Genomic DNA, 57,671 nt, shown 5'->3' on the forward strand with positions numbered 1-57,671 from the left:
CCCCCTTCCGTCGCGCTGAGGCTGGTTTGGCTAACCGTCACACCGGCACTGTCGTTATCTGTAATCGACACAACTGTGGCGTTAATCCCAATTCCGCTATAATTGGCATCCGCACTGACAGCCGTGTGGGTAATCGTGCCGGTGTGATTTCCTTCGGCAACGGCATCCTCTACCGCCGCTACAATAACGACTTGCGGATTATTCCAATTTGCGGGAGTGAAGGTGAGTTGCGCAATTGGCTGAATTTGACTGCCGGTATCAAATTGTACCGTAACTTCAGATGCCGGTTGGGATTGCAGGGAGATTTGATAACTCTCACCGGCACCCCCTTCCGTCGCGCTGAGGCTGGTTTGGCTAACCGTCACACCGGCACTGTCGTTATCTGTAATCGACACAACTGTGGCGTTAATCCCAATTCCGCTATAATTGGCATCCGCACTGACAGCCGTGTGGGTAATTGTGCCGGTGTGATTTCCTTCTGCAACGGCATCCTCTACCGCCGCTACAATAACGACTTGCGGATTATTCCAATTTGCGGGAGTGAAGGTGAGTTGCGCAATTGGCTGAATTTGACTGCCGGTATCAAATTGTACCGTAACTTCAGATGCCGGTTGGGATTGCAGGGAGATTTGATAACTCTCACCGGCACCCCCTTCCGTCGCGCTGAGGCTGGTTTGGCTAACCGTCACACCGGCACTGTCGTTATCTGTAATCGACACAACTGTGGCGTTAATCCCAATTCCGCTATAATTGGCATCCGCACTGACAGCCGTGTGGGTAATTGTGCCGGTGTGATTTCCTTCTGCAACGGCATCCTCTACCGCCGCTACAATAACGACTTGCGGATTATTCCAATTTGCGGGAGTGAAGGTGAGTTGCGCAATTGGCTGAATTTGACTGCCGGTGTCAAATTGTACCGTAACTTCAGATGCCGGTTGGGATTGCAGGGAGATTTGATAACTCTCACCGGCACCCCCTTCCGTCGCACTGGCGATTGCGCTGCTGACAACCACACCGGCTGTGTCATCGTCGGTAACACTCAAAACACCCGCACCCGCAATATAGTTTGTCGCAGAAGCTGTTACCGTCACCGGCTGCAAACCATCCACAACCGGATCGTCAACCGCACCCACCGCGAAAGTGACAGACGCCGCACCATTCGGAATCGTTACCGTTAGAGGCACAGTCGCTTCCGTTGTGTCGCTGCTGGAAAGGCTGACTGTCAGCGCACCTGCAGTGGTGCCGGTTCTAGTCACCGTGCCGGTTGCCGCGATCGCACCCGCCCCTTCTGAGAAACTGCTGGCATTAAAGCTTACATCTAATTCCGGATTCGCCAAATTAAACCGCGCCAAACTCGGATCGTGATCGCTATACTTAAACGCAAACTCCGAGTTGACGTGAACAATATCAAACCCATCCAAATTTCCCAGCAGATTCCCGCTCACAAGAATGTGATCCATAGCGCGGGAATTCCCCTCGTAATTGTAAGTGTAGCGCTCACCGGCAGGCAGTTGCTCTGCCAGCACACTCAACCCCGCGCCTTTCAAGATATTCAGCGGACTGGAAAACTCAAAATCATTCAAATCCCCCAGCACAACCACATTCGCATTAGGATCTATATCCAGAATGCCGGTCGAACCGTTTTTGATAAAGTTCGCCACAATAGCTGCTTGCTGATTGCGCTGAGATTGACTGCTTTGACCGGCAGGCTGGTTTACCCCAAACAGCGGCTCATCTGCCAGTTTAGCATTAAAGTGATTCACAATGGCAAAAACTTTCTGCCCGTTGAACACAAACTCCCCCGCCAAAGGCTTGCGACTGCTATTAAACCCCCAATTCGCCGGTTCAATTCGCCCTGGACTTGCAGACAGTTCCGGCGCACCCCCATTATTAATAACACTGACACCAGACATAGCACTCCCGCCGGCACGATCCGCAAAACTAACGCGAGTCGGATTGAACAGGAACCCAACGCGAATATTCCCTCCCGGTTCGCCGCCATCGGCGTCATCCACGGGGTCAATTTGGCGGAACTCGTAAGTTGGCCCACCGGCATCCTGAATCGCTGCTATCAGCATAGCATAAGTTGCGCTGGCGTCAACCACAGAATCATTCGTCGCGCCGTTACTGTCTTGGATTTCCTGAACCGCGAGGATATCCGGCGACTGGAGATTGCTGACAATAGTGCTGGCGAGATTCGCAAATTTAGCAGCGCTGTCGCCTGGATCTAGGTTGCTCAGATTAAAGGTGGCGACTGTTAGCTGACTGGCGGTAGGACTTAAACTCGTGACTTCCTTTGTCAGTCCCCCAGAAGTTATGCTAGGTAGGGCAGAAGTATTCAGGAGTTTGAAGTTACCGGCGCTGTAATCCATCACGCCCGCAATGGCACCGCTGAAGCTGTCGCCCACACTCACCTGCGGCGCACCGGCAACTATCTCATCATCAATTATAATCCGCTCTGGGTTAAAGTCATTGGCCTGAATCACAATGCCTCCACGAGGGGTTCGCACACTCGCACCCGCACCACCATCCGCCAGCACAGGAATTGTCCCGGCAGCGCTCGTTGGCCCAACTGCCACAGCATTATTTACTCCCACCAACATCCCTTCCAGACTCTCGTAAAAATCGATCCCGTCTTCAGAAGGGTCAAATGCAGTGCCGGCATTCTCCACATTCCCACCAGCGGCGTCATTGTCAATGATCTGTGCCGGTGGCGTGCGCCCTCCACTACCAATTATAATAGGAGTGGGTAGAGAGTTGCCAGAAGACAAAATCGCGATCGTGGGATTGGCAATCTGAGTAACAGAAAGGTTGCTGGCAACACCATCCGGGCGAACCTCACTCACTGTACCATTGACCAATACCGAGTCGCCAACACTGACAGCCGGTGCTGAGGACGTGAAGACAAAAATCCCCTCAGATGTGGCATCATCCGCATCCGGATTGGGGTCTTGCATATAAAATCCGCTAGAGGTTGTGGCGGTAACGGTGCCGGTAACGTTGGTGACTGACTCACCGTTTTTAGGGGAAATATGAGCCGCACCTTGGATCTCCCGGATGCGGGTGGAGGCGGTAACAGTGATATCGGCAGTCTCAAATTCGGTGCTGAAAGCGGTTGCGCCGCCGTTAATTGAGGCATCGGCACCGGCAGTTCCGTTAGCGCTGCCATCCGCTGTATCCCAAGCGCGGTAAGTGATGCTGGCAGTGCCGCTGAAATTGTTGCTGGGGAGAAAGCGAATTCTGTTAGCAGATGCTGCAGTCAAAACCGTGGCGGAACTGTCGGATACGGCTCCAAAAGCTGTCCAAGTGGTGCCGCCGTCGGTGGAATATTCCCAAGTGCCGTTGCTAGTGTCGGTGCCGGTGACAGCAATCCCCCCCACTGCGCCGGTGTCTGCGTCAGTGATGCTGCTGCCGATAATATCTGAAACTGAAGTGCCTTGGTTGCCAACATCATTCTGGTTGATTGTCGCCAGAGTTGAACTTCCAGAATTATCCAGCACCGGCGCGTCGTTAACCGCCGTCACGCTCACGGTTTTGGTTTCCGCGTTGCTGACACCGCCGAGTTGATCTGTCACCTGCAACTGCACCGTGCGACTGCCGGTTGAGGGGTTTTCTGAAATGTTTTCATAAGTGATATTTCTCAGCAAAGCTTCGGCGGCTGCCGGCGTGGCGCTGGCGTTGAAAGTGATTGCCAGAAGTGCCGTGCCGGTGCCTCCCGTAAAGGTGCCAATTGTGACGCCGCCATAAGTGACATCGCTGCCAGAAACGCCAATTTCACCGGCAGCTGTTCCCTGGTTGCGAATCGCTAGCCGGTCCTCCGCTGCGCCGCCGGCAATGATGCTGGCAGTCAGGTTGCCAGTGTTAAAATTAGGGGAGTCGCTATCCGTGAGGGTTGCCGCTCCGTCAATCAAAACTGCACCGGCATTCTCAGTGTAATTCAGCCCTGCGGCGGATAAAGTTATAGCGGGGGCGCTGTTGTGGCTTCCCAGACCATTATATGTATTGTTGGCAAACCCAATCCATTCCAGGCTCGGATCGAAGGCATCGCTGGGATTTGTATCGCCGGCAGTTACATTGGGATTGCGGCGGATAGTGTTATCTTGAGTGCTTGTCGCTCCAGCACCCCACTGATTTCCCGGATCGAAGCCAACTTGACCGATGGCATCAATGACTGTTGCTCCCTTGCGCAGCACAACTGCATCGTCGCCGTTGTACCAAGAAAATTGGTCGGTATTCGTCTGGTCGGCTTCGGCAAGAATAGCTGCGTTAGTATTATTATTGAGTGCCAAGACATAGACATCGCCGCTGGCTACTGTGCCGGTCAGGTTGTGAGTAAAACTAACCGTTGCGCTCCCATTAGAATAAATATCCACGGCGTAGCCACCTGCGGCTAGGTCAATGGCAGCGCCGGTGCCGTTGTAGAATTCTAGAGCTTTATTGTTGCCACTTCCCTCAACATATTCGGAAATGAACAGCTCGGCAGGCAGGAGAACCCAGTCGTAAGCTTCCATCACCCCACTCTGAAATGCCAGGGGTGCCTCAATCGTGCCGGTGGCGCATTCGAGCACCCAGTCTCCGCCTTTTGCGGCGCTGCCGGTGGGATCGTCGGAGGCGGCCACATCTGCCCCAGTTAGCTGGGCCAGCCGGCGGGTGAGAGCCTCACCCGCAACACCGGCTCCCACCTCGCACCCATACAGCACAATGTCGGCACCGGCACTCAAGGCCCCCGCCATACTATGCAACTGTATTGCATAATCAATTATCGTGTCCACGCTCAGCAAGCTATTCCCCAAAGACACACTTCCGGTACTGCCGTGAGAGACAATATGCAGGCCAGAAATGCCGGTGCGTCCCGCCAGCCGCTGCGCAATCTGCTCTACCCCATCTTTTGTGGCGTCGAGGACGAATACTTCCGCCCCCTCAGTGACACCGGCAGCCAGGTTTTGCCAGTCCCCAACGCTGGGGTCAATGACGACTATCTGGTGGGTGGCGGGCTGTCCAGGAGAGCCGGTGAGGGGGTCAGCATTAGCTGCGCCAAACGTGCCGGCGGTAACGGATGTTGCAGCATCCGTTGCTCCCCCCACATCCGTGAAGGCAGTGCCGGTCAGGGAAGCAGGTGCTGGTGAGCTTTCTTGCCCCTTGACATCAAACTCGATTTGTGATACTGGATCGGTAAAAAGTAGCAGATCGGTGCGAGTTCCCACGCCCACAGAGGGCAATCCGCTAGGGGCGTTGGTGGAGAGCCCATCCAGCGAGGGATTGACAGGATTCGATTCAGTTGCAAATGGCAGTAGTTGCGCCTCTGTGAGTTCCAAAGTTACGGCTCCTTTTAGCACTTTGATTGACTAATTCGCTGGTTTTGGCTCGAAGTCGTGCGAGCTGTCACTCGGTTTTTTTGAAATTTAGGAGACTTTCGTCTCTGCGCGCCGGTCGCAGGGGTGACAGCATAAGAACGCTAAAATAAGTTAAAGCGCTTTAGGGAGCGAGGGCAACGGCTGTTGAAGCTTGTATTTTGGGGATCGTTACTAAAGTTTGCATAATTTTTTTTCCCTTGAAATCTTATCGGTGGACTTACGCTTTTTTAATTTTCAACTGCACCTCACCCGAATGTTGAGTGAGGTAGGGTCAAATGGACGGGCAGCCGGTGAAGAGTGTCAAACACTCTTCCGGAGAGCCGCTATGAAAATTGTGCAGAGCCGGTGTTGCTAGCTCTTGCTTTTCCCAAAACCTGAAGGGGGAGGGTGCCGGCAGGCATCTCCCACAAATCGACCCAGACTTTTTTTTTGACTTTATCACATTGCGGAATAAATGTCAAGGAAGCCGGCGGGCAATATTTTGGCGCGGCCACCGGCCTCGGCAGGGCATGGGGTCGCGCCCGGTGAGGGGCCGGCCCTCATAGGGGGCTAAAACTGCTGCAGGAGCAAGCTAGGCACCTGAGAGTTGTGGCGCAGGGAAAGGGTGCAATAAACCCGCCCCCAGTCACCGAGAGCCAGCAGCAGCACGGAGTATAAATCTCGCTGGCGGGCTTGGCCATTAAGTAATTTTTCGGTGCCGGTTGGTAAAATACATGTTTTCACAAAAGCTATATTGGTGACAGAAGCCAAGCGTCGGGTGGCTGCACAAAGTTGGGTAACATCAGGAATGAGCCGCTTTGCTGCCAGAGAGCCAGAGAGGCAGCCCACCAGCCTATTACTTGTCCGCCTCTGCCTGATGATAGCTGGAAGCTTCACGCTGGCGAGGCATATTCGGTAGCCTGCCCCAGATTTGCCCGAGGAGTTTGCGATAACCTATGGATAATGCTATCCCAGAGCTTGAGAATATCAGACGCCAGTTAATGAGCCTATACCGACCGAAAAAACCCAAAATGCTGGTGGTAGACGACGAGCCAGACAACCTCGACCTGCTCTACCGCACCTTCCGACGTGAATTTCAGGTACTCAAGGCGGAAAGCGGTGTCCGCGCCTTGGAAGTGCTGGCAAAAGAGGGGGAGGTGGCTGTGATCATCTCTGACCAGCGGATGCCGGAAATGAAGGGCACCGAGTTTCTCAAGAAGACGTTACCCCAATTTCCCAACACGGTGCGGATTATTCTCACGGGGTTCACGGACATTGAAGACCTCGTAGAGGCGATTAATTCTGGACAAGTCTATAAATACATCACCAAGCCGTGGGACCCCAATGAACTGAAAGCAGTTGTGGAGCGGGCGGCTGAGAACTACGACACCCAAATGCAGCGGGTGGAAGAATTGCGCCGCGCCCAGGCGCAAACCACCCTGATCTCAGCGATTTTGCAAGCCGCCCAGGAATCGGAGAATTTGCAGGGGTGTCTGGAGAGCATTGCCACCGCCTTCGGGAAAAGCTTCGCTGCGGATGTGGCGATCTTGCAATTGGTAGAGGGCGCTGCTCTGGCCGGTGAGTCTGGCACCTACAGCGCCGGTGGGGCGGCGGAAAACTGCCTGCCGAACGACCCCTTGGCCACGGAAGCGATCTCCACTCACCAGATCCAGGGTGCGGTGAATATTCCCGCTGAGCCCACTCTGGCTGGTGTGCCTCACTACCAAGCCTCTGGCATCCAGAGCCACATCGCTCTCCCAATCACTTACCGAGATAAAGTTGTAGCCCTTTTGTCGCTACAGTGGCACCAACCCTGCACCCTCAAAGAGGACGAACTGACACTGGTTCACCTGTCGGCCAGGCAGGTGGCCCTGGCAATCGCCAGCACCCTGGCCTTTAGATGATTTTGTCCGCCCCTCAGCTGTCCGCCCTGCAGTTGTTTTTCCCCCACCCTGCGCCCAGCAACCGATGAACTCTCAGCAAATTCAAGCCCTGTTTGACCGCATTGCGCCGGTTTATGACCAATTTAACGACAGCCTCAGCTTGGGCCTGCACCGGATATGGAAGCGAATGGCGGTGAAGTGGAGCGGTGCGGCACCCGGAGATGTCTGCCTGGACCTGTGCACCGGCAGCGGCGATTTGGCCATCCTGCTGGCCGGGCAAGCTGGCCCCAAAGGCCGCGTTGTCGGGGCCGATTTCTCACCAGCCCTGCTGGCGGTGGCGGCGCAGCGTGACAAACCCTGGCTCCACCCCTGCGCCCCCATCACCTGGGTGGAGGCGGACGCCCTCAATTTGCCCTTCCCAGACAGCCACTTTGACGCCGCCACCATCGGTTACGGACTGCGCAACGTCACCGACATCCCCCGCTGTCTCCAGGAATTGCGCCGCGTCCTCAAACCGGCAGCTTCCGCCGCTATCCTCGACTTCCACCGCCCCAGCAACCCCAACCTGCAGGCTTTTCAGCAGTGGTATCTCAACACCCTCGTGGTGCCTGCCGCCCAAAAGTTCGGCCTGACGGAAGAATACGCCTACATCAGTCCCAGCCTCGACAGATTCCCCACCGGCCCGCAGCAAGTTCACTTGGCCCAACAAGCCGGTTTTGCCTGCGCCACACATTACCCCATTGCCGGCGGTATGATGGGAGTATTGGCTGTTACCAAATAACAGAGCGGCTCTCATATTAGTGAGGTACTGAGAAACCCGGTTTCTTAAACAAACCGACTTTCAAAGGACGCACTTCATCCAAGTGAGAACCGCTAGAACTCTCACCAGTCATCGGTCCTCAGAAAGCAGTCAGCCAAGGCTAATGGCTGAGAGCTGATGGCTGATAGCTCTATTGAATTGCCACCTTGAATTTTCCTGAGCTATTGCAATACCTGGTTCCGCCGGTTGCCGGTGGAATTATTGGCTATTTCACCAACGATATAGCCATCAACATGCTCTTTCGCCCCTATCGGACTTACTACCTCTTTGGGCGAAAGCTCCCCTTTACCCCTGGTTTGATTCCCGCCAACCAGGAACGTCTGGCGAAGCGGATTGCCGACACCATTATGGGGTCGCTGCTGACTCCAGAGGAATTGCAAAATTTGGCGCGCCGCCTTCTCGAAACCGAGCGCATGCAAGGGGCGATTCTCTGGCTGCTCAAGCTGGCGCTAGAGCAAGTCCAGTCCGATACCGAGCAGAAAACCGCCAAAATTATGGCCGGCATTCTCAAAGACTTGCTCGGTGAATCCTTCCCCCGCATCCTCAAGGTACTCGCTCGCCGCGAAGATTTTCTAGAACCCCAGATCAATCAAATCTTTGACCAAGTTTTGCTGGAATTCCAGCTGACTGAACCCCAGGCTATTCAGCTGTCAGACTGGCTGCTGAAGGTGGTTTTGCCCCCTGACGTGCTGCGCCAAGCTCTGGTGGATTTCCTGACAGACCGCAATATTCAAGCCCTTGATGAGGGGTTTCGAGAAAAAGCCAGCGGCACCTACTGGGTGGTGGCTAATTTGTTCGGCTTGCGCAACACCCTGACTCGCCTCCGCACTTTTTGCCTGGATGAAAAAGAAGAGGCTAACGCTCGTCTGACTGAGTTTATCGAAACTCTGGGCATTCGCTCCCGCTTCAAAGAATGGCTGCAAAATATTTCTTTGCAAAATTTGCCGATTTCCACCGTGCGCCAGCTGCGCAAAACCCTGCGAGAGAGTGTCCGCCACTACATTCAAACTCGCGGGACAGACTTGCTGCAAGGATTGAGCCAGTCTGTGGACTGGGAAAATATGTCCAAGCTGATTCTCAACCGGCTGCGGTCTTCGGCGGTGGTTGGCCAGTCCCTGGAACTCGTCAGCAAAGAGCTCGCCTTGATTCTGGAACGCTATCTGGAGCGGGATTTAGAAGTCCTCGTGGCTAAAATAATCCCCATTTTGAATATTGACGAGGTGATTATTAACCGAGTTAAGGCGACTTCTCCCCAAGACCTGGAGGCGGCAATTCAAGGCATTGTCAGGAGTGAGCTGCAAGCAATTGTTAATTTAGGGGGGGTCTTGGGCGTGATTGTCGGTTTGCTGCAAACGCTTTGGCTTTTCTTAATAAAATGACACGATTGAGCTGTTGCGCATTTAATTTTTGCTATCCATCTCTATTCCTCGTTCCCAGGCTCCGCCTGGGAATGCCCCTCTGGAGGCTCTGCCTCCTTTGTATAATAAGCATATTAAAAACATAACAGCTTAGTATCAACCGCGCTCATGCAATTCCTCTGGCGCAAAACGGGGTAAATTTGCTGGCAGGGGGCTAAAGCCCAACTACAAACGGGCAGGGGGCTAAAGCCCAACTACAAACGGGCAGGGGGCTAAAGCCCAACTACAAACGGAGGCTAAAGCCCAACTACAAACGGGCAGGGGGCTAAAGCCCAACTACAAACGGGCAGGGGGCTAAAGCCCAACTATAAACTGAAAAAAGGGCCACAGTCAGGAAAGGCCAGCACTGCTTTCCGGACGGGATGGCAGAAGTCCGCCAGGCAATGGCCATCGCCGGCAAGCTGAACCGCCGGCTGCAGGACAGGAATCCCATCGGACCAGTTCGCCCTGGCTGCAGCAATGTAAATTTTTGTTAAACAGGAGCTCCCAGAGGAGTAAGCCGTCCTAAGATAGGAATAAGGGGCTAGCTAGCTACTGCATTGCCAGGCCGGCAGCCCAGATGGCGTAAAGTAAAAACCACAGCAAAATAAACTGCTGTGGACCAAACAAAAAATATAGAACTAATATGACACAAAAAGCGACTTCCGAACAACCCAATTCACAGGCCGGCTTCAAGCCGCCCTTCAAATACAGCAGCTCCCTGAGTCGCGAACAAATCGCCGGGTTGCAGGCCACAGCCCGCAAAGGACACAGGCAGCTCTGTAAGGTCAACGAGAGGCTAGTGGCTCTGGGCCAAGAGTTACTGGAGCGGGAGCGCGATCTGGGGAAGGACTTCCAAAAGTGGCTGGCGCACTGTTTTCCGGACGAGAGGCCACAAATCCGCCAGGCAATGGCCATCGCAGGCTTGGTGAATCGCCAGCTCCAGTATAAGGAGCAGATGATGGGATGGAGCCGCTCAGCCCTAGCCGCCCTCAGCAAACTGGACGACGAGCGAGTGGCGGAAGTGCTGACATCGGGGGTGAAGTGGACAGTCAAGGCGATTAGAGAACTGCAGCGCAGCCTGAAAGCACCACCGACAGAAGATCCGCAGGCTGTCGCCACGGAAGAGGACTGGCAGCGGCTGGGGTGGGAGAAGTACGAAGTCGAAGAGAGCGAGAAAAAGAGCCTGCAGGAGTGCGCCCGCAATTTGGCCTTTGAGGAGGCCGGTGAGGGAGCGACGGAAATCGAAGTGAGGGTGGGCCACATTCAAGCGGCGGTGGAGATCCACAAAGAGCGTCTGCTGCCGGTGCTGTCGCACCGGCGGATTGGCAAATCGGGGGCAGCGCCGATTTCGATGAAGGATTACAACGAGCTGATGGACATACTGCAAAGGCAGCGGAAGCTGATGCGGGATCTCAAAGAAAAGAACCAGAAGCTGATCGAGGAGCAAAGCAGTCTCTACCAGCAGGCTTTGGTGCAAGCGCGGCAGGAAATGGCGGATTTCTGGGAGCGGCAAAAGGCACTGCTGGCGCACCTGCGGCGAGCGGACTCTGAGAGGAAGCAGCTAGCGGTGGAGAAGCAAGCCCTGGAAGCGGAAGTCGCCGCCTTGAAAGCGAGCGCCGGCACCGGGTTGGATGGGGATGCCGGTGCGGGCAAAAAGGTAGAGGCAGATCCGCAAGAAGTAGAGGAGGTGGCGGCTTGCTTCGAGACGGTGTTCGGCGAGCAAGCGGTGAGAAAGCTGCATGTGAGCGAAGTGCTGTCATCGCTGGAAAAACCTGTTCTGGAAACGCTGCAGCTTTTGGTAGAGGGTTTGCGCCGGCACGCTAAATTTTTAACGCCATTTAGCCGCAGCACTGTCTCACAAAAAACGCCACACGCGGGGACAGAATTTGATGAGGACTTTGCCTTTGAGGTCAACCAGATCCCCCCTGAATGGGAGCCGCTGTGAGACACTCTCCTATCACTCATGGGAGTGAGGGGGAGCCAGTGAGCGCAGGATAGCCTAACTGCCAAGCCTTCATGGTTCCTGTGGCGGGACTCATTTAAATGAGAAGCGCGGTGGGGGCCCGCCCCTGCAACTTTTGGGTTTTAGCCCAACTACAAACTTTTGGGCTAAAGCCCAACTACAAACTTGAGCGCCCGCACAGGAGCGTTAAGAGGTTTTATGCGTTAAGAGGTTTTATGGTAAAATTGCGCTACACCGGCAGCGGGTGGGTGACTTTTCGGGCATCTCCTGTGTGCCGGTGGGCGAAGCTTGATGCAAACCGTCTGGCTTTTACTTCCAGTGAGATTGGGCATGGGGCACTGGGGCAGTGGGCGGTGGGGCATCAAGAAAGCCGGTGTCTTAAAAGATCGGGTGTCTGGCAGCGCCAGTAAAATATGAGGAGTAAGACGGAAATGATTTCAAATCTGAGAATTGCCTCTCTGCTGCCGTCTGCCACAGAAATTATAGCGTCTTTGGGGCTGGCGGACTGTCTGGTGGGGCGCTCCCACGAGTGCGACTTTCCGCCGGCAGTTCAACAGCTGCCGGTGTGCACTCAGCCCAAGTTCAATCCAGAAGGCAGCAGCAGGGAAATCCACGAACGAGTCACGGATTTATTGCAATCTGCCCTGAGTGTCTATCAGGTGAAAATGGATGTCTTGGCACAGCTGAAGCCAACCCACATTATCACCCAAGCTCAGTGCGAAGTCTGTGCGGTCAGTCTAGCAGATGTCGAGCGAGCTGCTGCAGCCCTCACCGGCACTCAACCCCAAATTATTTCCCTGCAGCCGAATTTTCTGGCGGATGTGTGGGCAGATATTGAGCGAGTCGCCTGCGCCCTCGGGGTGGATGGAGAGCCGGTGGTTGCGGGATTGAAATCCCGCGTCGAAATTTGCGCTAGCAAGATTGGGCAAACGCGCCCCACTGTCGCTTGCATAGAGTGGGCGGAACCCCTAATGGCTGCCGGCAATTGGGTTCCGGAATTAGTCAGCCTTGCCGGTGGCCAATCCTTATTTGGCACTGCCGGCTGGCATTCCCCCTGGCTGCAATGGGACGAGCTCGCAGCAGCAGATCCAGAAGTGATTGTTTTCATGCCTTGCGGCTTTGATTTAGAGCGCACTCGCCAAGATGCCATGCACCTTAGTATTAACACAAATTGGAAAAATTTGCAAGCAATTAAAGCCGGCAGGGTTTACATCACCGACGGCAATTCCTATTTCAACCGGCCCGGGCCGAGGTTAGTCGATTCCCTAGAAATTTTAGCTGAGATTTTGCATCCCGAATTGTTTGATTTTGGCTATGAGGGCGCGGCGTGGGAGCGCCTGGAAAAAGTTTAGCACAAGAGGAGCGTTAAGAGGTTGTATGGTAAAATTGCGCTACACCGGCAGAGGGGGGTGAAAAGCCGGTTATCGCCGGGGTGCCGGTGGGCCAAAATTATCCCAAAAATAGCCGGCGAACTTCACCCGCCAGAACCAGACGTGATTCAGAGGAGTCTTGGAGTGGGCAATGCTTAAGCAACTCATCCTTGAGAACTGGAAAAGTTTCGGCAAAGCAGTGCTGCATATCGACCCGCTGACCATTCTCACCGGCACAAATGCCGGTGGCAAATCTAATGCGATTGAAGCCTTGGAATTTCTCAAGAGAACGGCACAGGGGAAGGAGATTCAAGCTTGTTTAGCAGGGGATGAAACTTTACCCCCCATTCGAGGGGGTGTTGAGGGAGCCGCACTCAGACCAAAAACTCAATTTACCTTAAAGGTGCTGGTTCAGGGTGAGGATGAGCGGACAGATTACCTCTACAGCATCACGGTGGATACTAGCGCGCGCGTAAAGATTTTGGCTGAATCTCTAGCTGTTATAAAACAGCAGAACAAAAAATCGAGTGAGGCGGGAGAAACTTTTTTATTTCAAAGACATAGCAGGCCGCAGAACCCCGATTTAATCTTCTTAAGATTTAACCTCTATGACAGCAGAGTAATAGCTTTTCACAGTTCTATATCAATTTTAAGCCATTTTCAATTTATTCAGCTGCCAGGAGTTTATTTGGAACGGTCTCTTGAACCGGGGAGGATAGTTTTAAAAAAGATTCAGGAAATCTTTATACTAGATCCGGCTCCTTCTAAGATGCGGTTTTACTCACGGCTCTCTGAAAGCCTGTTACAGGATGCCTCCAATATTGCTGGCGTGCTGGCAGCATTGCCCGAAGAACAGAAAGCTGCGGTAGAATCAACTCTGTCCGCCTATGCGCGGGATTTGCCAGAAGGCGATATTTGCAGAGTGTGGGCGGAACCCGTTGGGCGCTTAAAAAAAGATGCGATGCTTTACTGTGAAGAAGTGTGGGGAGCAGGTCAACCTCCCACAGTGGTAGATGCCAGAGAAATTTCGGATGGAATTCTTCGCTTTTTAGCGATTCTAACAGCGCTTCTGACGCGACCGCAAGGGAGCCAACTGGTCATCGAAGATGTGGGCAGCAGACTTCACCCATCCCGGGCAGACCTGCTGGTAAAAATGCTTAGAGAAATTGGAAAAAAAAGACAAGTTAATGTACTGGTTACAACCCAAAATCCAGCTTTACTAGACGCACTGGGACCAGATAAAATTCCTTTTGTAGTTGTAGCGCACCGAGACGCGCAAACGGGAGAAAGCAAGCTGACTTTACTCGAAGATATTGAGAATCTTCCTAAGTTGATGGCCTCCAGCACCTTAGGGAAGCTCGCAGCACAGGGAGCTATTGAAAAGAGTCTTTATGATATCCCGCAGTTCCCGAGAGAGTCCTGAGCGAGAGCGGCGCTCTCCGCCTGTCTGAAAGTCCAGGGAGAGTTGTGGGGAAAAACTAGGTTTGGCAAAAGTTCTCCAGTTTGTGGCAAGGCAGAGCAGCCAAAATTATGTATCCTAGGATAGATGGGCGAAATTAAGGAACTCAAATGTCAGCAGAATCCTATATCTTTCTAGCCGGCGCGAGTCGGGGTGTGGGCAGAGAAATTGCTAAGTGCCTCGTGGATAAGGAGGTGAAAGTCAAAGCCCTCCTGCGAGGGGAAACAGCTCGCGATGAGCTAGAATCAATGGGCATTAAGACCGTCACCGGCGACGCTTTGAATGTGGGGGATGTGGAAACGGCGATGCTGGGAGATGAGCCGGTGCATGCCCTGATCAGCACCATTGGCGGTTTGCCCAAGGATGGCGAGAGAGCGGACTATCTGGGCAACAAGAATCTCATCGATGCGGCGGTGAGAGCGGGAGTGCGGAAGTTTATCCTGGTTTCTTCTATCGGCACCGGCAACAGCCAAGGGGCCATACCCCCGCAAGCGTTGCAAGCTCTCGGTGCGGTGCTGGCAGAGAAGGAAAAAGCTGAGGAACACCTGATTGAGAGCGGGCTGACTTATACAATTGTACGACCGGGCGGGCTGAAGTCGGAACCGGCAACCGGCAGCGGAATTCTCACGGAGGATTGCCGGATTGCCGGCACCATTCACCGCGCTGATGTGGCGCAGCTGGTGTGCCGGTGCCTTTTTTCTCAGGCGGCGGACAATAAGGTCTTTTCCGCTGTTGACCGCAATATGCTGTACGGCAACCTAGAGTTTGAGGAATTTATTTTGAGCTGAAGGGTCTGACCCAGCCGCGAGCGAGGGCCCAGTCCAGGGCGGTGCCGGCGGCGGCAAACAGCAGCACGCTCTCAACGCCCAGCACGGCAAATGGCCAGAAGTCGCTGCTGGCACTCAGCCCCACATCCAGCTGGGCTAGCCCCCGCACGAGTCCGAAGGCGAGCACCGCACCGGCTTTCAGTTGGGGGTTGCTGTCGGTGCGGATAGCATAGCGGTAGGTGACGCCAAAGAGAAACCCGCTCAGCCCCGCGATGGCCAAACTGACCGGCAGCTTCAGGTCAGTGGGGGGGACAAGTACGCCGGCAAGGGCGTCAAAGCGCTTGGTCAAAAGCAGCTGGCTGGCGGCGGCGATTGCGCCAAAGGCCAAGAGGAGGGCCAAGGCCGCTAGGGTGCCGGCTTTGAGGGATTCGATTCGCTCTGCGGTTAAATCGCTGTGGGATGTCTCGCTCACGGGCAATGCCGGTGGAAAAGAGGGCTCAAACTGACATAATATAGGGCTTGGAGTTATTTTGTACTGTTTTTTTTAGGGACGGCTATGGATATTCTCACGCTGGGTTGGGCTGCGTTGCTAAGTGTTTTCACCTTCTCGATCGCAATGGTCGTCTGGGGGCGCAACGGCATGTAGGCTGTCCCCGCTGCCGTTTGTAGTTGGGCTAATGCCCCAACGTTTGCAGTTGGGCTAATGCCCCACCGGCAGGCAGGTTCGCCCCTGGTGTGCCGGCGGGGCAGATGGCAGCCGGGATTTGGGGATTTGGGGATTTGAAGATTTGGAGATGCCTCGGCGGGTATTTCCGCCCCTGCTGTGCCGGCGCTACAGATGGCAGCCGGGATTTGGGGATTTGGGGATTTGGGGGTGCCTGCGCCTTGTGCCGGTGAGAGCCGGCAAGCTGTGCCGCTTGAAGTAGAGCGGAATGGGGCTGTTGAGGAAATGCGCTTCCGTTCTAGGTTCTGAGGATCTGCGTGCGGTGCTGGCTGCGCGGGCAAGTGCCGCAGTTTTGTCAAATTTTGTCAGAATTTAGTATAATTTGCCGCCACACAGAGATTGAGGCCAAAGTGAAAGCCTCTCGCCGGCATAAGTCTTATCCGCCGGCAGTGCTATCGTATGGTGTGGGTGGCTGAGTTCTAGCACTAGCCCAATTGGTTAGGAGATTAGAGATTGAGGGCCGGCTAGACGGCGGCCCTGCGGATATACCTCGCAGGACAGACATCTTGCAACGGTCCGCCGGAGGGGGCGCGTACAGCGGCTTTGTAAGCGCAGCGTTCCGGTCTTGTCCATGACTGAGCTGTCGATTGCTATACTGACGGGAGTTGGAGTGAGTGAGCGAGCGGGCAAAGGAAAAGGGGGGACAAGCTTTTGTTAAGGATTGCCGCACGCATTGGGAGGCTGCGCCAGAATGCGGCTCAAGCTGGGATGGTTCGGCTCTCACCGCTTTTGTACTGGTGGCTTAACAGCGGGTTTGTGATTGGATTGAGAGTCTGAGTCTAATTTTATGCTTGTCTGTCCCGAGTCGGTTTGGAAGAACTGTTTAATAGACGAGAAGTTTACTTGCCGAGAACATGAGTGAGTCACAGAAAAAAAATATCTGGGATTGGATCAGTAATTTAGCGCTGGTTCGCTTTTTGCTTCTGTTCGCCTCAGGGTGGGCTTTTCTCCAGCTCTTAGCTTACTTTGAAACTGTGATTGTGGTTTTCACTTTTTCTTCAATTGTGGCTTTTCTGCTCAGCTATCCTGTGAGATGGCTGCAGCGGTTTTTCCCTCGCAGTTTAGCTGTTGGCTCAGTGTTTTTTCTGAGTCTCGTCTTGGTTGGCAGCCTGACCATCACTGTGGGCTTGGCGCTTCTCTCCCAAGGTCAGCAATTAATCGACAGCGTCACTCAGTTTGTCAACGCTCTCGCCCCACTCTCCGAGCGAACAGAAGCTTTTCTCCGGGAGCGGAACCTTCAGGTAAATCTGCGGGTTATTGAAGAGCAGTTGCGCACCCAAGCTTTAGCGGTAATGGTTTCTAGTATTGCTGTACTGCAAGTTTTTATAACGAATTTAGTGAGTTTGATATTGATTTGGGTTGTGTCTTTTTTTATGGTAATAGATGGGGAGAGGCTTTGGAGGCTGGTTCTTAAAATTATTCCGGCCCACTTGCAGGAGCGACTGACAGTTACGATTCAGCGAAACTTTTTAGGCTTTTTTCAGGGACAGCTGGTATTAATGCTATTTATGATAATTTCTAGCTTTCTTGTCCTGCTGGGATTCCAGGTAAATTTTCCCTTAGCTTTGGCAGTTATCCTGGGCATTTTTGACTTAGTGCCGGGAATCGGAGCGACATTAGGCATTAGCCTGATTTCTTTTCTCGTGATCGCTCAAAATGTTTGGCTGGCTTTTAAAGTGTTAGTAGCTTGCATCATTCTCCAGCAGATCCGCGATAATTTGATTTACCCTCGCATTATGCGAAACTCTCTGAATATACATCCTGTAGTTGTGTTTTTCGCACTTTTGATAGGAGCGAGAGCGGCAGGTCTGTTAGGTATATTTATCGCTATTCCTATTGCGGGTGTGTTGGTGAACTGGTTTGAAATCGAGGAAATGAAAGGGGAGGGGGAGGTAAAAATTAGAGAGGGAAAGGTGGAAATTTAAAAGTTAAAAGAGAGGGGCGTTGGCTCTCGACTGTCTGAGTGGGGCGGGCCGGTTAACACTGCAGCTGCACCGGCAGCCGAGACGCAGCCCGGCGCAGCCGCTCATTCTGGTGAGGGGGTTTATAAAGTAATTGTTAAGAAGCTGTAGGGCCAGAAGCTGGGTTTTTCTCTAGAAAAGCATAATTTTGCGGCTCTGTCACAAAAAGAAATCCTGTTTCTTGTGGCAACACCGGCTTCCGGCATCAAAGGTTAGGGCAGGGGGTCGCAGAAAGCTTTAATCCAGGAGCTTTCGGATATAATTTTACAAGAACCATTATCTGGGAAACAACATGGCTGGCAAGAAAATCTTGATGCTCGTGGGTGACTTCGTGGAAGACTACGAGGTGATGGTGCCTTTTCAGGCGCTGCAGATGGTGGGCCACACTGTCTCTGCCGTCTGCCCTAATAAGAAAGCCGGTGAGAGGGTTCGCACGGCAGTCCACGACTTTGAAGGAGACCAGACCTACAGCGAGAAACCCGGTCACAACTTCACTTTAAATGCCACCTTTGCGGAAGTGGATGCCGCAGAGTACGACGCCTTGGTGATTCCGGGCGGGCGTGCGCCGGAATATATCCGCCTCGACGAAAGGGTGCTGGAAATCACGCGCCACTTCGCCCGCACCAACAAGCCTATCGCTGCGGTGTGCCACGGTTTGCAAGTGTTGGCTGCCGCCGGCGTGCTGGAAGGCAAGCGCTGCACAGCTTACCCCGCCTGCGGTCCAGATGTGGTGCGCGCAGGAGGAGAATATCTTCAGATTGCCGTTGACGAGGCGGTGGTGGATGGCAACCTGGTGACGGCACCGGCATGGCCGGCCCACCCCCGCTGGCTGGCTGAATTCCTCAAAGTTCTGGGCACCCGCATCGAACACGCCAATTTAGTCGCCGTCTGAGACAGCCCCTGCGCACAGGCGCTTGTGCCCACTCTCACCCGCGCCGGCGCAAAGCTTTCTTTACCATATTTTTACCGGAAAAGAACGCCTGTTACAACACTTAACAGAAATCAGCGCTAGAGCGCCTCTCACCTGCAAACACACCCTGCATGCCACTGATAAAAGTCAAAGTTAAACCCAATTCAAAACAGCAAACGATAACGGAAGAACCCGATGGCAGCCTGACAGTGCAGCTGAAGTCGCCGCCGGTGGATGGCAAAGCGAACGAGGAGCTCATCAAAGTCTTGGCCAAAAAATTTGAGGTGCCGAAATCTCAAATCCGAATAAAATCAGGGCTGTCCTCAAAACACAAGCTGGTTGAAGTATCGCCCTAAGTGGGGCGGGCCATTGCGCAATTTTTTAACTGTGCAGCTTAAATGCATCATTCTTTGATTGCTTTTTTTTAGCGGCGTCATTGGCGTCGTTAGCGGTTGAATTAAACCTAGATAAATGCTCAACTCATTTTAACGCCAGAGGGTAGGGATTAGCAATCCCATAACCTTGGGCGTAATCCACACCCAAGCCTCGAATTGCCTTGAGGATGTCATCATTCTCCACAAACTCAGCAATTGTTTCCAAGCCCATCACATGCCCGATCCGGTTAATTGCTTCTATCATAGCCAAATAAACGGGATTGTCCACTACATTTTTAACAAAAGTGCCATCAATTTTCAGGTAATCCACCGGCAGATTTTTCAGATAGGCAAACGAAGAAGTGCCACTGCCGAAATCATCCAAAGCAAACGAGCAGCCCAGTTCCTTAAAAGTGCGGATGAACTGCCCCACCTTACTCAAAGAAGCCAGGGCGACTGTTTCGGTAATTTCAAAACAGAGCGCTTGCGGCGAGATTTGGTAAGTGGCGAATTGCTCGTGCAGGAAGTCAGAAAACTGGTCGTCGTTGAGGCTGGCACCAGAGAGATTGATACCGTAAAGCCTTTGCTGAGTGTCAGCTGTCAGATGTCGCTCGCCACTGCCGGCATTGAGCTCAGCTCCCACAGCTGACAAATGAGCGAAGAAGGTGCGGATCACCCAGCGGTCGATGGTGTGCATAATATTGTATCGCTCAGCAGCAGGAATAAACGCCATTGGGGAAACCAGCTTGCCGGTTTCATCTTCAAGCCGCAGGAGAACTTCGCCATACTCGATATTCGACCGCCTCGGCGTCACCGGAACAACAGGCTGCAAATAAAGGCGGAAACGATTGTCCTCAAACCCTTGAGTGATGCGCGAAACCCATTGCATTTGGCTGTGCTGCTGCGCCAGCTCGCTGTCGGAAGCTTCGTAGACGTGCACCCGATTGCGACCTTGCTCTTTAGCGGCATAGCAGGCGGCATCCGCTGCATTTAACACACTCGTCAGGCACCGGCTCTCGGCATTAATCCCCACTAACCCGATACTGGCACCAATGGTAAAAGTTTTGTCCTGCCACACGAAACGAAACGCCTGGATGCTCTCGCGCAGCGAATTGGCAACCCGCCGAGCCTGCTCCAGCGGGCACTGCTGCAGCAGCACAGCAAATTCATCGCCGCCCAGACGCGCTAGAGTGTCGGTTTTGCGGACACCGGCTTGCAGGAGGGCGCTGACTTGGCGCAGCAGCTCGTCCCCAGCGACGTGACCGCAGGTATCGTTGACAATCTTAAACCGGTCGAGATCCAGATAGCACAGCGCGTGCTGCTGGTTTTGCGTCTGAGCTTGCAGCATGGCCCGCTTCAAGCGCCCCTCAAACTCGCGCCGGTTCACCAAGCCGGTGAGGGCGTCGTGGCTGGCTTGCCAGGAGAGCTGGCGGGCGAGCACCCGTTCTTGGGTGACGTCGTGAAACACCAGCACCGCACCGACAATCTGGCCATCACTGCCGTGAATGGGCGCAGCGGACTCGTCAATGGCTAGCTCAGTGCCGTCTCGGGCTATCAGCAAGCTGGGGTTGGCCAGGGAGCAGGTGCGGTTGCCCCGCAACACGCTTTCCACCGGATTTTCCACCGGCTTTCGGGTGATTTCGCTGAGGGGCAGGAACACCCGACTCACCGGCAGCCCCAGCGCCTCCTGAGCCGGCCAGCCGGTGAGTCTCTGCGCGGCTGGGTTGATCAGCGCAATCCGCCCCAAAGCGTCGGTGGCAATCACGGCATCCCCAATAGAGTGCAGCGTGATCTGAGCCAGCTCCTTTTCTTGGAAAAGCAGTTCGTTTATCCGCTGCCGTTCGGCAATTTCCGCTCGCAGCTGGGCGTTGGCTTGCTCCAGCTCTGCAGTGCGCTCTCTCACCAGCTCTTCCAAGCGCTCCTGGTGCTGGCGCAGCTCTTTTTCCGCCCGGATGCGCTCCACAATTTCCACCACCAGGCTGTCGTTGGACTCCTTGAGCGCCGCTGTGCGCTCCGCGACTCGGATTTCCAGTTCTTCCTTTGCCTGTCTGAGCTCGGCTTCTGCATTCGCTCGCTCGGTGATGTCCGTGCCGGTGCAGATGATGTACTTTACTGAACCGGCGGCATCGAGAAGGGCGGTATTCGACCAGGCAATCCGCCGGTGAGTCCCGTCTTTTGCCACCCAGTGGCTTTCATAACTGTCCGTCCCGGCAATTTGTGTACCATTGGTACACAAATTTTTCTGAGTTTTGTCAAGAGCCGGCAAATTGTCGCTGGCTGCGGGTTGGGGGAGAGCCATTGGGCGGCAGGGGCTGCTGGCTGGCCAAATTTTGTGTACCATTGGTACACAAATTTTTCTGAGTTTTGTCAAGAGCCGGCAAATTGTCGCTGGCTGCGGTTGGGGGAGAGCCCTTGGGCGGCAGGGGCGGCTGGCTGGCCAAATTTTGTGTACCATTGGTACACAAATTTTTCTGAGTTTTGTCAAGAGCCGGCAAATTGTCGCTGGCTGCGGTTGGGGGAGAGCCCTTGGGCGGCAGGGGCGGCTGGCTGGCCAAATGTTGTGTACCATTGGTACACAAATTTTTCTGAGTTTTGTCAAGAGCCGGCAAATTGTCGCTGGCTGCGGTTGGGGGAGAGCCCTTGGGCGGCAGGGGCGGCAGGCTGGCCAAATTTTGTGTACCATTGGTACACAAATTTTTCTGAGTTTTGTCAAGAGCCGGCAAATTGTCGCTGGCTGCGGTTGGGGGAGAGCCATTGGGCGGCAGGGGCGGCAGGCTGGCCAAATTTTGTGTACCATTGGTACACAAATTTTTCTGAGTTTTGTCAAGAGCCGGCAAATTGTCGCTGGCTGCGGTTGGGGGAGAGCCCTTGGGCGGCAGGGGCGGCTGGCTGGCCAAATGTTGTGTACCATTGGTACACAAATTTTTCTGAGTTTTGTCAAGAGCCGGCAAATTGTCGCTGGCTGTGGTTGGGGGAGAGCCCTTGGGCGGCAGGGGCGGCTGGCTGGCCAAATGTTGTGTACCATTGGTACACAAATTTTTCTGAGTTTTGTCAAGAGCCGGCAAATTGTCGCTGGCTGCGGTTGGGGGAGAGCCATTGGGCGACAGGGGCGGCTGGCTGGCCAAATTTTGTGTACCATTGGTACACAAATTTTCCTGAGTTTTGTCAAGAGCCGGCAAATTGTCGCTGGCTCCGGTTGGGGGAGAGCCATTGGGCGACAGGGGCGGCTGGCTGGCCAAATGTTGTGTACCATTGGTACACAAATTTTTCTGAGTTTTGTCAAGAGCCGGCAAATTGTCGCTGGCTCCGGTTGGGGGAGAGCCCTTGGGCGGCAGGGGCGGCTGGCTGGCCAAATTTTGTGTACCATTGGTACACAAATTTTTCTGAGTTTTGTCAAGAGCCGGCAAATTGTCGCTGGCTCCGGTTGGGGGAGAGCCCTTGGGCGACAGGGGCGGCTGGTCGGCGAACCGTCGGGCGCTGAGGCTGTCAAAGATGGCGCGCACCGGCTCCACCTCTTCAGGAAGCAAGAACAGATCCCAGAAATGCAGCCCGAGCACCTCCGCTGTTGAGTGTCCGGAGGTTTCCAGGCAGGCGCGGTTGAAGCGGACAATTCGCCCAAGCGGATCGAGAACCATGACCAAGGCACCGGCAGTGTCGAGGACTGCTGAGACGAAGTTGCGCTCCTGGACCCGGGCTTCCTCCACCAGCTTGCGCTCCGTGATGTCCCGGGCTACCCAGATTACCGTGTCTGCTACCATTGGGGAAATGCTGGCGGCGAACCACACTAACCTGTCCCCTATTTGTAGGCTGTATTCAGCACTGACGGTCTGACTGTTGTTTAAAGCTTGCTGGATGTAGCCGAGAAATGTCTCAGCTTGCGCTCTCTCAAACACCTCGTGCAGCGTTTGCCCTATCAGATCGCTGGCGGATCTGTGCAAAAGCGAGGGATTTGTGGGAGCAATCTTGAGATAGCGCCCCCGGGCGTCCAAGACGACAATGACATCGTTCATTGCCGCCAAAAGTGCTCGCAGTTCTGCCTCTGAGGTGCGCAGGGCCGACTCTGTCCACTGGCGCTCGGCAATTTCCACCAGCAGTTTTTCATTCGCTTGGATTAACGCCTCTATCGGCTCTTGCATTCTGCTTTCTAAATGTTCATTTGCCCCTTTCATTTCCGCATCCGCTCGAAAGCCCTCCGTGACGTTGCTGGCGACGGCCAGTAGGTGTAAGGTAACACTGCCCGAGTTGCCGGCGCTACCTGGGGTGAACGGCGGCTTTTTTGCCGGCGGAACCAGCGCACGCTGCCGGTGGGGAGCGTCACTCACAGATATTGCTTGACTCTCGCTCTCATCACTCAGTTAAAAAAACTTAAAATTTGGCGTGACTGTGTGAGGTCTTTGTGTCATATATCCTACCCAATCCTAGCGCTCTCCAGCTGTCTGCCATTGTGCTGGCCGGTGGCCAAAGTTCCCGTATGGGTCAGGACAAAGCCCTGCTCGCCCCTCAGGGCGTTCCCCTGCTGCAGCAGGTTTGTCAGGTCGCCTTGGAGTGCCCTTCCCGCGTTTATGTGGTGACTTCCTGGCCTGAACGATACCGTGATATCCTGCCTGCTAGCTGCCAGTTGATTCCAGAAGTTTCTTTGCCCGGAGAGACAGAACCCCACGGGCCACTTGTGGGGTTCGCCCAAGGACTGGCGCAAGTGCAAACTGAATGGGTGCTGGCGCTCGCCTGCGATTTGCCCCGGTTGCGGGTTGAGGTGTTCCGGGACTGGATGGGCCTGCGGTTGGGTGCCGGCTCTGATGTGACGGCACTTTTGCCGCGCGATGCCGGTCTCTGGCAGCCTTTGTGCGGTTTCTACCGGCTCGCCTGTCTGCCGGCGCTCAGCGAGTATATCCGCCAGGGGGGCCGGTCGTTTCAGGGCTGGCTGGCCAGCTGTAAGGTCCTGGAACTGCCGGTGAGTGACCCAACCGTGCTTTTTAATTGCAATACTCCTGCTGATTTAGAAACAGTGGTTAGCCCTAGTTAGGGGCCCCTGCGCCTTGCTCCGGGGCGCAAGAGCGCCGGTCTGGAAATCTCAGAAACCGGCTTTATTTTGGTTTGCCCTCGGAACCCTCGGTCTTTCCCGTCAGAATACCCCTATTTTTTCACGTCAATTTTAATACAAGACCGGCGATCTTGTGGCTAAAAAATCCTCAATCTGGCTTAAATTTTGCCCCCTTCTCCGCCAGTCGCTGGCAACCGCCGTTCGTTCAAACCAACAGGGGCGGGGCAAGCAGAACCCCGGCCCCACCGGCTCTCGAGAGCCGGCCAAACCCCCTGAAGACTCCTGATTGGATATCCCTCTTCTGTCACTTTGGGGCAATTTGAGGAATTTGCACTATTTCAGGCAACGACAGATCCGGCTTTCACCCTTGTTTGACAAAAGAGGGATATATACTTAAGGCCATCGCTCCCTGTGGGGGCGGGCGCACTTGGCCGTACAGGATATCATTTCTAACATGTCAGGTGCCACCGGCAGCCCTAGAACCTCTGCGCGTGCTCTTTTTGCTACTGGTTGGGGTGGCGCTGTTTGAGTGCTTTGGAAATCTAACTGCGGAGAGAGGCCGGCTCCCTCATCAAGCCTTTACAGTTGGAGATGAGGAAAGGTGAATATACAGATTTGTGAGGGATAAAAATATGAGCCTTGAAGAGAGAGCCAAAGCAGTTGCCAAAAACATTGAAGGCAAAGTCCAAGAAGCGATAGGTGAGATTACCGGCAACCCGCAGGACAAAGTAGAAGGTCGAATAAAACAGGAGGAAGCTGCAGTCAGGCACGCCAAAGAAGACTTGAAAGATCGGGCCAAAGATATGGTAGATAGGGCTTAGGCTTTTGCCAGAAAAATTGCCGATCGATCAATCGAGTTTCTAGGGTGCGTTAGCGCTGCTCGTAACGCACCCTACTAAGATTAGTGGGGAATTAAACTATCCCCAATGGCAACAGCACCGCTGCTCGATACCGTCGCTAGGACGCCAGTCTGGGCGTGGCCAAACTGTTTTTGCAGCAGGGTCAAAAGTGGCATGTCTCGCACGCCGGTATCGGGATTAACTTCTATGTTGACGCAGCGACCGATACGCGCCGTGACGGCAATGGAAGCGCCTCCCAGCTGAAACTGCTTGCCAATCCAGCTGAATTCCTCCCACGCCGGTACGCCCTCCAGGAGAATGTTGGGGCGGAACCGGCGAACGTCCACCGGCTGGCCAGCAGACTGAGTCAGTTCGTCCAGGGTTGCCTGACTGAGCAGGGAAATGTGCACCGGCTCGCGATCGGGATAGCGCGTCTCGCCGCTGCCGGTGCCGGCGAGGTGCAGGGGCGCTCGCCCTGGGTGCCGCGCCGCTTCTGTGGGCTGTTGCGCCGCCAGATAGCCGGTGAAGAAGGCAGCAATGCGCTGGCGCTCCGAAGGGGTGCCGGTGGAAGCCGTCAGCAGCTCAACGCCCTGATGCCTGACGGTGAGCCGGTCAGTATTTGGGCTGTACGAACAGTCTAGCGCCGCCAGCCCGGGCCAGTCATTTTGCACAGCGAAGTTTTTTTTGCTCTTCCAAGGCACGGCGGTTTCGGAGGCACCGGCAAGAGCGTCACCAAATATCAGGGCAAAGGCGCGATCTCCTTTAATCCCGTGTCCAGCTGTCAGGAACACGCGCTCGCACTGCTCGGGCGTCAGCCCCTTGATGGGATGAATGAATAATTGCTTGACTTTTACTGCGCTCACGATTTACTATTTAAAACTAGATATTCCCTATTTTAGATTTTTCCTGCTGGATTAATACAATCCAAATGGGTACTTCAGGAGACAGATCCTCCAAAGCGGCGTTCCCAGGTTGAGCTGGGAACGAGGGGAAAACATCGGCGTTTATCTGCGCTCATCTGCGGTTCTAAATTCCCTAACCCCTGGGTTGGGGGTTGGGCGGAGCGCCAGCCGCCCGAAAGCCGAGGCTTTGGAAATAAAACCAGCCGAGGGTGACTAAAAACAAGAGATAGCCGGCGGCTTGAGCCAGATAAAGTTTGGATCGGTAGCCAAAGAGGGCTTTGAGAACGACGCCGGGGAACCGGCTGTCGGGGAGGGTGCCGGTGGCATCCCAAACCTGCGGTCCGAGGATGCAGGAGGTGCTTTTGGAGAGACAGAAGGCGGCATATTCGGGGTTTAGCCCGGCGAGGGTGCCAAGGGCTGCGTCAAAATTTTTCAGGGCTGAAATCACTAAACCAGACACAATCAGGAGGAGAAAAACTCCCATGATTTGGAAAAACAGGCGGAGGTTGATTTTGACGCCCCATTGGAACAGCAGCGCCCCAAAAAGCGCCGCACCGGCTAAGCCGGCGAGCGCGCCCAAGGCGGGCGCAACGCCTTGCTGGAATTTGGCCACAATGAACAGGACGGTTTCAAAGCCCTCTCGCAAGACGGCGATGAAAATTAAGGCAAATACGCCCCAACCGGCACTGCCGGTGTCCTGTTTGAGAGCCGCACTCACCGCACCCTCGATTTCTGCTTTCAGGGTTTTTGCCTGCTGGCTCATCCAAACCAGCATCCAGCTGAGCATAGCAATCGCCACGACGCTGAAAATCCCTTGCAGCAGCGGCTTAAACACCGGCGCGTAGGGCTGGTTAGAGGTTTCGACAGCTTGCAGCGCACCCGCCAGCAGTACGCCAACCAGGGCGCTGGCAAAAATCCCAACCAAAACGCCCGCATACACCCAGCGGTTCAGCTGGCTCTGCTGGGCTTTTTTCAGGCAAGCCAGGACAATTCCCACAACCAGCGCGGCTTCTACGCCTTCGCGAAGCGCGACTGCAAAAGTAGGCAGGGCAGCACTAAAATCCATAAGTTATACGCAATTTTGGATTTTGGATTTTGGATTTTGGATAGTGGATTGAAAAAGGCGGCAGGAAAGCCTTTTTAGCAGCCGGTAAAGATACTAGACTTTTTCACTTGTATGAGCAATGCCCTGGAAACCGGGTTTCTCAGCACCTCACTAATATGAGAGAGCCTAGCGCTATCCCAACTGGGGATTCTATCATGTTAGCTTGAATCCCCAGAATAAGCTGCTAGGCTTTCAACCTGCTTTTCCGTTGAAATGAGGCAGAGCCTCTAGATTGCGTTCCTCACAGTGCACGCAGGCTTCCCGTAAGGCTGGCTGGGAACGAGGGGATAACGAGGGGATAAACCGGTTTCTCAAAGAAACCGGGTTTCTCAACTGTGGGAGTTCGACTGGCAACTTACTTGAAATCGCGCAACATCTTTTTGATTTCTAGGTTGTGCATTTCTTCCTGGCCGATCTGGGTGCGGGCGAATTCTTCCAGATAAATGCTGGCATTTTCCACAATTTCGAGTAATTGTTTGTAGAGTTCCAGCGCTTTTTTCTCGTGGTTGAGGCTTTCCTGCAAAATGTCCTGCACCGTGTGTTTGTCGGTTTCCTCAATGGGAGAAATCTTCAGGCTGGGATGCCCTTCTAAGCCGGTGATGATTTCTCCCACTTGCTGGGCGTGGAGCAAGGACTCACTCGCCTGAGCTTTAAAAAAGTTGACGATGGGAATGCGGTTTGGCCCTGTGACCATCAGGGAATAGTGGGTGTAGCGCACCACCCCTGCCAGTTCAAATTCCATGATGGCGTTCAGCAGGTCGGTTGTTTTTTGGACGTCCAGCTCTCTCATTATTTCTTGCAGTTCTGTTCGGCAGAATACCCTTGATTATAGGGGAAAAGCGGGCAGGGGAAAAGCCCTCCCCTCTATCTCCTATACTCCGCTGTAACAATCATTGTATATACCGGCAGTGCGAGGAGGGGGCCGGTTGGGATTCAGCCCTCCTCTGGGAGTGGGGAGCTGCCTCACGGCTGACTGCCAGCCAGTCTCCGGGGCAGTCGCCCTGATATCAATTCCCAATAGCCCCTCGGACTGGGAAAAAGCATTCAGTCGGATTTTATCTGAGGTGAAGTTTCGGTTTTGCCCGCAGTTTTTGCGGTATAATCCGCGCGGTCAGTTACAGCCGCAACGGCTTGCTGGGGATTTCTCAGTGGAAAGAGTGCCCGACCGGCTAGACTTTGGAAATAAATGCCTCCGATGGAGATCGCGAAAATGCCATAACCGATTGCTTGGACGAAATACAGCTTGTCGGTGTATCCAAACAGGGCGCTGAGCAGAAGGCCAGGAAACCGCTCAGCCGGCAAAACTTTGGCAGTATTCCAAACCATTGGCCCGAGGATGCAAGAGTGCTCTCTTGCAAACCGTTCGTAATAAAAACACAGCGATGCGGACTTGCGATCTATTTGCGAGAGGGCGGTGACGGCGGCGTCAAAACTCCCCAGAGAGGAAACAACCAGCCCCGCCACAACCAGCAGCAATAAAATGCCCATGTACCGGAAAAACTCCCGGATGTTGATTTTCACGCCCCACTTGAACAGCAGCGCCCCAATCCAGGCGGCAGCGCCCAAACCGCAAAGCGCACCCAGGGCGGGGATGAAGCCCTGTTGAAACTTAGCCGCAACAAACAGGACGGTTTCAAAGCCCTCTCGCATCACAGCGATCAGAATTAAGCTGAACACCCCCCAACCGGCACCGGCATCCCTTTTCAGGGCGGCACTGACTGCGCCCTCGACTGCAGTTTTCATAAAGCGGGCTTGCTGAGTCATCCAAATCAGCATCCAGCTGAGCATGGCAATCGCCACGACGCTGAAGACACCCTCCAGCAAAGGCTCGACTGCCGGCGCATACACTTGATTGGAACTTCCCAAAGCTTGAATTGCCCAGCTAAACATTACGCCAACCGCCGCACTGGCTGCAATTCCAACCGACACGCCGGCATAAACCCAAGGCGTCAGGTGCGTTTGCTTGGCTTTTTTCAGACAAGCCAGGACAATTCCCACCACAAGAGCGGCTTCTACGCCTTCTCGCAGGGTAATGACAAAAGTAGGCAGGGCAGAACTAAAGTCCATAGGTTTGTTATTGGGGATATTGGGCAATGGGCATGGGGCTTTTTATAAACCGCCAAGACGCTGCGCCAAGGGAAGAAAAGAGACAGGATTTCAGCAGCATTTAGAATTGCTATATCCCCTGGGGATTGAAACTCACGGGTTCCCTTTTCGTTGCTACTGTTTGGCTTGGCTGTTAGCGCCACCGGCAATTATCTTTTGAGATTGCCCCTCAATCGCCTTAATCAGCGCAGTCACTTGTTCGGGGGTTTTCACCGGCGCTGCTGGGGGAATGGGTGCCGGCCAAGTTGCGGTCAGCTCAGCCAGACTTGCTACAATTGCTTTGTGAGCTTCCGGATGCTCTTTTTCAATTTGGGTGGCAATTCCTTTATAAAGTGTGCTAGCATAAGTAACAAACCCGCGCGAGTCTTGGTACTCGATGGCTGCCGCCACTTTGCCATTGGCAATCGCCGCCCCATATTCTGAATTGGCGGTATCCAGCAACCCGTTAATCACCTGCAGCACAAATTTAGGAGATTGGCGCTGCGTTTCAGGCAAGCCCTGAATTGCCCCATCAACCGCCTGCATGGACGCTTCAAACTTCGGGTTCAGCTTTTCACTTTTGGCATGGGCTTTCACCAAATCTTGCAAGCCGATCAGCACTGTCTTGAATTCTTTGACGTTGCGCTCTTTCAGCTGCTCTTCCACATCCACGTAAATCTCTTCTACGGGGTGGCCAATGTGAGGTTCGGCTTGGTCTGGCTTTTGCAAATCTAGGAGTTCTTTGGCTACCATAAGATGGCCTTTCATCAAGCCCAGTTTTGTCATGTAGTCAACATCTTTCGCCTCGCCGGTGAGTGTGATATCTTCAATCGTCACCATGTCTTTGATTTGCTCGTACTGCTCCTGGCTGATAACCTTTTTGGAGACCAATTCTTCCGTGCTGGCGTAGGGGCGGCTGCCTTGAATTTTGTTGGAGAGCGCCGGCACGCCCAGTTTGGCTTCCAACTTGTCCAATTCCGAAAGAATAGCGCTGTTGATGTTGATTTTCGGCTTGCCGCCGTGGTGGCTGTGACTGGCGGCAGTGCCGGTTGAGTGGGTGGCATCGGAGGAAGTTGAGGTGGTACCGGCAGTGGGATTGCTGTTGCAGCCGGTGAGCGCCACCAAACCGGCAGCCGCAAGGGCAAAAGACAGGGAACGAAAATAAGACATGGTGTTGACTCCGCTTTGGTGGAAATGATGCTTCAACGGCGAGCTTTGAGAGCGCTTTGTAGCCCGACCTGAAATAAGCATTGTGCGACTGAAGTGTCTAGTTTAGGGGAAGTGATAAATCTTGTCAATACAGTTGATAAAATTGTTGTACTATCCTTTCTCGATGACCTCGAACTGGCCCATACAGCCGGCTTCTGCAATCACATCCTGATGGGGGTGGAACATGTACTTGCCGGCGTAGGGAAAGCTAAATTCCAGGATGTGACGCTCAGCCACGCCCATTGTAATGACATCAGTCTTGTGGCTGGGAGTTAGCGTCATTCCCGTGGGGTAGACATCGAAAAAGTTGGCGTGCAGGTGGAAGGTTACAGCCGGCTCAAACTCAATCATATTCAGGACGTACAGCCGAATCAGCTGATTTCGGTAAATGGGGATGGAGTGCTTCATGTAGTAGTTCGGTATGCCATTAAAGGCATACAGTTCATTGCGGCTGTCGTCGTTGATGTCGTAGCCTTCCATCACCAGCACCATCTCATCCGCCGGCGGGCGAAAGGAAGGCGGATCGATGATGAACATCCCGTGCAGCCCTTTGCCAATGTGGCGAGTTACCGGCGCAATGTGGCAGTGGTATAAGTGAACGCCATAGGGTTCGGCGTCAAACTCATAAATAAATGCCGAATTGTGGCGCACTGGTTTGATTCCATCCATTTCTGAGCGGTGAGTGCCGTGAAAGTGCATGGTGTGGGCGTGCCCCCCCTGGTTGAGAAAAATTACGCGCACGCGCTCGCCTTCTGTCGCCCGGAGAGCCGGTCCGGGAACCCGCCCGTTATAGTTCCAAGTGTTGAAAGAAACAGCACTGTTCAGCTGCAGTGTTGTGTTGCCGGCTGTAATGCGAAATTCCCGGACAGTCCGCCCGTTTTCGCGCTTGACCGTGCCTCGGTCAAAATCCCGCAGCACCGCCATTGGGCTAATAGGATTTCCGCCGGTTGGCGGATTTGCCGGCACCGGCGGGACTCGCACCGGCAGCCCTTGGGGGCGCTGGCGCGCAAGCTGTTGCAAAGCTGCTGCAGTGCCGGTGACTCCAATGGCGGCGAGTCCCGCGCTCAGCAGGGTTCGGCGATTCAAAACTAGAGGTTTCAGGTCTTGCATTTTGCAAACAATCAGCGATGGGTGATAGGAAAGCCGGTAGAGTCACCTTATTTTAAAGGCGTGCGGCGGGTTTGTCGTCAGGGCTGGAGGCAGAGCCTCTGCAATTGAGTTTCCCACAAGGAGCCCCGCAATGAGGAACGAGGAGAAATTATTGTTACGGACTGACTTCTATCACTCCGCTGGGCGCAAACACGACCGTAAATTTACCGACAGGCGCTGCTCGGGTGCCGGTGCGCTCCGAATTCAGCAAGTTGGGCAGGGGAGTTTCTTGCAGGTACTCCTTTGCCGGCTGATTCACCGGCTCGAAGCTGGCGAGCGCTCCATCAGCGCGGGCGATGACGCGGTAAACTAAATTCCGGCTAAAAGTGGGGACAGTTTGCCAAGCTCGGTCTATTTTGTCGTAAACTGTCTGGCTGAGCGCCACCAGCTCAGCGGAATCGGTAATTTCTGGCGTGCTGCTAGCCGGCAATACCGCAGCCACCGGCGGTGTCGCCGCACTGGCATTCATCTGCGCCGCACCGGCATCTATCTGTGCGGGGGGGTTGCTCGCTGCTGGCTCAACCGCAGGCTGAACCTCTGCGGCAGCGGTTTCCTGCTGTGCCGGCTTGTACTCCAGCGTCAGCGACTTGACGTGAAACCCGGCAAATTTTTCTTTTTGGGCAACTCGCATGAAAGCCAACGGATAGCTGCCGGCAATCAGAGCAAAAACTCCCAGACAAATCCAGACAATTTTGTGCATCTCCCTGGCAGGTATCGGCTTCAGTTGTGTTTCCATTTCTCAGCTCCTCACACTTTTTTTACGTCAGCGGCAAATAGGGGAATAGGGGGTGCCAGCTCATGGCGGTGGCAGCAATCAGCAAGACAAACATCCAGAAAAATATCGTTTTGGCTTTGACTTGCTTGTCTTTCAGCACCAGGGAGAGGATTGCCCAGCTGACAAGCCAGCCAATCAGCAACACTGTTTCCTTGCCGGTGTAGCTGCCAATGTTGCCCCACATGGGGTCAGGATTGTGAGAGCCAGGTATCCAGCTGCCCAGCGCCCAAATCAATTTTTCTCGCGCTTTGGATGTGTCTGACAAGTGGTGAGCCACCATCATGCTAAAGCAGCCAATTGCCGCACTAATCAGCGCCGCGGCGGCAGGGCCAGAAACTGCCGGCGGGTTCCCAGAACCCTCTGCCAAGCCTTTAGGAAATGTCTTTACCCGCTCCCAAATTAGAGCGTAAGCAGGTTGCGATCCCACTTCAGGTGGGCGGGACAGCTGTCGAGTCATTTTACCCTCCTTTGAAATTCCACCATTCTCGTTTCTCGTTCCGGGGCTCCCCCAGGAAATGCCTTAAAAGAGGCTCTGCCTCATTTTTTTGTCTTGCTCCCAGATAGCAGGACGGGAAGCGGGAAGTTTCTCACAAAGCGTGGATTTTTGCAACGCCCAGCCCGCTGACTAAGCCACCCATCGCAAAAAACATCATCGCCATCAATGCCACACAGGTGGCTGTCAGGACCGGCCTGTTTTGCTTTTCGAGAATTGTGTCCCCGTACTCCCACAAAATCCATGTACAGGCAACGCCTAAGGGCAGGGTGAACAGCGAGCTTAATTCGTGATATTCCGCGAGGACGTACTGCCCTAAAGGTGAATTTTCTTTAAGCCAAGCGGAAGCGCCGCCGAACTCCATGCCAGCTCGGAAGCGCATGTAAGCTAAATTGCCGGTGGCGATTCCCAGAAACGCTATCACAGTGGACCAAAAGGTCAGGGTGCGCATTTGAGGCAGGATTTTACTCGCGCCGCGCAGCAAGGGAAACGCCAAGTGCCCCGTGTAAACCGCTACAACCGTTGCCAGCAAGGCTCCAAAGCCATGAATTGTCCCCATCCACCGCTGCCAGGGGCTCGGATGCAAGAGGTTAACAAAGGGCAAAAACAGAAACAAACCCGCAGACAAGATGCTCAGCCCGTAGACGCAGACTTGGGCGATGTCTAGCTGTTTGGGAAATGCAGCTGAACTTGAATCACTACCAGATTGCACCACAATAGGAAACCCTCCTCGGGTGTAGATTACACCAGACACCAACAGTTCAGAAAAATTTGCAATACTTGTCCGTGGGCTCTCAGGAATAATTCCTAAGAGTCGGCTGGCTGGCTTGAGCCGCTCACCAGACTTGGCTCAGCCATTCGCTTACCTAATGGCCCACCTGCTTGGCTGATTGCCTGCAGTCCGCCACTCTTTAAGAATATCTCCTTTTTAGCTTTTTGCCTATATATCTCAACAATTTTTCACATTCAGCGAACCGGATGTTCATAAACTTACCGTTTTGCAAGGGTTTCAGAAATATGCCACAGGTTGTGAGGAAAATTTTCTGTCAAACTGGCCCGTAGCAATTGCGAGATATTCTCACTATTAGCCTGAGGAGTGGCCGCAACCGGCATTCCTGGACTGGGGTGAGCGCCGGCAGTCCCGTAACAGGCGGTGGCCTTGCCGGTGGGGGAGCGAGGGCCACCCCGGCAGCCACGGGACTGCCGGCAGCCACTGGGCGGGGCAGCTCCTGCCAGCCCTCTATTAGAAATATTTTGCAAGAAAGCGTGACATGACAGCATTATAAACAGCCAAACAGTCACTGTCAACAACTTGAGCGCGTAAAGATTGATGTCCTGGAAGTAAGCGGGGGCTCACAATAAAATTCATAAATCCGTGTAATTACTCATAAGAATAATAAAGATAAAATAAAAATAGTGGGCGATTTAAGGTTAAGTGATTAAACGTAGAAAAAGGAGCGAGCGGTCGGGGGTGCGTCGCGAGAGTGAAAATGCCCCGGGCGGGGATTGAAAAGTCTGCCGCCAATCCGTTTCTGTAAAGAACGACTCCGGAACGTAATGGAGGACAGCAATGCACATCCCAGATGGGTTTGTTTCAGTGCCGGTGGCGGCGGCGACCGGCGTGGCGAGTGTGGCGGCGGTGGCAGTGGCCCTTTCGCGGTCGGATCGGGCGCATGGTATTCGGCAAGCCCCCCTACTCGGTTTAACCACAGCCTTTGTGTTTGCCGCGCAGATGATTAATTTCCCAGTGGCCGGCGGCACCAGCGGGCACCTGCTGGGGGCCACTCTGGCGGCGGTGGTGCTGGGCAGTCCTTGGGCAGCCACCATCTGCATCACCACCGTATTGCTCATTCAAGCTGTCCTTTTCGCCGATGGCGGCATCACCGCCTTGGGCGCGAACGCCCTCAACATGGGCGTAATTGGAGTGTGGGCCGGCTGGGGACTGACCCGCGTCCTGCACCGGCTCCTCGGCGGGTCAAAAAATCGCTTGCCCCTAGCTGCCGGAATTGCTGCCGGCGTCAGCGTAGTGGCTGCAGCAGTGGCCTGCAGCATCGAGCTAGCCCTTTCTGGAACCGCACCAGCAAACCTAGTTTTACCCGCCATGACCGGCATCCACATCCTGATCGGAGTCGGCGAAGGCGCGATCACCGGCGGCGTCCTCACCTACCTGGCCACCGCACGCCCCGACTTGCTGCCCGGAGAGCAGCCACAATTCCAGAAGTGGCTCGTGCCTGTAGTCAGCGTATTCCTGATTGCCGGCGTCCTCTCCCTAGCCGCCTCAGCGTGGCCAGACGGGTTAGAAAAAGTAGCCGAAGACCTCGGCTTTATCCAGCTGGCGGAAAACGCGCGCGTGACGGTGCCCACCCCCCTGGCGGATTACGAGATTCAAGGCTTCGGGCCAATTGGCACCAGCATCGCCGGCATTTTGGGGAGTGGCGCGTCCTTCGGGGTGGCATTTGGACTCGCCCGGCTGGTAAAACCGAAACATGCGTAAACTCTCCATCCCATTTCGGCTGCGGCTGTCCCTAATCATCGTCATCGGGGCAGCTTTCTTGAAAACCGGCGCTTGGACTGCCCTGAGTGCCTACGGCGCAGTCGCACTCCTGTGGGCCGCCGCCTTGCGGACGCCGGTGCGCTCGCTCTTGCAGTTGCTGGGCGCAGAACTAATTTTACTGAGCTTAATCGCCTTGCCCCTGGGGTGGGAGCGAGCCAGTTTTTTGCTCCTTCGCTCCCTCATTTGCCTGCTAACCATGAACAGCTTCCTGCTCAGCTTGCCCCCCCACACCTTCGGAATCGCCCTGAAAGGCTTGCCCCTACCGGCTCGTTTCCTGGAAAATGTCCTCCTAGCAGGGCAATATCTGGAAATTTTGCTCTCCGAAGTCACCCGCATGCAGCGAGCCGGCCAGTGTCGCGGTCTTTCAGGGTCGGCAGGCTGGCTGCGCTACACCAGCGCCGCTATGATTGGCTCTCTATACATCCGCAGCCTCCAGCGAGCCGAGCGAGTTTACGGCGCAATGGTGGCTCGCGGCTATCACGGCTTCCTGCCGGTGGACCAGCGATCCACCCCCTTTGAGCGCGCCAGTTTGGCCGGTGGGGCTTTAGTTGCCGGTTGGCTAACCCTGGCGTCATACTTAAAATTGTGAGTGGTGAAATTTCCGTTTCAATCTCATGTCCGGCCAATTGCCCATAATTCCTCTCTCCCTTGCTGCCAGACCGCATAAATTCGGTCTCTGCAAGAGACACCCGCACACTAGCCTCAGGCGCATATTACGGGAAATTAACCAGACATGATATGAGTGTTCTAACCCCCAACCCCCAATCCCCAACCCCCAATCCCCGCACAGTTGGAGTTGCCGTTCGCGACCTAGTATTTTCCTATCCCCAGCAGCCGCCGGTTTTGCGGGGGATTTCCTTCACCGTCAATCAAGGAGAGCGAGTTGCCCTGCTCGGGCCCACAGGTTCCGGCAAAAGCACCTTACTGGAAAATCTGATAGGCTTGAAACAGCCCAACGCCGGCCAAATTTGGATACAGGGCACTCGCCTCGAACCGGCAACCCTGCCGCAAGTGCGCCGGCAAATCGGTTTTTCCTTCCAAGACGCCAGCGACCAGCTGTTTATGCCAACCATCCTGGAAGACATCACCTTTGGCCCGCGCAATTACGGCGCAAAACCCGCAGCAGCAGCAGAAAAAGCGCACAAACTGCTCGCAGAATTCGGTCTGGAAACCTACGCCCACCGTTCCGCGCACGAACTTTCCGGCGGCCAGAAACGCCTTGCCGCCCTAGCTGCTATTCTGGCATTAGAGCCTTCCGTGCTAATTTTGGACGAGCCCACAACCGGCCTCGATCCGGGGTGGCGGCGTCACCTAGCCAAAGTGCTCTCTAAGCTGCCGGTGCGGGTGCTGCTCATTGCTTCCCACGACCTGAATTGGATTGGCAAAACCACAGACAGAGCGCTAGTTTTGGCCGGTGGGGAAATTCAGGCAGATGCGCCAACCCGCGAACTGCTGCGAGATGGCTCAGTCCTGGAACAGTACGGTTTGCCTTTGGATTATTAAAGGGTTTGGGCCGGGATTTGGGGATTTGGGGATTGGGGGTTTAGCAAATTAGAAGATTGAAGTATAGCTATGACAAAGGGATTGGAAGAATTCGTTGAGCTTACGCAGCAGATTATTGCTGCGTGTTATGAGGGGCAAAAAATTCTTGATCCCGGTCTTTACTCGTTCCCAGCCTCAGGCTGGGAACGCGATTCTGGAGGCTCTGCCTCCTTTCTCCTACAAGCAAACTAAAAGCCTAACAGCTTACCTCAAACTATCTCGGAAATGCGCGTCTCTAAATTACCTGTGGCGCTTTTGGTGAATTTCGGAGATACAAGCACTCCGCCGCTTTGAAAACCGCGACCCATCCCTTAATCCCCTAATCCCCTAATCCCGGCTCTTTCAATTTTACCACGGCTTCCCGGTAAAGCGCCACCGCTAAGTCTCGGATGATTTCTTCGCTCTCGAAGGAATCTCCGAATTTTTTTTTTGCTGTCTCGACGCAGAGTTTCATCAGTTCTGCTGACTCCTCGATGTGGCCGGCAATCTCCTGTTGCTGTTCTGGGGATGGTTCCTTGGGCTGTGTTTCTTCTTGGGGGGGAATGTCGTTTTGCTTTCTTTTTTGTATTTCTTCGGAGAACCCGGACGCGATGATGCCGGCAGGGAGGGCAAATAAGCCAATCCCAATGAAGGCGAGTGCCGCACTGAAGAATTTTCCCAGGGGGGTGACGGGGTAAACGTCTCCATAGCCAACGGTTGTCAGGGTGACTACTCCCCACCACATGGCTGCCGCTATGCTGGGAAATGCTGCGGGTTGTGCTTTGTTTTCTGCATAGTACATGACCGATGAGGCAAAGATTAACAGGATTAAGACGGATAGGAATGTCATCGCTAACTCATCTTTTTTGTTTCCTATTACTTGTAAAATGGCTTGCAGCGACTGGGAGTATCTAATTAGCTTTAATAAGCGGAGCAGCCGAAAGATGTCGGCTTCTTTTATCAGCGCGACATCTGGAAATAGGGCCATTAAGTAAAAGGGCAGGATGGCCATCAAGTCGGCGATCACTAAGGGGGTGAGGGCATATCCCAGTCTCCCCCAAATCGGATGCCGGTATCTGGGATCGGCGGTGCATGACCACAGTTGCAAAATGTATAAAATTGTAAAGTACAGTAAAACTGTCAGCTCAATTCCTGAGAAGAGTATGTTATACTGAAAGGAGAGGGCTTTGGATGTTTCTAAAATAAAGGCGCTGACATCTAAGATGACTAAAACAGTGACGCTAATGTCGTCAAATCGGCTCAGCCAGTCCTGAGGGTCTGAGGATTCTAGGATTTCATAGACTCGGCTTTTAAGTGGTTGACTCATCTGACCGGGGCGGCTGGGGCGAGCGGGATATGAATATCTATAGCAGCTTTCAATGATTTTGGCAACCTCTGGGGGCCCAGAACCCCGGTTTCTTTGAGAACCCGGGGTTGTGCAATATCTTCCTGGGATTGAGACGCTTCTAGCTGATGTGTTAAATTGTCCCTCTTTTCTTTGCTTGGCGTAACCGGAACGGCGGCGGTTTATTAAAAAAAGCTCGCTGACGTGGGGGCTCTGGTGCGGCGAGAGCTGGGCTGCGGCTGAGGCTGCCAAATGCTATGATAATGTAAATCCCGGAAATGTCTTCAGCAATGGCCTGACATGACGATGAAAACTCCCTCACTGGCTCAACGGTTAACCGGCTTGGCAATGGGACTGGGCGCAGCAGCCACTTTCAGTCACCCGGGCGCGGCGGAAGGTACAACCTTTTTTTGCGGCGCGAGCGATGGCATCCCCGCAACTATCGCCCGCATCCGAGGGGAAGAGGTGCCGGTGATTCTCTGGAATTCTCCAGATATCGGGGATTCCGGCGATACGCCACAGCAGCGCTGCGAGAATGTCTCTGAAAAATTCCAGATTTATTATGACACCGGCACGCTGAATTACATTACGACGGCGAGGAGGGATGGCCAAGTGGTGGCGTGCGCCGCTCAGGGTGCGGGGGAGCCTTGCGCCGAGGTGCTGTTTCCGCTAAAGTCGGATGAGAAGAACCCCAAAAGTGCTCTGCAACGGATATTGCGCATCCGCGTTCCGGCTGACGGGCCAATCAGCGAAACAGACCCCCGCGTCTACATTAGTCTGGATAAGTATCTCAACGGTCAGTACCCCAGCTTGGATCTGACTCGCATCCGCACACCGGCCTCTGAATCTGACAATTCCCCCCAGTGAGGGCGGACTGACGCACCCGAACACGATCTGAAAGGTGACGGGAAATTCAACTTTATGGGCTTATATTTTTCCTACAGTTTTTTCAGGAGACTGCCGGCGGCGCTTTTGGGTCCGGCTATCGCACAGGGGCAAAATCCCGGTTCGGGCGCAACCGCAGTCACCGGCAACTTCAAAAATCAGTTGGAATTCTCTGGCCTGAAAATTTGGCGATCGACTGATAGCGGAGAGCCCTGATGTCGTATCATAAAGTCACAATAAAAATACTGACAGCTGTTACAATTATATATCATACTTTCGGTTGGTCAAATTTTTCTCAGGCTCAAAACCTCCAAGAAATCAATCAATTGCGTGACACGAATCAATGTCAGGGATGCGATCTCAGAGGTGCCAGTCTCAGCCGCGCCGACCTCAAAGGAGTCAACTTGAGCCGCGCCGACTTGAGCGGTGCCGATCTCAAGTATGCTAACCTGGAGAGTTCCGATTTGAGCGGCAGCAACCTGCAAAATGCCGGACTGCATTTTGCCAACCTGGAAAATGCGGATCTCAGAGGTGCTGACCTCAGCAATGTTAACCTCTCTGCGGCCACACTCAAAAATGCCAGAATCGACCGGACGACAAAAATTGACGCCAAATGGCGTCTGGTTTGGGAGATTGTCAGTCTGGGAGGGCGAGGGCGAGATATTAGCGGTGCCGATTTGAGTCAAGCGAATTTGCAAGCGGCGAACTTGAGTGGGGCGAACTTAAGTGGGTCTGATTTGAGTGCTGCCCAACTGAATAATGCTAACCTCAATAGTGTCAACCTGAACGGTGCTAAACTGATTAATGCGGACTTGAATCGCGCTAACCTAACTCACGCTAAGCTCAGGAATGCTAACCTGAGGGATGCTAACCTGAGCGGTGCTGACCTCAGCGCTGCTGACTTGAAAGGTGCGGATTTGAGGGGTGCGGACTTGAGGGGCGCTGATTTAAGAAGCGATGCTTACTGGGGGAATACGCGACTGGAAGGGGCTAACCTGGAAGGGGCCAATCTGTGCGGGGCGATCGTAAGCGATGGGAAAAGATCCGAGCAAGGCTGTGATTAGTAGAGACAAGGGCAGGCGCGCTATACAACTTAATAATGTAAAAAAAATTAACCGCGCCATAAAAAAATGCTATATAATTAATAATTAAGTTATAGATCATCTGCCAAAGCTGCTTTGAGAGGACTTAAATGCTGCCTTCCCGCTTTCGCTCCCTCAGCCTTGTGACGGTTATTCTGTTAATGCCGGCAATCCTCGCACTCCCCTCCTCGCCTTATGGGAGAGGGGATTGGCAGTTGAGGGGCGCAGCAGCAGCACAGGAACGCAGCAACACACCGGCAGTCCCCAGCGCCGGTGAAGCGGACCGGCTCTTTCAACAATGTGCCGAGCAATTGCGCACCGGCTACTTTCGAGACGCCCTGCAAACCTGCCAGCAAGTTCTCGCCATTCGCCAGCAGCTCAACGACACAGCCGGCATCGCAGACACCCTAAACCAGATGGGTGAAGTTCTCCTCAATCTGAGCGAATACGAGACAGCTTTAGAAAATTTAGAGCGAGCGAGAGCGCTTTACAAACAGCTAAACAATCCCGCCGGTGAGGCGGTGGCTCTCAACCATATCGGTTTTGTTTACCGCCGGCAGGGCAAGTATTCCCAAGCTTTGAATTCGCACCGGCAAGCCTTGCAAATAGCTCAAAAAATTGCTAAACTGGAAGTGGAGGGAGAATCGCTCCACAACATCGCTGCTGTCAGGGCCGATTTGGGCGAGTATGGCGAGGCGCTGGAACTGTACCGGCAAGCTTTAGCGATTCGCCGGCAAGTGGGCGACAAGCGGGGCGAAGGGCGCACCCTAAATAATATAGCCGGCGTTTACGACACTCTGGGAGATAGCAAGAAAGCGCTGGAATCCTACCAGCAAGCCCTAGCCATTCGCCAGGAAATTGGCGACAGAGCCGGTGCCGGTCGCATTCTCAATAACATCGGGGTATTATACCGGCAGCAGGCAGAATATTCTCAAGCCATCAGTTACTTCGAGCGAGCTTTGCCTGCGCTTCAAGAAACCGGCGACAGGGGAAGCCTGAACAGCACGCTCAACAGCCTTGGCGCTCTTTACGAAAGTGCCGGCAAGTATCCGGAGGCGCTGGCATCCTACCAGCAAGCGCTGGCACTCGCCAGAGAAATTGGCGACAAACCCGGCGCGAGAAAAGCGCTCAGCAATATCGGGTTTGTCTTTGCCCGACAGAACCAGCCGGAGTTAGGGATTGTTTTCTACAAGCAAGCCGTCAACATTACCGAGGCGATCCGGCAAGATTTGCGGCAGCTGTCTCGGGAAGAGCAGCAGTCTTACACAGAAACAGTAGCCGACACCTATCGCAGTTTGGCTGACCTGCTGCTCAGGGAAAATCGGGTGCTGGAAGCGCAACAGGTTCTGGATTTGCTCAAGGTTCAGGAACTCGACGACTACCTGAAAACCGTGCGGGGAAATGAGCGGACATCTGGGGGGGTGGACTTGCTGCCCTCTGAACAGGGGGTATCAGCGGAGTGGGCGCGCATTCAAGACAGGGCAATTCAGCTGGGAAAAGAACTGGCAGAACTGCAAAAGATTCCACCGGCATCCCGAACGCCGGCCCAGCAATTGCGCTTAGCGGAACTGGAGAAAATTCAGCAGGAAATTCGCCAGCAATTTAGGGAATTCAGCCGCCGTCCTGAGGTAGTGGCGCGGGTGCGGCAGCTCGACGGAACAGCAGCAGGAGAAAATCTGGATTTGCCCCGTCTCAACCGGCTGCGAGAGACTCTGCAAAAACTGCGGCGAAGAGAGAGCGGGAAGACGCCTGTGGTGCTGTATCCGCTGGTGCTGGAAGACCGGCTGGAATTGGTGCTGGTGAGTGCGGATTCGACCCCGATTCACCGCACAGTGCCGGTGCGGCGGAAAGAACTTATTGAAGCGATTGCAGCCTTTCGGGAAGCGCTCACGAATCGCACAAAATCAGTTATCAAAGTTCAGGAGTCCGCGCGTTTGCTGTATGGCTGGCTGATTCAGCCGGTGGAAAAGGACCTGGCGCAAGCCAGCGCCGAAATCATTCTCTACGCTCCTGATAGCCAGTTGCGCTACATTCCCCTCGCCGCTCTTTTTGATGGCAAGCAGTGGCTGGCGCAGCGCTTCAGCGTCAATAATATCACTGCTGCCAGCCTGACGAACTTCGACACCCCACCGCAAAATCAGCCCCGCATTCTTGCCGGTGCCTTTACCACCGGCAGTTACAGCGTCTGGGTGGGGACGCGCCAGGTTCCCTTCGCTGGGTTGCCGTTTGCCGGTCAGGAAGTGGAAAATCTGGCGGTTCTATTTCCGGGGACGACGAAATTGCTAGACCGGGACTTCAGCCGCGACGCCACTGTGCCCCGCATGAATCAGTACAGCACTGTCCATCTGGCAACCCATGCGGAGTTTGCCAGCGGTCAGCCAGAAGATTCTTTTATTCTTTTTGGGGATGGCAGTCGCGTTACGCTCGCAGATGTGGGAGACTGGAAATTGTCGAATGTGGATTTGATGGTGCTGAGCGCCTGCAAAACTGGCGTCGGCGGTGTGCTGGGGAATGGGGTGGAGATTTTGGGCTTTGGCTACCAGATGCAGCAAGCCGGTGCGAGGGCGTCGGTGGCTTCTCTGTGGTCTGTGGACGACGGCAGCACGCAAGTGCTGATGGATGCTTTCTATGCGGCGCTGAAAACCGGCACCGTCACGAAAGCCGAAGCCCTGCGAACCGCTCAAATCTCCCTGATTGCCGGCAGCTACCGCCACCCTTACTACTGGGCTCCGTTTATTTTGATTGGCAATGGGCTGTGAGGGGATTGGGCGGATTTGGGATTTGGGATAAAGGAACCGCAGGGTGCGCAGATACAGCGAGTTCTGTCCCTTCGTGTGAATTTCAGAACCCCGGTTTCTTTAACCCGGGGTTCGGGGCCCTCAGCGGTTGCGCCCATCATTTAGAACTGCTATAGCTGTAATTTATGTCCAGTTGATTTACCGCACGAATGCCCCCTCACCCCCCTCCCCCCTGTCCCACAAGGGGAGAGGGGGAGTGAGAAAAAACGGCGTCACGCAGTGGCTGGCCAAACCCGATTGAACAGCGCCAGCCTGACCCGTGTCAAAATCTCTCAGGTGTTATATAATAAGAGTGCAGTCGCCATAGATGAGCCACTTTTTAAGCGTCAGGGAAGATAGTTTGAGCGAAACGTTAAATTATAAATTAGTCCCCCTCTTTCAGTCAACCCCTCAACACAAAAAGGTAAGTCATAATGGCTAACCGAAAATCAAAAACTCTCGACAGGACCCGCTCGCAACTGGAGGCCAAAAGGCGCGACAGTGAGGAGCAATTTCGCTTGATGGCTGAGACAGCCCCATTCACGATTTGGATCGCAGATGGTTCCGGGGGCTGGAATTACTGCAATTCGGTCTGGCTGGAACTGACAGGGCGTCCCCTGTCCGGGCAGCAAGGGATGGGCTGGCTGAGCAGCATCCATCCAGAGGACAGACAGCGGTGTCGGGACACCTATCTCGCCGCCGTTAAGGTCGGGGAAAAGTTCCAGATAGAGTGCCGGTCGCTGGGAGCGAGTGGGGAGTGCCGGTGGGTAATGCATGCCGGCGCACCGCGATTTGCCCCGGATGGCAGCTTGATGGGTTACACCGGCACCGCCACGGATATAACAGACACAAAAATAGCAGAAATCGCGCTGCAGCGGGGAAATGAGGATCTGGAGCGGCGAGTTGAAGAGCGCACTGCAGAACTGGTTTCTAGAAACGCGCAATTGCAGCAAGCGATTGCTGAGCTGGAGGCAGCTAAAATGGAGCTAGACCGGCTGTTCAGCGTTTCCGCTGACTTGCTGGCGATTGCGGATATGGACGGGTATTTTAAGCGAGTCAATCCTGCTGTAGAAACTATCTTGGGCTACACAGCTGAGGAATTTTTGGCGGCTCGCTGGATAGAGCTGATTCACCCAGACGACCGAGCTAGAACTGTGGCGGAAGGCGAAGAGCAAATCGCCACGGGAAAACCGTCGGTTCAATTTGAGAATCGCTATCGCTGTAAAGATGGGTCGTACAAGTGGCTGGCTTGGAACTCAATGCCGGTTCCTGAGGAAGGGTTCATTTGTGCGGTGGCGCGTGACATCACCGAGCGCAAACACGCAGAAGAAGCCTTGCGCGAGAGCGAACAGCGATACCAAACTTTGGCGAGACTGTCGCCGGTGGGAATATTCCGCAGCGACGCCGAAGGAAACAACACCTACGCCAACGAGCGCTGGTGCGAGATTGCCGGACAGACTTTAGAAACTGCGGGGGGAAATGGCTGGGCAGAGGCAGTGCATCCTGAAGACAGGGAGCGAGCCTTTACCGCCTGGAGGACTGCTGCGCTCAGTGGCGTGCCGTTTCAAAATGAAATGAGGCTGGTGCGTCCTGATGGCAGTTTGGTGTGGTGCTTGGTGCAGGCAATTCCTGAGATGGGGGAGGATGGTAGACTCCGAGGCTATGTGGGAACAGTTACGGATATTAGTGACCGCAAACAAGCTGAAATTGCTTTGCAAGAATCTGAGGCGCGGTTCCAGGGGTTGGCGGAAAACTTGCCGGGATTGATCTATCAGTACCGGTACTGTGCCGGCAATCCCAGAGGAGAGTTTCCTTATATCAGTGCCGGTTGCTGTGACCTTTTTGAGTTAGAGCCAGAAACCGTCGTGCGAAATGGTGACTTGATTTGGCAGCAAGTTCACCCGGAGGACGAGAGGGGCTTGGCGGAGTCTGTTCTCGCCGCCGCACACACTGGGCAGTGGCGCAGGGAGTGGCGCAGCATCACGCCATCCGGCAAGATCAAGTGGATTCAAGGAGTAGCCAGACTCAAACAGGAAGTGGACGGCATTATGCTTTGGGATGGCTTGATGCTAGATATCACTGAGCGCAAATTTCTGGAAGAAGAATTAGCCCTGCGGCAAGCGCAATTTGACGCTTTCTTCACTGCTGCCCCCGCCGGCATGGTGATTCTCGACACCGACCTGCGCTACTCGCAAATTAATCGCGCTTTAGCGGCAATGGGGGGGCGGTCAGTCGGGGACTATCTGGGCAAGACGCTCAGGGAAGCAGAGCCGCAACTGGCTGAGGCTATAGAGCCACTGTACCGGCAAATGTTGGCGACCGGCAAGCCCCTGCTCAATCAGGAGCTGAGCGGTGAAATTGCCAGCGATCCTGGTGTTGACCGGCACTGGCTGTGCTCTTATTTTCCCCTTCCCGGTCAGGACGGAACTCCCATCGGTTTGGGCGCAGTGGTTGTGGAAATTACCGATCTCAAGCAAGCCGAGCAAGCTCAAGCCCGACTGACTGCGCTCCTGGAAGCCACCACGGACTTTGTTGCCATGTCTGATGCGGCTGGACGGATGATCTACGTTAACAGAGCCGGTCGCTTAATGGTGGGAATTGGCGAAGATGAAGACATTACCGCTCTCACTATCCCCGATTTTATCCCAGACTCAGAAATTGAGAAGTCGGCCAGTGAAATTATCCCAACCTGTGTGAGCGAGGGGGTGTGGAGAGGCGAGTTTGCCCTGCAACATCGCAATGGGACGGTAATTCCTGTATCCCAGGTTTCCATGTCCCACAAATCGGAAAGCGGCGAGGTGGAGTTCCTGTCAGTCATCGCTCGCGATATCACGCAGCGCGTACAAGCTGAAGAGGCGCTGCGCAAAAGTGAGGGACTGTACCGCACTTTGGTGGATAATTTTCCCGATGGAGCGGTATTTCTATTTGACCCCGACTTGCGCTACATCCTCGCCGGTGGCTCTGAGCTAGAGCGGCTGGGTTTTGACTCAGCCTCTGTAGAGGGTAAAAATGCTGTGGAATTTTGGCCGGCAGGAGCTCGCGAGCGAATTGCCCAGCTTCACCGCGCGGCGATTGCCGGTGAGGTGAGGGCGGAAGAAAACGCTTGGAGTGGGAACATCTACTTCATGCAAACGCTGCCGGTAAAAAATCACCAGGGAGAAATTTTTGCCGGCATGCTCGTCTCCCAGAATATCACCGAATACAAACAAGCCGAAGAGGCGCTGAGGCAATCGGAAGCCCAGTTGCGAGAGCAAGCGCAGCGGGCGGAATTGCTCAACCGGCTGGCGAGCCAGATCCGCCAGTCCCTGGACTTGGACACACTCTTAAAAACAGCGGTGAACTCCACCCGCAATGTGCTTGCGATTGACCGCTGTCACTTCGCCTGGTATCGCCCCCACGCCAATCCACCCTCTTGGGAGGTGATTGAGGAAGCCAAAGCACCGGCTCTCCCCAGCCAATTGGGTTTTTATCCCGCCAGTGACGTCGGACCCGTCACCGATACAATTATAGCAGGAGAAATGATTTGTGTCAGTGAGGCAGACAAGTTTCCCGAACCGATTTTTCGGCAATTTTTGCTCAAGTTGGGCCACAAATCGGAGGCCGTTCTTCCCATTAAAACGCGCTCCGAGGAAATTGGCGTGCTGATATTTGCCTCTTGCTATTCAGCCCACTACTGGAGCCAAAGTGAAATAGAACTCCTGCAAGCCGTGAGCGAGCAAGTGGGCATTGCCATCAACCAAGCCGAACTCTACGAGCGAACCCGCAAAGCTGCCCAAGAGGCGACGGCTAAGAGCCAGCAGCTGGAACTCGCTTTGCAGCAACTCCAGCGCACCCAGTCCCAGCTGATTCAGAGTGAAAAAATGTCCTCCCTAGGCCAGCTCGTCGCGGGGGTAGCTCACGAAATTAACAATCCGGTTAGCTTTATTTATGGCAATGTTGAGCATGCCAGAGAGTACGCCGGCGATCTGTTAAGCCTGATTCAGCTCTACCGCGACACTTATCCCCATCCCGCCGCTGCAATTGAAGCCGAAATAGAGGCAATCGACCTGGATTTTCTCACAGAAGACATGCCAAAGCTGCTCGATTCGATGAAAATGGGAGCAGAGCGCATCGGTGAGATCGTGCGCTCTTTGCGCACCTTTTCCCGGCTCGACGAAGCGGCGGTCAAAGAAGTCAACCTCCACGAAGGCATCGACAGCACTCTAATGATCCTGCAAAACCGCTTGAAGCAGCGCCCCGATCATCCGGCAATTCAGGTGATTAAAGAGTACGGCGACTTACCTTTAGTGGAGTGCTGCGCCGGCCAGCTGAATCAAGTGTTTATGAATCTCCTGAATAATGCCATTGACGCCCTAGACGAACAGCAAGCCAAGGTGACGCCCGAAGACCTGAAGGCCAATCCCAGCACCATAAAAATTGTTACCTCCGCCCTCGATAAGGAGTGGGTCGCTATCTCGATTGCCGACAGCGGTTCCGGAATCCCCGAGGCTGTGAAAAAGCGGCTATTTGACCCATTCTTTACCACTAAACCTGTGGGCAAAGGCACGGGACTGGGCCTGTCTATCAGCTATCAAATTGTGGTAGAAAAGCACGGCGGCAGGTTATATTGCAACTCGCAGCTGGGCAAGGGTGCGGAGTTTGTCATGGAGATTCCGGTCCGGCAAAGCCGGTGATACAAATTTTGGATTTTGGATTTTGGATTTTGGATTTTTCTCCCGGACCTCAAACAAAAGTAGGGGCGTTACGCGCCAGTGTAACGCCCCTAAATATCCTGCTCACTCAAGTAAGATGCTCTCCGAAAAGCCTCACTTCAAGAAAAGAGAGGAGGCAGAGCCTCACCTGAAGCGTTCCCAGGCTGGAGCCTGGGAACGAGAAAAATCCAAAATCCAAAATAGGGATATAACACCTAACACCTAACACCTCATTTATGAAGCGCCGTCAGTTTTTGCAATTCACCGGCTCCGCTATAGCCACTTTGGGGTTGAGCCAGCTGGACATTCAGCAGCAGGGCAACCGCGTCGGGAAGGTGCTAGCTCAAAACACCCCGCGCAAACTCGCCTTGCTGGTCGGAATTAATGACTATCCCAGCACTGCCGGCTTTTCCAAATTGCAGGGGTGCGTGACGGATGTGAATTTGCAGCGAAAGCTGCTGATTTACCGCTTTGGTTTCAATCCCAAAGATATCCTCACCCTCACTGACGCAGAAGCCACCCGCACCGGCATCCTGCAAGCGTTTGAGGAACACTTGATAAAGCAAGCCAAACCCGGAGATGTGGCCGTGTTTCACTACTCCGGACACGGCTCCCAAGTGATTGACCCCGATAGAGACAGTCCGGACGGTCTAAACAGCACTTTTGTGCCGGTGGATAGCAAACTTCCCTCCGGTTTCCCCTCCCAAGGAGGCGCAGTGCAAGACATCACCGGGCACACGCTATTTTTGCTAATGGCGGCTTTGCCAACAGAAAATGTTACCGCTGTTTTGGATAGCTGTCACTCCGGAGGCGGAACGCGGGGAAATATGACGGTGAGATCGCGAGCCGGCGGCAAAAAACTGCAAGCCAGTCCGGCTGAATTTGACTACCAGCAGCAGTGGCTGAAGCGCCTGAATCTTTCTAACGAGGAGTTTATTCAGCAGCGCCGCGCCGGGGTGGCGAAAGGGGTAGCAATCGCCTCGACAAAGCGCAACCAGCTAGCCGCTGACGCGCCGTTTAGCGACTTTTTTGCCGGCGCTTTCACTTACCTGATGACTCAGTACCTGTGGCAGCAAACCGGCAGCCCGCAATTTATCAGCGCTATCCCCAATATTGCTCGCAGTACGACGCGGCTTTCTTTCAGCCGGCAAGAGCCGGTATTTGAAGTTAAACCGGCAAGCAATAATGACAGCCAGCCGCTCTATTTTATCAGCCGGCAAACCCCACCGGCGGAAGCAGTTATCACCGGCATCACCGGCGGGGTGGCGGAACTCTGGCTCGGGGGGCTTGACCCCCAAAGTCTGGCCGCCTTTGGCCCGGGTGCGCTGCTCAGCGTGGTGGACGCCGGCGGGCGGGAGCGCGGGATAGTGCGGCTGGAATCCCGCCAGGGACTGGTCGGGCGGGGTCAGGTGCTCCAAGCTGCGGAACTGGGGGCGCTGCTGCAAGAGCGAGTGCGCGGGGTTCCCAGCGATTTGACGCTGCGCCTCGGGCTTGACTCTTCTCTAGGCAAGGATGCAGGTGCTGCCAAACAAGCCCTGGAAGCGATCGCTCGCATGGAAGCTCTCCCCCTCCAGCAGGGGGAGGTGCAGTATATCTTAGGGCGGATGACCGGCACCTACTTCCAAGAATTACAATCGCGGCGGGTTCCGGACCTCCCCGCCCTGAACAGCACCGGCTTGTTCTCGCCCAGTCTGGAAGTGATTCCCGGATCTTTTGGGCCGGCGGGCGAGCCGGTGAGCGCTGCAGTGAGCCGCTTGCAGCCGAAACTCAAGTCCCTGCTCGCCGCCCGGACGGTTAAGCTGGCCCTCAATACCAATTCCTCGCGGCTCAATCTGGCGGTTTCGATGATTCCGGAGGGGGAAGCCGGCAGGATTTTGGCCCAGTCGTTCCCCGTGCGGGGCGTCGGGCGCAACAGCCCCGAGCCACAAGTCGCGCCCGGGGCCAACCGGCTGCCGGTGGGGACGCCGATTCAATTCCTGATTGCCAACAGTGAGGGGCGCGATCTCTATTTGAGCGTGCTGGCCATCGATCCGGCAGGGGAAATTTCGGTGATTTTTCCCAATCAGTGGACGGCTTCGGATGACGTCACCCGCTTGGGTGCCGGTCAGACCCTCCAGATTCCAGACCCCAGCAAGGACGGCTTCCAGCTGGTCACCCAGCAGCCCAAAGGCGTCAGCGAGGTGCTGGCGATCGCCAGCAGCGCCCCCCTGCGCAAAGCCCTGCAAGCGCTGCGCAACTTGTCCTCCCACGCGGGACAGCAGCGCGGACCCGTGACCCTGGCCGAGCCAGCGCAGGTGGTGGGCGATTTGCTCGATGATTTGGGGGAAACCACTCGCGGCGGCGGGGCAACTGCCGGCAATCGAGCCGTTCGCGGCGTCGATACGGCCCAGATGGCGGCGCTGTCGGTGACTTTTGAGGTGATTTAATGCCCCTGCAGGGTGCCGCACTCAGGGCGCACCCCGCTCTAACTCTTTCCACCCATTGACATTATCCTATCCTAACTATTGCCATTTTTTATCGTAAAGTTGGGGAAATTGTCTGTTAAGTTGTTTAAACTATGTACTTAAGCGGGTACAGAACAGCTTGGCAAGACCCCGGCTCAGTTACCCCCAGCGCAAGAGTAGGAAGAGATTCAGCAAAGCTATGCAGGAACTGATTGGCCTTATCATTTTAATCATCGCAACCTTTGCCTTTACTTACATGGCGGGAATCCTGGGTCTTGTGTTCAGTGGGCTGTTTGCGGTCCTCGGCGGAATCCCAGAGTGGATTTGGACAGCTGCCCTACTGTCGCTGACCATTTCTGTTTCTCGATTTGACAGTTCTTTGTGACGCCTTGCGGGCATCATCGCATCATCGCATCATCGCATCATCGCATCGGGCATTGAGTTAATTATCAACTTTTCGTCCAACCCCTAACCCCTAGCCCCTAACCCCTAATCCCTAACATGGGCATGGGGGATTGGGCAGGAGTAGTGCCATCTTTCGCCGCGTCACAAATCTTTCAGGGCAGCTCTGCCCTAAAAGCCTTCCTGTTAGAACAGAAGGATTGTAAAAACAATTTTAATTTCTGACATCAGTCAACCTGAAATGATATAATTACCACATGCTATCAGGGAATCATCTCAAATTTCCTCAGACGTTTTCTTGTGGGGACAAGATTTATCGCGTCCCCACAACACAAAACGGATTGCCGCCCTCTCCTCAGCGGCATCTCGGAGATGCAGATTTATGCCCCCTCAAAAGTCCCGCCAGTTCTTGTAATTCACCGGCTCTTTTCTAAGAACCTCGGACTTAGCCCCCTCGCTATCACACGCCTAGCTCGCAGATATGGGAGGGAGCCGGCGCTCAAGTATGGCTAGCCAATAGGCGTTGCCGGTGGGCATTAATAACTATTCATCTAGCAGTCTCTTCGATTCTTTAAGCGTGAATTTATAGCGTAATTGTTAAGAAAGTTAAAGTTACTTGGGGCTGGATGTGGCGATTTATATGATTCCGGAGGGGAAAGCCGGCAAAATTGTGGCCCAGTTGTTTCCTGTGCGGGATAGCACAGAATGGCGTGACGCGCTAGGGGTTAGCTGAAATGCTGCGGCACCGGCACTCGGACAAAAATACAGCAGTAGTCATATTGGTTAAGACATCAATGGCGCAGGGACAAAAGGATTAGGAAAGGCGTCTCGCCGGTCTTACTGTCTTAACCTAACTGCATGCTGCTATAGCGTCCCAAGAGTCCCCCAGCAACCCAATCCCCCTGTTCGGGTCCTCAAGACTGCCGAAATCGCGGCGCTGCCGATTGTTTGTCTGGTGATTTAAGGCCAATCGGGAGAGCCGGTGCGCCACCCTTACATAATTTCCGATTAATTAGTATAAATTCGCTTTGAGAGCGGGTCCGGTCGCACGGATTGCGTTTTTCCTGCTGGGCAGAGAATCTGCTCTCTCTCTGCCCCCCGGATCCCGAAAGCTGCCCTTTATTATGGAAAAACTAAACAATCGGAAATGAGAGCGGGGATTGTTGCGGATTGTGCGAACGCCCCGGCGGAACGCACGTTGATTTCGGGCCGAGTGAAGGTCGCCCTTCTCTGGAGCTTTACATTTACTTATTATACAGTTACATTTAGTTGCATTTATTTACATCAAACTTTGATCTATTGCTTGCTAAATCCTTTAAACTTTGAGTTTGTGCGGGTAAAGTACAGTACGGCCAGACGCCGGCTGAATGGCCCGCGCATGCAAAAGTAGGAGGAATGCTGCTTGAGATTTCTGGCGAAATCCCAGAGAGGATTTGGACAGCTGCTTAGCCAGTGGCTGACAGTCTATTTCGGGAATTTCCCAAGCCGTCTGGCGTTTGTTGAAGGTGCCAAAAAGCTTTCACACTTCTGCTAACAGAGTAGATGTGAGAGAAAGCACCGTAGCTTTTAGCTCGAACGCCGCCAGGTGGGCAAGATTTCACCGGCATCACATCCTCCCGCAAAGTTCAACACTTAACCCCAATCAGGGAGCTAGAAACCACTATGGTAACGACAGCCCAAACCATCCTCGATCAGTACGGTGCAGGTAAACGGGATTTTCTGTACCTTTACTTGCCCGACGTTGACCTGAGTAACTTTAAGAACCTCTCTGGTGCGAACTTCAGCTATTCCTACCTGCTGGGGGCGAAACTGTGGGGGTCCTTCCTGATACAATCCAGCCTGAACTATACCTTCTTGGGCTATGCCCAGCTACAGGGAGCCTCGCTCGTAAAGGCAGACCTAACTTATGCTTACTTGTGCAATGCGGATCTCAGCAAAGCAGATCTGACGGGTGCTAGCCTGCGCCATGCGGATTTGACGAATGCCAATCTCAGCGGGGCAAAACTCGGGGGGGCCGACTTAACCGGCGCTACCCTAAAGGGTGCTAATTTTAAGGGTGCGTCCTTCGAGGGTGGCACCCCGTATGTGCTGGCTTCAGGGAAATTTGAGGTGCAAGCGAATCAGCCTGGTGGAGTGAAGTTTACCAACCCCGTTGATGGTGACGTCAGCATAGTATGTACTCCATTAGGTAAATGGTCGGCGTACACAGCAACCAGTAATTTCGTATGCGACGCATCAGGGCTTGTCGGGCCCGATTACACAGTTTACCAAAAGAATTCTCCCTACCCACAGTACAACTTGGGGGCCTTGGTAGCGGCGAGCGCAGATCTTAGCGTGGCGACGCTGGTGAATACTGAAAAGCAAATTCCCATGAAACCGAATGAAACCCTTATCTTCATGATGAATGACGACAAGCGTTATTACGCGGATAACACAGGTTATCTCACTGTCAATTGGAAAGCTATACCCACGTGTTGAGCCTGACAATCGCGAGCTAGCTGCTTCAGTCCAAGAGCGGCGAAATGTAACTTTTGTCGCTCTTGGGCTGACCGGCTTTCCCCTGACGCGCCGGCTCTGGCCAAACTCGGACATGCCTTGATGTCTATTTGAACCGCAGAAATACAGATATCTCCGCTATCATCTGCGCCCATCTACTTCTACTTCTGCGTCTATCTGCGGTTCAAATAAAAATCTGGTATTGGACAAGCCGGTTGCGGGGACGGGAATAAGTTTGCACGGATAGCGTCTGTCATCTAACTGAGGTACTGAGAAACCCGGTTTCTTAAAGAAACCGGGTTTCTTGTGCTTGCCCACCGGCTTCTCCCCCCTGTTAAATTTTGTTAAAATTTTGTTAATTAATCTCCCACCGGCAATCCAGCTGTGTTAAGGTGAATTTTCAATCCCCACCGGCAAGGGCATTGACCGATGACAAAAATGGGATACTCCCTTGGGGCAGAGCTCAACTATCTTGGGTCAATTTACCGCAATCTCGGTCAGTATGCCAGAGCTTTGGAATTCTACCAGCAAAGCTTAACTGTTGCCAGACTTGCCGGCGACCGTGCCGGTGTGGGGACAGCGCTCAGCAATATTGGCACAGTTTACCACAATCTCGGGCAGCACCCCAGAGCTCTGGAATTCTTCCAGCAAGGCTTAACTATTGCCCGATTTGTCGGCGACAGAGTGGGGGAGGGGAGAGCGCTCAACAATATTGGCTTAGTTTACGGCAGCCAGAGCCAGCACGCCACAGCTTTGCCATTTTACCAGCAAGCCAATGCCATTGCAAGAGCTGCCGGCAACAGAGCCGAGGAAGGGAGAACCCTCAACAATATTGGCTTAGTTTACGGCAGTTTAGGCCAGCACGCCACAGCCTTGCAATACTACCAGCAAGCCAGTGCGATTGCAACAGCGGTTGGCGACAGAGCCGGTGTCGGGACAGCCCTCAACAATATTGGGTTAGTTTACGGCAGTCTGGGTGAGTGTGCCACAGCTTTGCAATTTTACCGGCAAGCCTTAGCCATAACCAGAGAAGCCGGCAACAGGGCGGGGGAGGGGACAATGCTCAGCAATATTGGCCTGACTTACCTGCTCACCGGCAACTTCCCCGAAGCAGAAACCGCCCTCCTCGCCGCCGTTGAGGTCAAAGAATCCCTGCGCCCAGGACTGACTGATGCCGATAAAGTCTCCATTTTCGACACCCACGCTAACGATTACCTAGCGCTGCAAAAAGCCCTGATCGCCCAAAATAAGACTTTGGCGGCGTTAGAAATTTCCGAACGCGGTAGGGCGCGGGCGTTTGTCGAATTATTAGCCAAACGCTTTTCCTGTGTTCCTGCAGAGCGCGGAGTCGCGCCCCCAGATGCCGACTCTTGCCAGCCGGCAGTCAAGCCCCCAACCCTGTGGCAAATTCAACAAATCGCCAAACAGCAAAACGCGGCACTCGTTGAATATTCAATTTTCAATCCATTGAACCCAACCGGCCAGCCTATCCTGTCACCGGCACTCTACATTTGGGTCATCAAACCCACCGGCGAAATCGCCTTTCGCTCTGTTGACCTGACATCCCTCAATACCATTCTAGCAAACCTAATTGCCAGCAGCCGCCAATCCATCGGAGTTTTTTCGCAGGTGCCGGGGGCTGGCACCGCTGCCAGACCGGGCTCTCAACAGAGACAGGCAGAAGCGAGCCAAACCGAAAAATTGCAGGTACTGCACAAACTTCTGATTGAACCGATTGCCGACTTGCTGCCAGCTGACCCCAACGATAAAGTCATCTTTATCCCCCAAGACGATTTGTTCCTCATTCCCTTTCCTGCCCTGCAAGATAGGGCCGGCAGAGCCCTGATTGAAAAGCATACTATCCTCACCGCACCCGCCATTCAGGTCTTAGAATTAACCCGCCAGCATCTAGAGACGCGAGAGATATCCTCTCTGCGAAACTTAGTGGTGGGAAATCCCACCATGCCCAGCGTGCCCCCGGCACCCGGAGAGCCGGCCCAACAGCTACCTCCCTTAGCCGGTGCGGAGCGAGAAGCATTTGCTATTGCCCCCCTGCTCAACACCAAACCGATCACCGGCAGTCAAGCCACCAAATCCGCTATTTTGCAACTGCTGCCCAAAGCGCGTATAATTCACCTAGCCACCCACGGATTGCTCGACGATATCCGGGGATTGGACAGCGCCATTGCCCTCGCCCCTTCTGGCGATGATAATGGCTTGCTCACCGCTGACGAAATCCTCAATTTGAAATTAAATGCCGAATTAGTTGTGCTGAGCGCCTGCAACACCGGCAGGGGAAAAATCACCGGCGACGGCGTGGTTGGGCTGTCGAGATCCTTAATCAGTGCCGGCACACCCAGCGTCATTGTTTCCCTGTGGGCGGTACAGGACGCCCCCACCGCCGCCTTAATGGCTGAATTTTATCACAATCTGCAAAAAAACCCCGACAAAGCCCGCGCCTTGCGCTCCGCAATGCTGGCCACAAAGCAACAGCACCCCAACCCCAGAGACTGGGCTGCTTTCACACTGATTGGGGAAGCAGAGTCAAGTTTTATTAAAATTATTTAATTGCTTTTTCTTAAGGGGTGTGCGGACAGCTGGCGAACCGGCAAATCTTAAGAGCGTGCTTGTAAAGGAATGATTAAGGCTGAGATAAAGTTGAGATACATAGGATTTTCCCTCTGGCTGAAAAGGCTTTCCTCCCGTTTTTTTAATCCAAAACCCAAAATCCAAAATTCAAAATAGGGATGAGTGGGGCCATAAATCGGTAATATTGCTGGTAGGGGTGGGGCTCACCGGAGATGTCTCAGGGTTTTCCCGGATGTTCTAAGGACGCCCCTACATCCCGCTGACCCACCATTTGAAACCGGGTTTCTTTTGGCTTCACTTTTTATGTATAAATCAGCTCTAATCCACAACCCTGAGCAAGCCCCGGCGCAAGCCGTCGAACACGCGGTCGATATGCTCTTGTTCCTGGTTGCTCAGCGCATCCTTAGATAACAGAGTCTTCATAAAGAGCTGTTGGTCCCCGCGCGTAATCCGGTGAGTAGAAAAGATTCGCTCGACGACCTGCTCCAGTGTGGGTTTAGTTGGATGCCCTTGATATTGCATGGGACTCCCGGAATGCTACAGTTCTCCTTCAGTGGATTCATGAGGTGAAAATCCTATCCCTTTCAAAGGAGCGGATGAGAGGTGATACCCCTGCTGACCCTTACATAGTGTACCCATTACCCTCCGAAACTCTAAAACGACAGCTCAAGCTGTTTGACCTGTGGCGTCGGGGGAAAGTGCCAGCAATTCACTCCCGGGATCTCACACCCCAAAAGGGATAGAAAGCCTCACAGACAGGCGTCCCGCGAGTCCGCTGCGGGCGTGTTGCGCCGGCCTCTGTTCATTGCGGCCAGACAGGGATGCCATCCCGCGCTCATCCAGCGAAACTGCAGGCACGAGAGGGAAGCGGCGCGGTCCGGGAAGCGGCGCATCCTACGCCTGCGCGAGATTTGAGACTTTCTATGTTAGAAAATGTGTTTAACCGTAAAATAAAAATATAATTTGTTCTCAGATTTTATCTGCTGTTTTAAAATTAAAAGCAATCAAACGGATTTCACCCCCGCCCTCTGGCGTCGCCGACCGGCTGTGGCAGCGCCGGCATCTCGGCTGCGATGTGCGCCGGCGTCGCACTGCGCTGCCGGACGCCTGTCCTGCGGTGACATAAATAAATGATGCTGCTGGCGAACAATGAGGGGTATAGCCCCTCGCCCCTTAGAAGAGGTTTGCAGTTGGGCTTTAGCCCTACCGGCGCGTCCGCAGTGAAGCCAGTTTTCATGGGTGGCGGTGTGCGCAGTTCCGAAGCGACTGCCTCCTGTCAGGCGTTCCCAGGATCTGCCTGAGAACGAGGAAATCCCATGCCCATGTTAGGGGTTAGGGGTGAGGGGTTGGGGGTTGGGAGAAAGCCCCACACCCAGTGCCCCACGCCCAGTGCCCCACGCCCAGTGCCCCATGCCCAGTGCCCCATGCCCAGTGCCCCATGCCTAGTGGTGCGATTTGGGAAATATTTCTAGCATATTTCGATCCGGCACCGTGATTTAATCGTAAAATCTTTAAATATTGTAAAACTTTCCATAGCCTGCTAAAGTTTAACATCAACCCACGCTCCTGGAATCACTATGGCTCTTGGCTACCTGGCTCTGGTTCTGCACGCCCACCTGCCTTTTGTCCGCCACCCCGAAAGCGACTACGTTCTAGAAGAAGAGTGGCTCTACGAAGCGATTACAGAGACATATATCCCTTTAATAAAAGTATTTGAAGGGCTGAAGCGGGACGGCATCGATTTTAAAATCACCATGACCATCACACCGCCCCTGGTGTCGATGCTGCGGGATGCGCTGCTGCAAGAGCGCTACGACGCTCACCTGGCGAAACTCGAAGATCTGGCGGAGCGAGAGATAGAGCACAACGCGCACAATGGCCACATCCGCTACCTGGCAGAGCACTACGCCACAGAATTCAACCAGGCGCGGCAGGTGTGGGAGCGCTATAACGGGGATCTGGTACAGGCATTCAAGCAATTCGCAGACAGTGGCAACCTGGAAATCATCACCTGCGGTGCCACCCACGGCTACCTGCCACTGATGAGGATGTATCCAGAAGCGGTGTGGGGGCAAATCAAAGTGGCCTGCGACCACTACGAAGAGAACTTTGGGCGTCCGGCTAAGGGGATTTGGCTGCCGGAGTGCGCCTACTTTGAAGGGTTGGAGCTGGTGCTGCGGGAAGCCGGTTTGCGCTACTTCCTCACCGATGGCCACGGGCTGCTCTACTCCCGCCCCCGCGCCCGCTGCGGCAGCTACGCTCCGATTTATACCGAGTGTGGGGTGGCGGCTTTCGGTCGGGATCAGGAATCCTCGCAACAGGT

At 54.2% G+C, this 57,671-nt stretch carries 45 protein-coding genes (1 of these 45 only partly in view); 28 read left to right on the forward strand and 17 right to left on the reverse strand.

From position 1 onward, the window contains the following. Positions 1–5,315: DUF4347 domain-containing protein (locus OSC10802_RS45195; protein ID WP_155969106.1), on the reverse strand; the 5,315-nt coding region annotated here is incomplete at its 3' end. 588 nt (positions 5,316–5,903) lie between these two features. After that, positions 5,904–6,077 (reverse strand): hypothetical protein, encoded by a 174-nt coding sequence (locus OSC10802_RS52060; RefSeq protein WP_155969108.1) that lies wholly within the window; start codon positions 6,075–6,077, stop codon positions 5,904–5,906. A 212-nt stretch (positions 6,078–6,289) separates the two neighbouring features. Here OSC10802_RS52060 and OSC10802_RS0134525 point away from each other — a divergent pair, with 212 nt between their 5' ends. The 8 genes from OSC10802_RS0134525 to OSC10802_RS0134565 all read left to right on the forward strand — a co-directional run bounded on the left by OSC10802_RS0134525 (position 6,290) and on the right by OSC10802_RS0134565 (position 15,016). Further along, complete coding sequence (locus tag OSC10802_RS0134525; RefSeq protein ID WP_017721326.1) at positions 6,290–7,237, forward strand: response regulator; 948 nt, start codon at positions 6,290–6,292, stop codon at positions 7,235–7,237. 64 nt (positions 7,238–7,301) lie between these two features. Continuing rightward, positions 7,302–7,997, forward strand: coding sequence for a bifunctional demethylmenaquinone methyltransferase/2-methoxy-6-polyprenyl-1,4-benzoquinol methylase UbiE (ubiE, locus tag OSC10802_RS0134530; RefSeq protein ID WP_017721327.1), 696 nt, complete (start codon positions 7,302–7,304; stop codon positions 7,995–7,997). 185 nt (positions 7,998–8,182) lie between these two features. After that, on the forward strand, positions 8,183–9,415 hold the full coding sequence (locus OSC10802_RS0134535; RefSeq protein ID WP_017721328.1) for a DUF445 domain-containing protein: 1,233 nt from the start codon (positions 8,183–8,185) through the stop codon (positions 9,413–9,415). Positions 9,416–10,079: 664 nt separating this feature from the next. Continuing rightward, the gene (locus tag OSC10802_RS0134545; protein ID WP_017721330.1) at positions 10,080–11,381 is read left to right on the forward strand and encodes a hypothetical protein; all 1,302 of its coding nucleotides are present in this window, start codon (positions 10,080–10,082) and stop codon (positions 11,379–11,381) included. Between the two features lie 233 nt (positions 11,382–11,614). Then, positions 11,615–11,809: a hypothetical protein gene (locus tag OSC10802_RS52065; protein ID WP_155969110.1), complete on the forward strand. Its 195-nt coding sequence runs from the start codon at positions 11,615–11,617 to the stop codon at positions 11,807–11,809. Between the two features lie 21 nt (positions 11,810–11,830). Next, positions 11,831–12,751 (forward strand): cobalamin-binding protein, encoded by a 921-nt coding sequence (locus OSC10802_RS0134555; protein ID WP_017721331.1) that lies wholly within the window; start codon positions 11,831–11,833, stop codon positions 12,749–12,751. A 169-nt stretch (positions 12,752–12,920) separates the two neighbouring features. Next, on the forward strand, positions 12,921–14,192 hold the full coding sequence (locus tag OSC10802_RS0134560) for an AAA family ATPase (RefSeq protein WP_017721332.1): 1,272 nt from the start codon (positions 12,921–12,923) through the stop codon (positions 14,190–14,192). Between the two features lie 146 nt (positions 14,193–14,338). Beyond that, complete coding sequence (locus OSC10802_RS0134565) at positions 14,339–15,016, forward strand: SDR family oxidoreductase (RefSeq protein ID WP_017721333.1); 678 nt, start codon at positions 14,339–14,341, stop codon at positions 15,014–15,016. Here the strand turns inward: OSC10802_RS0134565 and OSC10802_RS0134570 are convergent. Next, the gene (locus tag OSC10802_RS0134570; RefSeq protein ID WP_017721334.1) at positions 15,003–15,467 is read right to left on the reverse strand and encodes a hypothetical protein; all 465 of its coding nucleotides are present in this window, start codon (positions 15,465–15,467) and stop codon (positions 15,003–15,005) included. The genes OSC10802_RS0134565 and OSC10802_RS0134570 overlap by 14 nt on opposite strands. 84 nt (positions 15,468–15,551) lie before the next feature. Here OSC10802_RS0134570 and petN point away from each other — a divergent pair, with 84 nt between their 5' ends. From petN to OSC10802_RS0134595, 5 genes are all read left to right on the forward strand, one after another. Then, on the forward strand, positions 15,552–15,641 hold the full coding sequence (gene petN, locus OSC10802_RS47040) for a cytochrome b6-f complex subunit PetN (protein ID WP_071593413.1): 90 nt from the start codon (positions 15,552–15,554) through the stop codon (positions 15,639–15,641). A 148-nt stretch (positions 15,642–15,789) separates the two neighbouring features. Continuing rightward, positions 15,790–15,921, forward strand: coding sequence for a hypothetical protein (locus OSC10802_RS56045; protein ID WP_255349221.1), 132 nt, complete (start codon positions 15,790–15,792; stop codon positions 15,919–15,921). 652 nt (positions 15,922–16,573) lie between these two features. Continuing rightward, positions 16,574–17,644 carry an AI-2E family transporter gene (locus OSC10802_RS0134585; RefSeq protein ID WP_017721337.1) on the forward strand — a complete coding sequence of 357 codons (1,071 nt, stop codon included), beginning with the start codon at positions 16,574–16,576 and terminating at the stop codon, positions 17,642–17,644. 328 nt (positions 17,645–17,972) lie between these two features. Next, on the forward strand, positions 17,973–18,572 hold the full coding sequence (locus tag OSC10802_RS0134590) for a DJ-1/PfpI family protein (RefSeq protein ID WP_017721338.1): 600 nt from the start codon (positions 17,973–17,975) through the stop codon (positions 18,570–18,572). 149 nt (positions 18,573–18,721) lie between these two features. Next, the gene (locus tag OSC10802_RS0134595; protein ID WP_017721339.1) at positions 18,722–18,946 is read left to right on the forward strand and encodes a DUF167 domain-containing protein; all 225 of its coding nucleotides are present in this window, start codon (positions 18,722–18,724) and stop codon (positions 18,944–18,946) included. A 124-nt stretch (positions 18,947–19,070) separates the two neighbouring features. Here the strand turns inward: OSC10802_RS0134595 and OSC10802_RS43245 are convergent, their stop codons facing one another. Beyond that, positions 19,071–21,305 (reverse strand): EAL domain-containing protein, encoded by a 2,235-nt coding sequence (locus tag OSC10802_RS43245; RefSeq protein WP_232731890.1) that lies wholly within the window; start codon positions 21,303–21,305, stop codon positions 19,071–19,073. After that, complete coding sequence (locus OSC10802_RS55210) at positions 21,217–23,286, reverse strand: PAS domain-containing protein (RefSeq protein ID WP_026099068.1); 2,070 nt, start codon at positions 23,284–23,286, stop codon at positions 21,217–21,219. Before OSC10802_RS55210 ends, OSC10802_RS43245 begins: the two co-directional genes overlap by 89 nt. A gap of 74 nt (positions 23,287–23,360) precedes the next feature. Here OSC10802_RS55210 and OSC10802_RS0134610 point away from each other — a divergent pair, with 74 nt between their 5' ends. Further along, the gene (locus OSC10802_RS0134610; protein ID WP_232731891.1) at positions 23,361–23,987 is read left to right on the forward strand and encodes a molybdenum cofactor guanylyltransferase; all 627 of its coding nucleotides are present in this window, start codon (positions 23,361–23,363) and stop codon (positions 23,985–23,987) included. Positions 23,988–24,637: 650 nt separating this feature from the next. Continuing rightward, the gene (locus OSC10802_RS0134615) at positions 24,638–24,826 is read left to right on the forward strand and encodes a CsbD family protein (protein ID WP_017721342.1); all 189 of its coding nucleotides are present in this window, start codon (positions 24,638–24,640) and stop codon (positions 24,824–24,826) included. Between the two features lie 80 nt (positions 24,827–24,906). Here the strand turns inward: OSC10802_RS0134615 and OSC10802_RS0134620 are convergent, their stop codons facing one another. From OSC10802_RS0134620 to OSC10802_RS52070, 10 genes are all read right to left on the reverse strand, one after another. Then, positions 24,907–25,707: an MOSC domain-containing protein gene (locus tag OSC10802_RS0134620; protein ID WP_017721343.1), complete on the reverse strand. Its 801-nt coding sequence runs from the start codon at positions 25,705–25,707 to the stop codon at positions 24,907–24,909. Between the two features lie 172 nt (positions 25,708–25,879). Then, positions 25,880–26,812: an FTR1 family iron permease gene (locus OSC10802_RS0134625; protein ID WP_017721344.1), complete on the reverse strand. Its 933-nt coding sequence runs from the start codon at positions 26,810–26,812 to the stop codon at positions 25,880–25,882. 394 nt (positions 26,813–27,206) lie between these two features. Further along, positions 27,207–27,641: a ferritin-like domain-containing protein gene (locus OSC10802_RS0134630; RefSeq protein ID WP_017721345.1), complete on the reverse strand. Its 435-nt coding sequence runs from the start codon at positions 27,639–27,641 to the stop codon at positions 27,207–27,209. 254 nt (positions 27,642–27,895) lie between these two features. Further along, positions 27,896–28,918, reverse strand: coding sequence for an FTR1 family iron permease (locus OSC10802_RS0134635; protein ID WP_017721346.1), 1,023 nt, complete (start codon positions 28,916–28,918; stop codon positions 27,896–27,898). Positions 28,919–29,071: 153 nt separating this feature from the next. Next, the gene (locus tag OSC10802_RS0134640) at positions 29,072–30,106 is read right to left on the reverse strand and encodes a ComEA family DNA-binding protein (RefSeq protein ID WP_017721347.1); all 1,035 of its coding nucleotides are present in this window, start codon (positions 30,104–30,106) and stop codon (positions 29,072–29,074) included. Positions 30,107–30,256: 150 nt separating this feature from the next. Next, a complete protein-coding gene (locus OSC10802_RS0134645; RefSeq protein WP_026099070.1) occupies positions 30,257–31,255 on the reverse strand; it encodes a multicopper oxidase domain-containing protein in 999 nt (332 codons plus the stop codon). A gap of 154 nt (positions 31,256–31,409) precedes the next feature. Next, positions 31,410–32,030, reverse strand: coding sequence for a hypothetical protein (locus OSC10802_RS0134650; protein ID WP_026099071.1), 621 nt, complete (start codon positions 32,028–32,030; stop codon positions 31,410–31,412). A 22-nt stretch (positions 32,031–32,052) separates the two neighbouring features. Next, on the reverse strand, positions 32,053–32,526 hold the full coding sequence (locus OSC10802_RS0134655; RefSeq protein ID WP_017721350.1) for a hypothetical protein: 474 nt from the start codon (positions 32,524–32,526) through the stop codon (positions 32,053–32,055). A 130-nt stretch (positions 32,527–32,656) separates the two neighbouring features. Then, positions 32,657–33,277 carry a hypothetical protein gene (locus OSC10802_RS0134660; protein ID WP_044172644.1) on the reverse strand — a complete coding sequence of 207 codons (621 nt, stop codon included), beginning with the start codon at positions 33,275–33,277 and terminating at the stop codon, positions 32,657–32,659. A 275-nt stretch (positions 33,278–33,552) separates the two neighbouring features. Next, on the reverse strand, positions 33,553–33,864 hold the full coding sequence (locus OSC10802_RS52070; RefSeq protein ID WP_155969112.1) for a hypothetical protein: 312 nt from the start codon (positions 33,862–33,864) through the stop codon (positions 33,553–33,555). 268 nt (positions 33,865–34,132) lie between these two features. Between OSC10802_RS52070 and OSC10802_RS0134670 the strand changes: the two genes are divergently transcribed. From OSC10802_RS0134670 to OSC10802_RS0134680, 3 genes are all read left to right on the forward strand, one after another. Continuing rightward, complete coding sequence (locus OSC10802_RS0134670; protein ID WP_017721352.1) at positions 34,133–35,056, forward strand: energy-coupling factor ABC transporter permease; 924 nt, start codon at positions 34,133–34,135, stop codon at positions 35,054–35,056. Next, a complete protein-coding gene (locus OSC10802_RS0134675) occupies positions 35,049–35,705 on the forward strand; it encodes an energy-coupling factor transporter transmembrane component T family protein (RefSeq protein WP_017721353.1) in 657 nt (218 codons plus the stop codon). Before OSC10802_RS0134670 ends, OSC10802_RS0134675 begins: the two co-directional genes overlap by 8 nt. Positions 35,706–35,854: 149 nt before the next feature. Next, entirely contained in the window at positions 35,855–36,619 is a 765-nt protein-coding gene (locus tag OSC10802_RS0134680; protein WP_017721354.1) for an energy-coupling factor ABC transporter ATP-binding protein, read from the forward strand. 358 nt (positions 36,620–36,977) lie between these two features. Here the strand turns inward: OSC10802_RS0134680 and OSC10802_RS0134690 are convergent, their stop codons facing one another. Next, the gene (locus OSC10802_RS0134690) at positions 36,978–37,964 is read right to left on the reverse strand and encodes an ion transporter (protein WP_017721356.1); all 987 of its coding nucleotides are present in this window, start codon (positions 37,962–37,964) and stop codon (positions 36,978–36,980) included. Between the two features lie 324 nt (positions 37,965–38,288). Between OSC10802_RS0134690 and OSC10802_RS43250 the strand changes: the two genes are divergently transcribed. The 9 genes from OSC10802_RS43250 (at position 38,289) to OSC10802_RS0134745 (ending at position 55,327) form a co-directional block, all read left to right on the forward strand. After that, positions 38,289–38,849: a COP23 domain-containing protein gene (locus tag OSC10802_RS43250; RefSeq protein WP_017721357.1), complete on the forward strand. Its 561-nt coding sequence runs from the start codon at positions 38,289–38,291 to the stop codon at positions 38,847–38,849. Between the two features lie 54 nt (positions 38,850–38,903). After that, on the forward strand, positions 38,904–39,083 hold the full coding sequence (locus OSC10802_RS0134700; protein WP_017721358.1) for a hypothetical protein: 180 nt from the start codon (positions 38,904–38,906) through the stop codon (positions 39,081–39,083). After that, positions 39,083–39,931, forward strand: coding sequence for a pentapeptide repeat-containing protein (locus tag OSC10802_RS43255; protein ID WP_017721359.1), 849 nt, complete (start codon positions 39,083–39,085; stop codon positions 39,929–39,931). Before OSC10802_RS0134700 ends, OSC10802_RS43255 begins: the two co-directional genes overlap by 1 nt. A 128-nt stretch (positions 39,932–40,059) precedes the next feature. Then, complete coding sequence (locus tag OSC10802_RS0134710) at positions 40,060–42,708, forward strand: CHAT domain-containing protein (protein WP_017721360.1); 2,649 nt, start codon at positions 40,060–40,062, stop codon at positions 42,706–42,708. Between the two features lie 452 nt (positions 42,709–43,160). After that, a complete protein-coding gene (locus OSC10802_RS45200) occupies positions 43,161–47,399 on the forward strand; it encodes a PAS domain S-box protein (RefSeq protein ID WP_017721361.1) in 4,239 nt (1,412 codons plus the stop codon). A 254-nt stretch (positions 47,400–47,653) separates the two neighbouring features. Beyond that, positions 47,654–49,843, forward strand: a complete 2,190-nt coding sequence (locus tag OSC10802_RS0134720; RefSeq protein ID WP_017721362.1) for a caspase family protein — start codon at positions 47,654–47,656, stop codon at positions 49,841–49,843. Positions 49,844–50,060: 217 nt separating this feature from the next. Next, positions 50,061–50,246, forward strand: coding sequence for a hypothetical protein (locus OSC10802_RS0134725; protein WP_017721363.1), 186 nt, complete (start codon positions 50,061–50,063; stop codon positions 50,244–50,246). Positions 50,247–51,925: 1,679 nt separating this feature from the next. After that, a complete protein-coding gene (locus OSC10802_RS45205) occupies positions 51,926–52,741 on the forward strand; it encodes a pentapeptide repeat-containing protein (RefSeq protein ID WP_017721367.1) in 816 nt (271 codons plus the stop codon). 447 nt (positions 52,742–53,188) lie between these two features. Beyond that, a complete protein-coding gene (locus OSC10802_RS0134745) occupies positions 53,189–55,327 on the forward strand; it encodes a CHAT domain-containing protein (RefSeq protein WP_017721368.1) in 2,139 nt (712 codons plus the stop codon). Positions 55,328–56,363: 1,036 nt separating this feature from the next. On the opposite strand, the gene OSC10802_RS52075 is transcribed toward OSC10802_RS0134745, so the two are convergent. Next, complete coding sequence (locus OSC10802_RS52075) at positions 56,364–56,585, reverse strand: hypothetical protein (protein ID WP_155969113.1); 222 nt, start codon at positions 56,583–56,585, stop codon at positions 56,364–56,366. Between the two features lie 340 nt (positions 56,586–56,925). Between OSC10802_RS52075 and OSC10802_RS0134755 the strand changes: the two genes are divergently transcribed. Further along, positions 56,926–57,671: the beginning of a glycoside hydrolase family 57 protein gene (locus OSC10802_RS0134755; protein ID WP_017721370.1), read on the forward strand. The gene runs 865 nt beyond the window's last position; the window shows 746 of its 1,611 coding nt (coding positions 1–746); its start codon is at positions 56,926–56,928; its stop codon lies beyond the right edge, outside the window.

The organism is Kamptonema formosum PCC 10802, from assembly GCF_000332335.1.
GTDB lineage: Bacteria > Cyanobacteriota > Cyanobacteriia > Cyanobacteriales > Oscillatoriaceae > Oscillatoria.

What these genes read in the sequence shown, in the direction of transcription:
- OSC10802_RS0134525 (WP_017721326.1), top strand. Translation starts at nt 6,290, where the DNA reads ATGGATAATGCTATCCCAGAGCTTGAGAATATCAGACGCCAGTTAATG.
- OSC10802_RS0134680 (WP_017721354.1), top strand. Translation starts at nt 35,855, where the DNA reads ATGAGTGTTCTAACCCCCAACCCCCAATCCCCAACCCCCAATCCCCGC.
- OSC10802_RS52065 (WP_155969110.1), top strand. Translation starts at nt 11,615, where the DNA reads ATGGTAAAATTGCGCTACACCGGCAGCGGGTGGGTGACTTTTCGGGCA.
- OSC10802_RS0134615 (WP_017721342.1), top strand. Translation starts at nt 24,638, where the DNA reads ATGAGCCTTGAAGAGAGAGCCAAAGCAGTTGCCAAAAACATTGAAGGC.
- OSC10802_RS0134625 (WP_017721344.1), bottom strand. Translation starts at nt 26,812, where the DNA reads ATGGATTTTAGTGCTGCCCTGCCTACTTTTGCAGTCGCGCTTCGCGAA.
- OSC10802_RS56045 (WP_255349221.1), top strand. Translation starts at nt 15,790, where the DNA reads ATGCCTCGGCGGGTATTTCCGCCCCTGCTGTGCCGGCGCTACAGATGG.
- OSC10802_RS43245 (WP_232731890.1), bottom strand. Translation starts at nt 21,305, where the DNA reads ATGGTACACAAAATTTGGCCAGCCAGCAGCCCCTGCCGCCCAATGGCT.
- OSC10802_RS0134555 (WP_017721331.1), top strand. Translation starts at nt 11,831, where the DNA reads ATGATTTCAAATCTGAGAATTGCCTCTCTGCTGCCGTCTGCCACAGAA.
- OSC10802_RS0134560 (WP_017721332.1), top strand. Translation starts at nt 12,921, where the DNA reads ATGCTTAAGCAACTCATCCTTGAGAACTGGAAAAGTTTCGGCAAAGCA.
- OSC10802_RS52075 (WP_155969113.1), bottom strand. Translation starts at nt 56,585, where the DNA reads ATGAAAACTGGCTTCACTGCGGACGCGCCGGTAGGGCTAAAGCCCAAC.
- OSC10802_RS0134655 (WP_017721350.1), bottom strand. Translation starts at nt 32,526, where the DNA reads ATGACTCGACAGCTGTCCCGCCCACCTGAAGTGGGATCGCAACCTGCT.
- OSC10802_RS0134700 (WP_017721358.1), top strand. Translation starts at nt 38,904, where the DNA reads ATGGGCTTATATTTTTCCTACAGTTTTTTCAGGAGACTGCCGGCGGCG.
- OSC10802_RS43255 (WP_017721359.1), top strand. Translation starts at nt 39,083, where the DNA reads ATGTCGTATCATAAAGTCACAATAAAAATACTGACAGCTGTTACAATT.
- OSC10802_RS0134710 (WP_017721360.1), top strand. Translation starts at nt 40,060, where the DNA reads ATGCTGCCTTCCCGCTTTCGCTCCCTCAGCCTTGTGACGGTTATTCTG.
- OSC10802_RS43250 (WP_017721357.1), top strand. Translation starts at nt 38,289, where the DNA reads ATGAAAACTCCCTCACTGGCTCAACGGTTAACCGGCTTGGCAATGGGA.
- OSC10802_RS0134650 (WP_026099071.1), bottom strand. Translation starts at nt 32,030, where the DNA reads ATGGAAACACAACTGAAGCCGATACCTGCCAGGGAGATGCACAAAATT.
- OSC10802_RS0134725 (WP_017721363.1), top strand. Translation starts at nt 50,061, where the DNA reads ATGCAGGAACTGATTGGCCTTATCATTTTAATCATCGCAACCTTTGCC.
- OSC10802_RS0134675 (WP_017721353.1), top strand. Translation starts at nt 35,049, where the DNA reads ATGCGTAAACTCTCCATCCCATTTCGGCTGCGGCTGTCCCTAATCATC.
- OSC10802_RS0134590 (WP_017721338.1), top strand. Translation starts at nt 17,973, where the DNA reads ATGGCTGGCAAGAAAATCTTGATGCTCGTGGGTGACTTCGTGGAAGAC.
- OSC10802_RS0134670 (WP_017721352.1), top strand. Translation starts at nt 34,133, where the DNA reads ATGCACATCCCAGATGGGTTTGTTTCAGTGCCGGTGGCGGCGGCGACC.
- OSC10802_RS0134630 (WP_017721345.1), bottom strand. Translation starts at nt 27,641, where the DNA reads ATGAGAGAGCTGGACGTCCAAAAAACAACCGACCTGCTGAACGCCATC.
- OSC10802_RS0134565 (WP_017721333.1), top strand. Translation starts at nt 14,339, where the DNA reads ATGTCAGCAGAATCCTATATCTTTCTAGCCGGCGCGAGTCGGGGTGTG.
- OSC10802_RS0134640 (WP_017721347.1), bottom strand. Translation starts at nt 30,106, where the DNA reads ATGTCTTATTTTCGTTCCCTGTCTTTTGCCCTTGCGGCTGCCGGTTTG.
- OSC10802_RS0134585 (WP_017721337.1), top strand. Translation starts at nt 16,574, where the DNA reads ATGAGTGAGTCACAGAAAAAAAATATCTGGGATTGGATCAGTAATTTA.
- OSC10802_RS0134595 (WP_017721339.1), top strand. Translation starts at nt 18,722, where the DNA reads ATGCCACTGATAAAAGTCAAAGTTAAACCCAATTCAAAACAGCAAACG.
- OSC10802_RS45200 (WP_017721361.1), top strand. Translation starts at nt 43,161, where the DNA reads ATGGCTAACCGAAAATCAAAAACTCTCGACAGGACCCGCTCGCAACTG.
- OSC10802_RS0134690 (WP_017721356.1), bottom strand. Translation starts at nt 37,964, where the DNA reads ATGAGTCAACCACTTAAAAGCCGAGTCTATGAAATCCTAGAATCCTCA.
- OSC10802_RS0134745 (WP_017721368.1), top strand. Translation starts at nt 53,189, where the DNA reads ATGACAAAAATGGGATACTCCCTTGGGGCAGAGCTCAACTATCTTGGG.
- OSC10802_RS0134545 (WP_017721330.1), top strand. Translation starts at nt 10,080, where the DNA reads ATGACACAAAAAGCGACTTCCGAACAACCCAATTCACAGGCCGGCTTC.
- OSC10802_RS45205 (WP_017721367.1), top strand. Translation starts at nt 51,926, where the DNA reads ATGGTAACGACAGCCCAAACCATCCTCGATCAGTACGGTGCAGGTAAA.
- ubiE (WP_017721327.1), top strand. Translation starts at nt 7,302, where the DNA reads ATGAACTCTCAGCAAATTCAAGCCCTGTTTGACCGCATTGCGCCGGTT.
- OSC10802_RS0134635 (WP_017721346.1), bottom strand. Translation starts at nt 28,918, where the DNA reads ATGGACTTTAGTTCTGCCCTGCCTACTTTTGTCATTACCCTGCGAGAA.
- OSC10802_RS0134645 (WP_026099070.1), bottom strand. Translation starts at nt 31,255, where the DNA reads ATGCAAGACCTGAAACCTCTAGTTTTGAATCGCCGAACCCTGCTGAGC.
- petN (WP_071593413.1), top strand. Translation starts at nt 15,552, where the DNA reads ATGGATATTCTCACGCTGGGTTGGGCTGCGTTGCTAAGTGTTTTCACC.
- OSC10802_RS0134720 (WP_017721362.1), top strand. Translation starts at nt 47,654, where the DNA reads ATGAAGCGCCGTCAGTTTTTGCAATTCACCGGCTCCGCTATAGCCACT.